Source organism: Kitasatospora sp. NPDC059577 (assembly GCF_042735475.1).
Taxonomy (GTDB): domain Bacteria; phylum Actinomycetota; class Actinomycetes; order Streptomycetales; family Streptomycetaceae; genus Kitasatospora.
The window spans coordinates 4,826-59,652 of the sequence record NZ_JBHWBZ010000001.1 but is presented as its reverse complement, the minus strand read 5'-3'; the positions used below and the strand labels follow the sequence as shown (position 1 = coordinate 59,652).

The window sequence follows — 54,827 nt, the reverse complement described above, 5'->3', positions numbered from 1 at the left end:
GGCCGTGATCGTCGGGTTGAGCAGGATGATCGGCTCGGCGCCGACGGTCGGGGGAGGACGAGGGCGGCGGCGCGGGGGATGCCGATCTGCGGGGCGGCGAGGCCCATGCTCTTGGCGGAGGAGTGGACGCGGCCGATGCGATCGACGGCGACGAACAGCTCGTCGATCGCGGTCTGGGCTGCGGCGTGTTCGGCCGGGAGCTCGAAGGGTTCGGCGGGCCGGTTGAGGATGGGGATGCCCTTTGGACGATGCCGAGGGACTGCATCTGTTGGCTGGGCCGCACCTCGATCACTTGATCTCCTTCGTCTGCTGCGGGTAGTTGGCGGTGGCGGTCCAGGCGCCGACCAACGTCGGCTCGGGCCGGAGTTTGATCCCGGTCGCGATCTCGACCTGGGCCGAGAGCTCGGTGAGGGCCCGGGCGAAGCCCGCTGCGGTCGCTCCGTCGTGGGCGGTGAGCGTGAGGGTGCGGTGTTCCGAGCAGCGAATGCCGTCCGCGACCTTGTAGGCGGGGCGGTAGCCGATGTGTTCCAGCAGCCAGCCGGCGCTGGCCCGCAGGTGCCCGTCGCTGTCGGTGTGGACCGGGCAGCCGGCAGTCGACCAGCGGGCGGCCTGGGCGGCGGTGACGGGTGGGTTGAGGAAGACCGATCCGGCCTGGCGGGCGTCGGGGCCGTGGGGGTCGAGGAGGAGTCCACGGCGGTGACGGTTGGCGAGGACGGCGGCGGCCACCTCGGCCACGGGCGGTCGGGCGCCGACGTGGACGCCGAGTTCGTCGGCGAGCGGCTGGTAGCTGATCGGGGCAGCCGGTGAGCGGGTGAGGTGGAACGTCGCGGTGAGGATGGTCCAGCGGCCGGGGTCGTTCTTGAAGCGGCTGTCGCGGTGGCGGAGGCGGCATGCCTGGGCGGGCAAGGTCCGCAGTCGGCCCATGTCCCAGTCCCATGCGGTGAGGTGGTCGAGGGCGTCGGAGACCTGCTGGCCGTAGGCGCCGGCGTTCTGGACGGGGGCGGCGCCGACAGTGCCGGGTATGCCGGCCAGGCACTCGATCCCAGCGAGGTGTTCGGCTGCGGCCCACTGGACGAGGTCGGCGAGCGGGTGGCCGGCCTGGACGGTCGCGGCCACCGTGTCGTCGTCCACCCGCTTCACGGTGATGCCCCGGGTGTTCATCACGGCGACGGTGCCCTCGTGGCCGGTGTCGGAGGCGATGACGTTGCTGCCGTGGCCGAGAGTGAGGGGCGCGTCCTCCTGCCGGTCGCCGATCGTACGGACCCGTTCGAACCAGTCATCGGGATCGGCGACCCGCAGGACGTTGCTGGCCGGGCCGCCGAGCCGCAGGGTGGTGAGGGACGCGAGCGTGGTGCTGGGCACGGGTGGCCCTCCTAGGGTTCGTCGGTGATCGCCTTCAGGGAGAGGGTCCGCAGCGGGGCGAGGCGGGTGCGGTTGTCCTGGTGGTGGTAGACGGCATTGGTGCAGATGGCCAGGTAGCGGCCGGTGGTGGGGGCGAGGTAGAGGCTGGTCCCGGTGAAGCCGTGGTGGTATGCGACCTTGCCCTCATCGGCGAGGATCCAGGCCAGGCCACGGTCGAGGCCCGGCTCGATTTCGGCCTGCGGCTGCGTGCTGGCGGTGAGCCAGCGGCCCAGGGGCCCGCCGGTGGCGTGCGAGGCCAGCAGGTGGGTGGCGAAGGTGGCGAGGTCGGCCGGGGTGGTGAACACCCCGGCGTGGCCGGCGACGCCGCCGAGCAGGGCGGCATTGTCGTCGTGCGGCATGCCCCACAGCCGGGGCCCGCCGGTCAACCGCTGCTCGGTCGGGGCGACGTGGGCAGAGCGGGCGACGGGCCCGTAGGTGGTGGCGGTCAGGCCGATGTGCTGCCAGAGCTCGGCCGCCAGCTCGTCCAGGCGCTGGCAGCGGTAGTGGGCCAGGGCCAGGCCGAGGAGGATGAAACCGCGGTTGATGTAGCGGTGTCCGGCTCCGGGTTCGGCGATCAGGTCCTCGCCGCAGATCAGTTCGGCCAGCGGTTCGGTGCGGTTGCGGTACTGGTCGAGGCGGGTGTCGGCCCGCAGGCCGGAGGTGTGGGCCAGCACCTGGCGAACCGTCACCTTGCCTCCGGGCGCCTCGGCCGGGATACCGGGGAGCAGTTCGCGGATCGGGGTGTCCAGGGTGAAACCGTCCATGAGGGAGGTGCCGACCAGCGGCCAGGTGGCCAGGACCTTGGTCAGCGAGGCCACGTCGTACACCGTGTCCGGCCCCGGCCGGGCGTCGCCGCACTCGGGGGCGACGACGCCGGAGGCCAGGTAGCCGGGCTCGGTGTCGAAGGTGCCGTGGGCGATGACTCCGCCGGGCACGGTGCCGTCAGCGGTCATCAGGTCCAGGCACTCGCGCAGGTCGGCGAGCGCGTTCGGCTTCCACGGCACGGTGTTGGTCACGGTTACTCCTGGTCGATCGTCAGGTCGGCACCGAGCGCGGCCAACTTCGGCAGCAGGCTGCCGTATCCGCGCCGCAGGTGATACATCCCTCGGATCGTAGAGGTGCCTTCGGCGGCGAGGGCGGCGATCACGAGAGCGGTCACTGCTCGGATGTCCTCCCCGGCCACGCCAGCGCCGGTGAGGGCGGAGCGGCCCCGCACGGTGATGACCGAGCCGGTCGCGTTGACGGCCGCGCCGAACGCTGCCAAGGCCGGCAGGTGGGTGTCGCGCTGGGTGTAGATCCGCTCGTCGATGCGGGAGGTGCCCTCGGCCTGGGTGAGGAAGGCGGTCAGCTGTGGCTGCACGTCGGTCGGGAAGCCGGGGTGCGGGCCGGTGGCCATCTGTACCGGCCGAGGCCCGGCCGGGGTGCTGATGGCCGTGCCGCCGTCCAGCGGGTCGAGCTGGATTCCGGCGTCGGCGAACACCGACACCAGCCCGTCCGGGAACGCGGCCGGTGGGAAGCCGTCCAGGTGGACGGTGCCGCCGGTGATGGCGGCGGCCAGCGCGAGGGTGGCGGCCTCCAGGCGGTCCGGCGGCACGTTGAACACCCCGCCCCGGATGCGGTCGGTGCCGGTGACGTTCAGGGCCGTCCTGCCCCGCCACTCGATGCCGACGCCGGCCTGCGAGAGCAGGGCGGCGGTGTGGGTGACCTCGGGCTCCACACTGGGGCTGAGGATCGCGGAGGTGCCCGGGGTGCGGGCGGCCAGCAGCATCGCGGTGACCGTCGCACCCAGGCTCGGCCCCCAGGAGCGGGTCTCGGCGTCGGCGATGAAGGGCAGCCGCTTGCCGGTGAAGCGGGCCCGCACCCGGCCCCGGCTCACCTCGACCTCGGCCCCGGCGGCTTCCATCGCGGCCAGGTGCCGGTCGATGTAGCGGGCGCAGAAGGCGTCCCCGCCAGGGGTGGGGAAGGTGACCTTGCCGGCGCGGGCCAGCAGAGCTCCGCCCATCACCGCGGTGGTGCGGATGCGCCGTCCGAGGTCGTCCGGGATGACGGGGAAGTAGGAGTCGGCCGGTCGGGTGGCGAACTCGTCTCCGGTCACGGTGGCGCGGGTGCCGGTGCGGTGCAGGATGTCGGCGACGACCAGGGTGTCCAGGATCTCGGGCGCACCGGCCAGGGTGAGCGGGTCGTCGGCGAGGATCGTGGCGGCGTACAGGTGCAGGGCGATGTTCTTGCTGCCCTGGACGGTGGCGGTGCCGGCCAGGCGGCGGCCTCCGGTGATCCGTACGGCCCGCTGGTCTGTCGTCGTGGCGGTGTCGGTGGTGGGCATGGTCACCTTCCCTGGCTTCCGGCCGGGAAGAAGCCCCCGACCTGGGTCTTCGGGTAGAGCAGGGTGTGCGCGCCGATCAGGGTGGCGGGCTGGAGCACGGTGCCGGCGGGAACGATCACGCCGTCGCCGACCACCGCGCCGAACTTCGTCTGGCCGGTGGCGATGCGTCGGCCGTCGAGGTGAGCGCAGACCTCTTCGGTGGCCGGTTCGGTGACCGGCCCGGAGGTGACCCGCAGGCCGGTGGTGGACACGAACGCGCCGATGTTGACGCCGAGGCCGAGCACGGAGTCCCCGACGAAACTGGTGTGCTTCATGAAGACGCCACCGGTCAGCAAGGAGCGGGTGACCTCGGCGCCGAAGCCGATCCGGCAGCCGGGGCCGACGACGGTGTTGTCGCGCACCCGGGCGCCGGCCTCGATCACCGCGCCGGGGCAGACCAGCACCGGGCCGGTGACGAACGCGCCTTCGGCGACGACGGCCCCGGGCGCCACGATCACGTGGCCCCGAACGGTGGCGCCGGGCTCGATGGCCCCGGTGGCCTCCGGCAACGGGATGTCCAGGTTGCCGGCCAGCAGGTCGGTGATGGCCTTCTTGATGCCGAAAACAGTCGGGCAGCGGCTCAGCAGGTGCAGCACCACCGGGTCGGTGATCTGCTCGGTGTCGAAGTAGTACGCGGGGGTGGTGCGGTAGTCGATGCGCTCCAGTTCGGTGTGCAGCGCGGGCGCGTCGGTCAGCCGGTGCATGACTGGTTCTCCTCTCGGGCGAGCGAGTGGAAAAGGGTTGGGGCGTTGTTGCGCCCCCGTGTTGGCGGGTGCGACTCGCGCGGATCAGCCGGCGCGATGCTGCGGGCAGGTGCAGGCGGGCCAGACCTCGATCCGGGCGACGTACTCGTCGGGGCCCGGGTAGGCGCTGGTCACGCCGGAGTCGTCGTAGCGGGTACCGTCCTGGGCGACGCTGAAAGTGCGGACGGTCAGACCCGGGCGACGCCCGGTGCGAGTGAGGCGGCCTTCTTCGGCAGTTGCGTTCGTCTCGGTATCCGCCAGGGACCGCGCTTCGGCGGTGTCTTCGGTCGTGGCGTTGTCCATCGGATCCCTCCCACCTCGATCTCACGCTTCGCTGTCGGTTGTGCGCGGATTGCGAAGGCTGTTCAGCATGGCGGCGGAGAGTTGGGCATGGATACGACATCGCCGCCGTCATGGCGGCGTCGTCGCCGGAGCTGGTTCGCGCGGCAGACGGCGTCGTGCGTCATGACCGCCGTCATGGCTGCCGTCATCTGGCCCGTACGGTCCTCGATCGTGTTTCCTGCCGCCTGACCATGGCTATCGTCAGAGCAGACGAACGGGGACGGAGAGGATCCGCAGTGGTCGAAACTCCAACGCTCTTAAGGGTCTTGACGCTGCAGCGGCACTGGCAGGTCTACGAGACCTTCCGCCTCCGGTTCGAGGCGACCGCGAACTCGGCCGCCGAGCAGGAGAACGACCCCCGGCTCCGGGGTTTGTCGGTCTCCAAGCGGCAGTTCGAGCGCTGGTACGCCGGCGCGGTGAAGACCCGTCCCTACCCGGACCAGTGCCGAGTGCTGGAGGCCATGTTCGGTGTCAGCGTCGCGCAGCTTCTCGCGCCCGCACCGGCCGCTTCGCTGCCTGCGCCCGCAACCGCTGCCTCGTTCGTCGTCCCGCCGCCACGGCCGGTCCCTGTCCTTCTCCCCTCCGAGCAGGCAGCGGTACTGCCTGCTCGTGGCCCGTCCAACAGCGAGACCCGCTTCGACGCGGGCACCACGGAATTGGAAAGGCAGGTCGCAATGGCGGCTCGTCGTGCACTTCGGTTCACCGCGATGGCGGAGGGCAGCAGCATCGGCCCGGAGACTCTGGGACAGATCCACGACGAGGTACGGCGGCTGACCGTCGCCTACCCGAAGCTGGCGCTGCCGACCCTGCTCGGCGACCTGGTCGAGGTCCAGGACCTCACCTTCCGGCTGTTGGAGCACGGCCGGGTCAAGCCCCTGCAGGCCCGCGAGCTGTACCTGCTCGCCGGGATCACCTCCGGCATGCTCGCCAAGGCCAGCCACGACCTGGGCAACCCGAGCGCCGCGATGATGCAGGCCCGCACCGCCTTCGTCTGCGCCGACAACGCGGACCACCACGCCATGCGCGCCTGGGTCCGCTCGCTCCAGTCGCTCATCTCCTACTGGGCCGGCCGCCCGGCTGAGGCCGCCGACTATGCCGACCTCGGGCAGGCTGCCGCCGGCAGCGTCCGGGGCACCACCAGCGTGTGGCTGGCCTGTCTCTCCGCCCGCGCCCACGCGCTCCTCGGCGACGGGGAGGCCACCCGCGCCGCCATCCAGCGCGCCGAGGACGCCCGCGCCGCCATCCAGCCCGACGACCTGGACGGCTTCGGCGGCATCATGACCTTCCCGGAGCCCCGCCAGCTCTACTACGTGGCCGAGGCCACCGTGCACCTCGGCGAAGACGCAGCCCTCGGCGAGAGCCAGTCCGAGGCCGCCGTCGCCGCCTACCGCACCGCCCCCGAGGAGGAGTGGGCCTTCGGCGACGAGGCCGGCGCCCAGACCGACCTCGCGCTCGCTCGCCTCGCCCGCGGCGAGATCGAGGGCGTCGCCGAGGCCGTCCGCCCCGTGCTCGACCTCCCCGTCGAACAGCGGAACTTCGGCATCACCAGCAGTGCCCAGCGCGTCCACGCCGCGCTGCCCTCCGGCGGTCGACGGGCCACCGGCGTGGCGGCCGACCTGCGCGAGGAGATCGAGGCGTTCACCGCCAGCCCGACGTCCGTCCTCATCCGGTGAACGCGCAGGTAGGCTCCGCGGCCATGACCCCAGTTCACCTGGCCGGCCCCCGCCTGGCGATGCGCGAAGTCGAACCCGAGGACACCGACGACCTCCTCGCCGTCTACGGCGACCCCGAGGCCACCCGGCACCTCAGCTTCGAACCCCGCACCCGCGAGCAGGTCCAGGCGATCACGGACCGCTCCATCGCCGCCGCGAACGCCAGCCCCAGGACCGAGTACTGCCTGGCCATCACCCGCCTCGGCGAGCACCGGCTGATCGGGTATGCCCGCCTGGCCACCGAGCCGCAGGAGGCCGCCACCATCGGCTTCGCCCTCCACGCCGCCGAGTGGGGTAAGGGACTCGGAACCGAGACCGTCCACCTGCTGTGCGCGCTCGGGTTCAACGTCCTCGGTCTGCACCGCATCTGGGCCGCCCGCTCCCCGCTCAACGAAGCGTCCGCGCGGACGCTCCTGCGCGCCGGTATGACCGAGGACGGTCGCATCCGCGACCACGTCTTCGTTCGCGGTGCTTGGCGCGACTCGATCATCTACTCGATTCTGAAACATGAGTGGGCGCCCATCCACGGGCTGGAGTCCAGCGGAGGCGTCGAGCTCGGCGGTGGACGCGGGCCGGGAAGGTGACCCGTGCTGCCCGAACTGGCCGTGTCGCACATGGTGATACCCGGCATCGCTGAGTTCGCTCGCGGTGGCGTGCCTGACCCGCCCACGACCGATGACGGTAACCCCTGGGTCGACGGCTTCTGCTGGCTGTACTGCGGCCAGCAGTGGACCCGGGTGCTGTGGATCGGCCCCGCAACCGTCGCCGGAGCGCAGGCACCCATGTACGCCTGTGATCCCTGCATCCGTGAACTCCAGGAACGGGTCTGGCGCTCGATCCTGCTCAACGACGGGCCACCGTGCCAGGCTGCGAGCCCACTCCCGCGCGGGCATGACCGTGAAGCGACTGGACGACGGGTCGGCCGCCACCGCCGCGCCAGCTGGCTGCTATCTCGCCGGTAGATCCATCACCCGCGCGGGACTGGCAGATTCGAACCTTCGGTGCACTGCCTGCACCGGGCCGCACCCACTCCTTCGGGGCCAGCACCGTCGTCCGGTGTTGGCCCCGAAGGTGTTCCAGAATCAGTCCCACGTGGTGCCGGCGAGCAGGCCGTCGAAGGCGAGTGCACGCATGGCGGTGTCGTAGTCGTCCCATTCGTGTTCGGGGGCGGCGAAGTGCAGGTCGAAGTAGGCGCGGGTGAGGTCGGGCTCGTGCCACTCGGTCGCGCAGCGGCAGCGGACGAAGACCTGGTGGCGGACGTTGAGGAGGAGCCAGTCCCGGCGGGCGCGGCAGTCGGGGCAGGTGATGGGGATGCCGCGGGCGTCGAGTTCGCCGGGGTGAGGGACGGCGCGGATGACGGCTCTGTGGTGGCCGTCGTGGTCGGTGCTGGGGTTGGTCAAGTGGTGCCCTTCGGTGTCGGGTGACGGTTGGCAAGCACACAAGACGCACGGCGGCCGGGATGGTTCCCGGCCGCCGGAGAAGACATCGAAGCGACATCTGTGCGCACGGGCGTTCCTGTGGCTGGGTGGGCGGGGCTCGAGGCATCGGGTGTTTCCGGTCGGGGTCAGCGTCGGCGGGTGGGGTCGTTGGCGGCCCTGGTGCCGGTCGGCACGGCGGGTGTGGTGGGTGCGGCTGTCGGGGTGGTGCGGCTGCCTGTACGGGCGCGTGCGGCCTGGGTGCGCTGGTCGATGCGGTCGCTGGTGGCGTTGCGCAGGCGCCAGAGGAGGACTTCAGCGGGTCGGTCGGCGGTGGTGAGTTCCCGTTGCTGGGCGGCCTCGGTGAGAGCGCGATGGGGTGGCTGGCCGGCGGATTCCGCCTGGCGAGGGCGGTGGCCAGGGCGGGCCAGGAGCGGTCGGCGAGGATGCGCTGGGCGTGGTCGGGGACGGCGGCCTGGACCTGGGCGGCGAGGCGGGCGGTGGTCTTGGGGGTGGGGGTGCGGCGGGTGAGGTCGGCGATGACCGGCTCGGCCGTCTGCCGGTAGGCGGTTCGCAGGTGGACAAGGGACTGCTGGGCGGCGTGAGCCTGCTGCTGGTGGCCTCGGGTCTGGTGCCAGTGGGCGATGGCGATCACGACGAAGACGGCGGTGGACAGCAGGGCGGCGGCGGTGGCGCCGTCGTCGCCGGAGCCGGCGGTGTGCAGGAGTTGCTTGGCGGCGGTGCGGAAGGCTGCGGCCTTCTGGTGTTCGACACGGACCTTGGATCGGGTGGCGCGGTTGAACGCGGTTGCGGCGGCTCGTAGTTCGGCGCGCCGGCGTCTCGGTCGGCCGCTTCCTCCACCTCCTCGAACCGGAGCGCCAGGCGGCTTTCACCGCCCTGCTGACGGGCCTGCCGACGATGGACGAGCACGCCGTCACCGCCCAGCTGTCGTTCCCGCCGTTGGATCCGGCCAGCGGGCACGTCGCCCGGAGCCTGGCGACGGGCCAGCTGGTGATCAGCCTCGCCGAGCACCGCCCCACCACCGACGGCGTCCTCGGACCGCAGTACCTGGCCGTGGGCTGCGACGGGCGGCGCATGTACCTGGCGGCGCCGACGCTCGGCGTTCGGATCGAGGCCGCCGCCACCCACGCCCTGAACCTGCGCACGCACACCCCGTCGTTGGCCCGGTTGATCACCGAGCTGTCCCGTGCCCAGGCCGCACAGGTCACCCGCTTCGACTGGGGTTCGCTCCACGCCCTGCCCTTCCGGCCCCGGCTGCGGCACGGTCGGGTCATCCTCTCCCCCGCCATCTGGCGCCTCATCGCCGCTGACCTACCCTCCGGCAGCACCTCGCAGCAACGGTGGGATGAGGCGCTCATGGCATGGATGGCCCGGCTCCGGGCCCCCCGGCACGTCTTGCTGACCGCGAGCAGCCAGGGCCTCCCCCTCGACCTCGACAATCCGGGCCACCGCGCCCTGCTACGCGACCACCTCTGTTTCGCCTCGCACGCCGTCCTCGTCGAGGAACCCGATCCTGCCGACCTCGGCTGGGCCGACGGCCGGGCCCACGAGATCGTTGTTCCCGTCACCGCCGCCCGGACGCCGACTGGCCGCGCCTGCCCAAGCCCACCCCGGCCCGCGTCCTGCGGCGTGGCCACGGTGACGCCCCCGGCGCCTCCCGCGTGCTCCTCGCCTCTCTCTACGGCGACCCGGAACGTCAGGACACCGTCCTCTACCGAGGCGACGCTCGACAGCATCACAGTCCCCGCCCGCCTCACCGAGACCACCGAACAGCGCGCCGAAGTCGTCGCATGGCTGTGGCGCGTCGTCATCGCCGACGGCACCCGCGCCCTCACCTCCGCCGGCCGCTGGACGGACGCCGTGCGCCACATCGAGGCGCACCGAGGCTTCGGCCGACGCATCCTCGACGGCCGCCAAACCGCCATCCTCGCCGCCGCCACCACCGGCGACCTGCCCGGTGCCCTCGCCCTGCTGGCTGCCACCGAGCCGGGCGAGGCCTGGGAGAACGCCGTCACCGCCGTGCTCACCGCGCTGTGCCGCCCAGGCGACCGACACGCAGCCGAGACCGCCATCGGCCACTGCCTCGCCTTCGAACCGGACGATGGCCTGGCCGTGTTCAGCACCCACCTCGCCCTCACCGCGATCAACGCCGCCGGCACGGACACACCCTCCGCCCGAAACCTGATCGAACAGACGGCCAGCAGAACGACTGAAGGTGGCGACGGCTACGCGTTGCGCGACCTTCTGGCCCATCCTGGCGTCCTCGACCACCTCCCCCCTGGCCGGACGGCCGAACTCGAACAGGCTCTCGTCGCCTGCGCTTTGGGCTCCGCCACCCTGCCCGAGCCCGTCCGCCGACGGCTGGAGACCTCACTCGCCGCCGCCCGGGCAGTGCTCCAGACCTCCTCATCCGACCCAGGCTTGTCCGGAGACGACCCGGTCGGCGCCACACTCCCGGACCGTCACACACCTACTGGGGTCTTCGTTCGGCTGTCGGGTGGTGACAAGCTGTGCTTCCACCCAGCAGAGCGGGATCCTGTACGACACAACGGGCGTTCCGAACCAGGCCGGGTCGCCCACGCCGAACGACAAGTGCGCCGAGGTGACACCGCTCTTCGAGAACGGTCAGTGGATGATCTATGAGACCTATGTCAACAGGCCGGTGACCGGGAAGGAGCACAGCACTCGCCGACACGTGCCGAGGGCACAGAACAGCCTCGCCGGCACCGAGTTGTCGAACTTCATCCAGGGGGAGCGCGTTCTCGGCGGCGACTTCTACGTCTTGCAGGTCGCGGCCTGATCGGAATTCCCGCAGCGGTTCCCGGGGCCCGCGAAGCCGGCGGGCCCCGGGAACCAGGCTCACAAGGCCGGGCGGATCGAGGAACTGCTGGAGGCTCACCCTCTTTCCAAGGTCCTGACATCGATGCCGGGCATCGGTGTCAGGACCGGCGCCCGGATCCTGATCGAGGTCGGCGACGGCAACACCTTCCCGACCAGGACGCCGCAGGTGCGGCGACACCTCGGGTGCGTGGGTGAAGGTCGCAGGCGGGACGGCGGCGGGCGCCGGGGCACCGGGGGCGGCGGCGAGGGGGCCTCGGGGTCGGGGCGACGACCGGCGGGGTGCCGGTGAGTGCCACCTCGCCGGGGCGGTCGCTGTCGTTGCCGTCCCCGCCGGTGTCACTTCACGGATCCGGCCATCGCTCCCTGGATGAAGAACCGCTGGAAGCAGAGGAACACGCCCACGGGGACCAGCAGGGACAGGAACGCACCGGGTGCGAGGACGTCCATGTTGCTGCCGAACTGCCGCATCTGGGACTGCAGGTAGACGGTCAGCGGCTGCGAGTCGTTGCCGGCGAAGATCAGCGCGACCAGCATGTCGTTCCAGACCCAGAGGAACTGGAAGATGCACAGCGAGGCGACGGCCGGTGCGGCGAGCGGCAGGGCGAGGGTGCGGAAGATCCGCCACTCCCCGCAGCCGTCCATCCGCGCGGCTTCCAGGAGTTCGGCGGGGATCTCCAGGAAGTGGTTGCGCATCAGGAACACGGCGAACGGGAGCCCGTAGCCGACGTGGAACAGCACGACGCCGGGGATGGTGCCGAACAGCCCTACGGCGCCTTCGAGTTTGGCGACCGGGATGAGCCCGACCTGGACGGGGACGACCAGCAGGCCGACGACGCCGAGGAAGACCGCGTCCCGGCCGGGGAAGCGCATCCAGGCGAAGGCGTAGCCGGCGCCCGCGGCGAGGGCGACGGTCAGCAGGGTCGCCGGGACGCTGATGAGCACGGTGTTCCACAGCGCCTTGGGGACGTCTCCGCCGCCGAGCAGCGCGGTGTAGTTCTGCAGGGTGAGCTGGGCGGGGTCGGTCAGCGCCGTCCACCAGCCTCCGGTGGCGGCGACCTGCTTGGGGCGCAGCGAGGAGACCAGCAGGCCGACGGTGGGCACCAGCCAGGCGACGGCGGCCACGGTCAGCACGGCCTGGACGAGGCCGCTTCGGGTGAGGGCGGCGAGCCGGGTGGTGAGCGGCAGGGCGGGCCGGCCGCCGGGCGCCGGTGCGGGCGCGGTGGTGCCGGGGGCGGACGGAGCCGCCTGGGTGGTGGTCATGTGCGGCTCCCTCGGAAGCGTCGGACGTTGAGAAGCATCACCGGCACGACGAGGAGCAGCAGCAGGATGCTGAGCGCGCTGCCGAGGCCCTGGTCGTTGCCGCCGCCGAAGGAGACCAGGTAGAGCCGGAGCGCCAGGACGCTCGCGTCCTGCTGCACCGGTCCGGGCGCGATGATGTACACCAGGTCGAAGATCTTCATCACGTTGATGACCATGGTGATGAACACGACGCCGAGGACCGGGGCGAGTTGGGGCACGGTGATGCGGCGGAAGATCTGCCATTCGCCGGCGCCGTCGATCCTGGCCGCCTCGATGGTCTCGCGGGGCAGGTTGGCGAGGCCCCCGGCGATGATGACCATGGCGAAGCCGGCCCAGATCCAGATGTAGGCGCCGATGATGGCCGGGGTGATGAACGCGGGGCCGAGCCAGTCGATGCCGCGGTAGGGGGCGGCGAAGTTCGCGGCCGGCATCACGACCGAGGTGGTGGCGGACGGGGCCGCGCCGAACCGGAAGGTTCCGTCGGCGGCGGTGGTGGTGGTGCCGACCGTCCTCCCTCCGTCCCGGAGTTGGACGGTGATGCCGGGCAGGCCCTTCTTCCCGGCTTCCAGTCGGCCGGGGTGGCCGCCGCCGCCCGGGACGAAGTCGAGGAACACCGTGCCGCTGACCCCGTCGCCGCCGGCCGGCTCCTGGGCCGTCAGGGCGGTGGCCGGGAGCGCTCCGGGTTGCACGCCGACGAGCGGCAGCAGCACGACGCGCGTGCTGGTGGGTGCCGTGACGTCGCCGCCCTGGGCCTGGTCGAGGCCGGTGCCGGGGCGCGGGTGGGCGCCGGGGTAGGTCGGCCGGTCGTCGAAGGTGTCGTGGACGGCGACCGCGGCGGCGTTGAGCACGCCGCGGTGCGGGTCCGCGTCGTACACCGTGCGGAAGATGATCCCGGCGGCGAGGAAGGAGATCGCCATCGGCATGAAGACGAGCAGCTTGAACGCGGTGGCCCAGCGGATCTTCTCGGTGAGCACCGCGAACACCAGACCGACGGCGGTCACCAGGGCCGGGGCGACGGCGACCCAGATCGCGTTGTTGCGCACGGCGGTGAGGGTGGCGTGGTCGGTGAAGGCGGTGCCGTAGTTGTCGAGTCCGACGAAGCGGTGGCCGGAGGCGTCGAAGAGGCTGCGGGCCACCGAGTAGCCGATGGGGTAGACGACGAGGGCGCCGAGCAGCAACAGGGCGGGCAGGACGAAGAGCAGGGCGAGGCCCCGGTGGCGCCGGAGGGCGACACCGGATGCCCGGCCGCTGCGGGGTGAGCGCAGGGACATGGTGGATCAGCCCTTGTAGGCCTTGGCCGCGTCGGCTTCGAGCCTGGCGGCGGCGCCCTGGACGTCGGAGGGGTCGGCGAGGAAGTCCTGGAGGTCCTTCCACTCGCCCTGGCCCGCGGTTCCTCCGAACGCGGCGGGGGCCTGGTCCGACATGTCGAAGCGGAAGGTGTCGCCGGCGTCGATCACCGACTTGGCGAACTGCCGGGTGGTGTCGTCGGGGTAGACGGAGGGGTCGACGGCCTTGTTGGGCGAGATGAAGCCGCCGGCCTTGGCCCAGACGGTCGCGGCCTCGGGGCCGGCCAGGAACTCGACGAACTTCTGCGCGGCTTCGGGGTGCTTGGCGCCCTTGAGGACGACGGCCGCGTCGCCCGCGCCCATGACGGGGGCCTTGCCGCCGTCCACGGCGGGGAAGGGGAACACCTTGGCGTCGGTGCCGACCTGCTTCTTCAGTTCGGAGGTGATGACACCGCCCACGAAGTCGCCTTCGTGGGTCATGGCGGCCTTGGGCTGTGCTCCGAAGACCTGCTGGACGGACGTGGGGAAGTCGGTCTGCAGGGCGCCCTGCCCGCCACCGGCGACGAGTTGCCTGTCACCGAAGACCTTGCCGAGCGTGGTCAGGGCCTTGATGACCGACGGGTCGGTCCACGGGATCTCGTGCCGGGTGAGCTTGTCGTAGAGCTCGGGTCCGGCCTGGGAGAGGTAGACGTTCTCGAACCAGTCGGTCAGGGTCCAGCCGGCCTGGCCGCCGATGGCGAACGCCGGAGTGCCGGAGTCGGAGAGCGTCCGGCCGACGTTCAGCAGGTCGTCGAAGGTGGTCGGGGGCTGGACGCCGGCGTTCTGGAAGGCGGCGGGGCTGTACCAGACGGTCGACTTGTCGGCGGCCTTGAAGTAGAGGCCGTACTGCGTGCCGTTGACGGTGCCGAGGCCGGACCAGATGCCGGCGTAGTTCTTCTTCGCGGCGTCGGTGACGGCGGGTGCGAGCGGCGCCAGCCAGCCCTTGTCGGCGAACTGCTTGATCACGCCGGGCTGGGCGACCATGACCACGTCCATCGGGTCACCACCCTCGATCTTGCTGCCGACCACGGTGGAGAGGTTGTCACCGGTGGAGGTGTAGCTGACGGTGGCGCCGGTCCTGGCCGTGAAGGCGTCCAGCACCTTCTTGAAGTTCTCCTGCTCGGTGCCGCTCCACACGGCGGCGACGGTCAGGGTCTGGCCCTTGAGTTCCTGGGTGGTGGAGTCGGCGGCGGTGCCGCCTCCCCCGCTGCCGCAGGCGGTGGCGGTGGCGGCCAGCACGACGGACGCGGCCAGGGTGGGGAGAGCGCTACGGAGTCTCATCGTCGAGTCCTCTTCCGTGAGGCGGGTGCGGGTTCGGGGCTTCGTGGTGCGGTGGACGGTCAGTTGGGGCCGGCGGCGCAGTGGTCGATCCACCAGGCGGCGGTGGCGGGCGGCAGGACGCCGTCGGCGCACGGGCCGCTGGCCAGCAGGGGCGGGCCGAGGACCGGAGCCGGCGCGGGGGTGTCGCCGAAGTTGACGGCGCACACCAGGCCCTCGCCGCGGACGAACGCGAGGACCCCGGGCGGGGTCTCCAGCCATCGCAGCGTGCCCTCCCCGAGTTGCGGGAGTTCACGGCGCAGTTGGAGGGCGGTGCGGTACAGGTGGTAGACGGATCCGCCGTCGGCCCGTTGCCGTTCGGCCGTGTGGGCGGCGAAGGAGTCCGGCTGCGGGAGCCAGGGGCCGACCGGGGTGTCCGGCGGGCTGAACCCGAACGGGGGTTCGCTGCCCGACCAGGGCAGCGGTATCCGGCAGCCGTCGCGGATCCCGGTGCGGCTGCCGGTCCGGCGGAAGATCGGGTCGGTGATCGACTCGTCGGGCAGGTCGAGGACTTCGGGCAGGCCGAGTTCCTCGCCCTGGTAGATGTAGGCGGCTCCCGGCAGGGCCAGCATCAGCAGGGCGGCGGCCGTGGCCCGGGCGGGGCCGGAGGCCGGGTCGTCCCCCGCGAACCGGCTCACCGTGCGGACCTGGTCGTGGTTGTTGAGCACCCAGGTGACGGTCGACCCGGTGGCGGTGATGTCCCGCACGGCGTCGTCGATGACCCGGTGGAAGTGCGCGGGGTCCCACGGCGCGTGCAGCAGGTGGAAGAAGAAGGCCTGGTGCAGTTCGTCGGGCCGCACGTACAGTGCCTGCTCGGCTGGCGTGGGCACGGAGGCCTCGCCGACCAGCAGTCGCTCGCGGCCGTCGCGGACGGTGTACTCCTCGCAGACCGCGCGCCACCGCCGCCAGACCCCGTGCACCTCCGGCTGGTTCCAGGCCAACGGGTTGACCGAGTCGCGGGTGCGCTCGTCCACGTCCGGGTCGGGCGAGTCCGGCAGTTCCGGGTGCTTGTACAGACCGGCCGCCACGTCGATCCGGAAGCCGTCGACGCCGCGGTCGAGCCAGAACCGCAGCACCTCCTCGAAGTGGGCGGCGACGTCGGGGTTGCGCCAGTTGAAGTCGGGTTGCTCCGGGGTGAACAGGTGGAGGTACCACTGGCCGGGCCGGCCGTCGGCCTCGGTGACCCGGCTCCAGGCCGGGCCGCCGAACATGGCCCGCCAGTTGTTGGGCGGGAGTTCCCCGTCCCGGCCGCACCCGTCGGCGAAGTGGAACCGCGCCCGCTCGGGACTGCCGGGACCGTTGGCCAGGGCCTTCCGGAACCACGGGTGGTCACGTGAGCAGTGGTTGGGGACGACGTCCAGGACCAGCTTGAGACCGAGCAGTCCGCAGTCCGCCACCAGGCGGTCGAACTCGGCGAGGTCGCCGTAGACCGGGTCGACGGCGCAGTGGTCGGCGATGTCGTAGCCGTGGTCGTGCTGGGGCGAGACGTAGAACGGGTTGAGCCAGACGCCGTCGGCGCCCAGCTGCCGCACGTGGTGCAGCTGTTCACGGACGCCGGCGAGGTCGCCGACGCCGTCGCCGTCGGTGTCACGGAAGCTGCGCACGTAGATCTGGTAGATCACCGCGTCGCGCCACCAGGTACGGGCGGCGGTGGTGGTGGGGGTGGTGGGGGTGTGCGGACGAGCGCGCGGCAGGGTGACCGCGTCGCCGTCGGGGAGGGTGGGGTTGTGCATCTCGCTACTCCAACGGTTATGCATTCGCGTTAGGTATAGCAGGCAGATGCGGACGCTGTTAAGCCCTTGTTTGAGGGAGTTTTCCAGAAGTTACGGGACGACGCACCGGGCCATGCCTAGATACGTGTTAGGTACTCGCGGGTAGGGGTCCTCGCGCGGCAGGGGCTGCACGCCCCCGGGCCGTCGTCGGCGTCGGCTCAGCCGACGACGACGCGCAGGTCGGCGGCCAGCCTCGGCAGCGCCGCCTCGGCGCTCCGACGGCCCGACACGACCTCGAACGCCGTCTCGCTGAACGCGAGGCTCAGCTGCTGGTACTGCGGGACGGCGGGGCGCGCCCCCGCCGCCAGGATCGCCGTGCGCAACACGGGCAGGTAGGGGAAGCGGGCCGTCAGATCCGGCTCCGCGTAGAGGTCGGCCCAGACCGGTGGCAGCCCGCCGTCGGTCAGCACGCGGTACTGTGCCCGGCGACTCGTCAGGTAGGCGATCAGTGCCCGCGCGGTGCGCTGGCGCCGGGAGAACCGGCTCACCGCAAGCCCCGAGCCCCCCAGCACGCCGCTGCCCGGGCCGTGCGGTCCCGGCAGCGGCACCACACCGAACCGTCCCTCCACCGGGGAACCGGCCGCGCCGACCTCGTGGTAGACGTACGGCCAGTTCCGCAGGAAGAGCAGGCCACCCCGGCCGAACGCCGCGCGGGACTCCTCCTCCTGGTAGCCGAGCACCTCGGGCGGGATCCAGCCCTCGCGCACGCCCCCGGCCAGGAACTCCAAACCGGCCCTGGCCTGCGGGCTGTCGACGACGACCGTCCCGTCGCCGGCGAGCAACTCCCCGCCGGCCGAGCGGATCGCCTCCAGGGCGTTGACGGAGAGGCCCTCGTACGGGCTCAGTTGCCCCGCGTACCCGGACAGCCCGTGCGCGGGCGCCAGGGTCCGTGCCTGCCGTGCCAAGTCGGCCCAGGTGCTCGGCGGTCGCTCACCGGCGGCGTCCAGCACGTCGCTGCGGTAGTACAGCAGAGCGGCGTTGGCGACGAACGGCACCGCGTACAGCCGCCCGTCGTAGCGGCCCGTGCGCACGACCGGTGGCAGGAAGCTGTCCAGTGCGAAGTCCGACTCGTCCAGCGGCACGGTCCAGCGCCTGGCCGCGAACTCGGCCGTCCACACCACGTCGAGGTTGAGCACGTCGAAGCGGCTGCCGCCGGCCGACAGCTCCCCGGCGAGTTGGGCGTGCACCTCGTCGGCCGCCTCGGGCAGCTCCACCAGTTCGGCGGGCTGGTCCGGGTGCTCGGCGTTCCAGTCGGCCAGCAGCCCGCGCAGGTAGCGGGTGGTGTCCCGGCCGGTCGCCAGCGTGACCGGCCCGACACCGTCCGGATCGCCCGACGGCTGCGCTCCGCCCGCCAGGCCGTACCAGGCGGACCCGCCCCCGGCCGCGAGCACCGCCGTCCCGCCCACCAGCGCGCGCACCACGCGCCGACGACCCGCGTCGGGGCCGGTGGGCGGCCGGTCGTCCATGGAGCTCCTTCGATCCGCCGGCACGGGTGGGCGCCGGGGTACGTCCCTTTATACGGCCTCCCTGCTGGTGGGGGCCCACCTGCCCGTACTGTGTGACCGAGGTGTAACCAGCGAACAGGGACGACAAGGAAGAGGTGACGCCCGGTGCGCCATCAGCTGCTGGCGCTGCTGGCCCGGCAGCCCGCCTACGGGTACGAACTCAAGCAGGGGCTTGAGCAGACCTTCGGCGCGGCGTACCCTCAGCCGAACATCGGCCAGATCTACGTGACCCTGAGCCGACTGGAGAAGTCCGGACTGATCCGCGGCACCGAGGTGACGCAGGAGGGCAGGCCGGACAAGAAGGTCTACGAGATCACGGAGAAGGGCACCGAGGAACTCTCCGGCTGGTTCGAGGCGCCCACCGAGGGCCCCCGGGTCAGGGACGAGTTCTTCATGAAGCTGATCCTGGCCGAAGGCATCGACCTCGCCGACCAGTTGACGCTGATCAACAACCAGCGTCGGCACTGCATCAACATGATGCGCGGACTCAACAAGCTGGCCGCCACCGAGCGCGGCAACCGGACCTCGCTGCTGCTGATCGAGGGCGCGGTCCTGCACCTGCAGGCCGACCTCGACTGGCTGGAGCGTTGCCAGGAGGAGCTCACGTGACCGGCTCGGAGCCGACACCGCCATCGACACCGCCGCTGCTGACCGCCGACTCCGTGGTGCGTTCGCACCTGAGCGGCTCGACCGTGATACCCGCCGTCCGGGGCATCAGCCTGCGGATCGACCGGGGCGAGTTCGTCGCCGTCACCGGCCCCTCGGGCGCCGGCAAGTCCACCCTGCTGCACCTCCTCGCCGGACTGCTGCGGCCCGACGAGGGCGAACTGTGGCTCGAAGGCCGCCGCGTGGACCGCCTGCGGGAGTCCGCCTGGGCACGCCTGCGCCGCCGGCACTACGGAATGGTCTTCCAGAGCGGCAACCTGCTCCCCGACTTCTCCGTCGCCGACAACATCGAACTGACCGCGCTGCTCGCGGGCATGTCCGGCCGCACCGCCCGCGAACGCCGCGAGGAACTCCTCGAAGACCTCGGCCTCGCCCACAAGGCCACCGCCGGGCCCGGCGAGCTCTCGGGCGGTGAGCGCCAGCGGGTCGCCCTGGCCCGCGCGCTGGTCAACCGGCCGCAGCTGCTCCTCGCCGACGAACCCACCGGGAACCTCGACAGCCGGAGCACCCGCGACGTCCTCGCCCTGCTCAGCCGCTACCACGAACAGGGCACCACCATCGTGCTGGTCACCCACGACGCGCGGGCGGCCAGCACCGCCGACCGCGTCGTCAGCCTCTTCGACGGCCGGATCGCCGACGACGCCCGGGTCGAGGAACCCCCGGCCGCGCGGCGCGCCGTCGGGGTCCGTGACGTCATCGATTTCGGCAGGTGAGCCGGTGCGCGCCCTCCTCCGCTGGATCCGCGCCGACCTGCGCTCGCACCGCATCCACGCGCTTCTGATCGTCCTCGCCACCGGCGGCACCGCCGCCGCCCTCCTGCTCGCCGGCACGCTGCTCGGCGCCGCCGCCGACCCGTGGCAGCGGCAGTTCCGGGCCGCCGGCTCACCCGACGTCCGGATCGACCTGCGCCCGCCGACGACCGCCCGGGGCAACGCCGACGAACCCTCGGCCGCCGTGCTCGCCCGCGAACCCGGCGTACTCTCCGTCTCACCGCCCCAGCACACCGCCGAGACCACACTGGTCGGCCGACGAGCCGACGGCGCGGCCACCACCGGCCCGCCCGGCCGCACCACCCTCGTGCTGCGCGGGGACACCCCGGGAGCGGCCCGCCCACTCCTTCGCTCCGGCACCTGGCTCGTCCCCGCCGACACCCGCGGCATCGTGCTCGAACAGTCCGCGGCCGACGCCGCCTGGGCCCACCCCGGCGACCACCTCACCGTCCTCGACAGCCGCGGCGCGGCCGTCGAACTCCGGGTCCTCGGCATCGCCGACAGCCCCGACCAGCTGCCCAGCCAAGCCGCGGGCTACGACCTCGGCTGGGCGTCGCCCGCCACCCTCGACCTGATCCAGCCGGACCAAGCGGCCCAGGGCCTCACCCTCGGCCTTCGCCTGGCCCGCCCCTCCGACGCCGCGTACACGGCCCAGCGGGTGGTCAGCGTCCTCGGCGCCGGGCGCGTCTCCCGCATCACCACCTGGCTGGACGCGCGGGACGCGCGGCAACAGGACGACCGGCTGGCCGGCCTGCTCCTCGGACTCAGCGGACTCGCCGCGCTGCTCGCCGCCGCCCTCGCGGTGGCCGGCGCCGCAGGCGGGCGGATCAGGGCGAGGACGGGCGACATCGCCCTCCTCAAGGCGGTCGGCTTCACCGCCGGCCAGGTCGCCTGGATGTTCATCGCCGGGCAACTCCTGCTGGCCGGCGCCGGAGTCCTGCTCGGCGCCGGCGGTGCCGCGATCGCCGTCCACACCGTCCCGGCCCTCGGCGGCGGAACCGACGCGCTCCACGGACTCGTCCCCGGCGGCACGGCGACCACCGTCGCCGTCGCCGCGGCCGCGCTCCTCGCCGTCGGGGCCGCCGCGGCACTGCCCGCACTGCGGGCCTCCCGGGTCGCCCCCGTCCCGCCGACCGACGGCACCCGGCCACCCGCCATGACGGCACGGCCGGTCCGGCTCGGCCCGCTCCGGCGGCTGCCCCCGGCCCTCGCGTTCGGCCTCGGCAGCATCCTGCGCCGACGCTCGGACCTGGTCGGCAGCGCACTGCGCCTGACCGTCCCGGTCGTCGCCGCCACCCTGGCCCTGAGCACCTGGGCGACCCTCGACGCCGTCACCCGGCCCGATCACGGCGCCACCGTCCCGTCCGTCACCGCCCGCCGGACCACCCCCGACCAGACGCCCGGCGACGGGCAGCTCGCCGCCGCCCTGGCGGCCGACGCCGCCGTGAGCGGCGCCTACCCGGGCGCGGAGATGCAGGCCCTCGCGCCCGGCCAGTCCGCGACACTCACCCTGCGCGCCGTCGGCACCACCGACGCGCCGTACCCGTACACCGTCGTCGAGGGCCGGACCATCCGCGCCACGGACGAGGCGGTCGCCGGACAGGGCGCCCTCGACCTGCTCGGCGCCCGGGTCGGCCAGTGGGTGCGGCTCACCACCGGGAACACCCCCCGCATCCTGCACATCGTCGGACGGAATCTCGAACCCGAACACGGCGGCCGCGTCCTGTCCACCGGCTTCGACACCCTGGACCGGCCCGGCGACCCCACCCACCCCGACTTCTGGCAACTGACCCTGCGCCCCGGCCAGGACCCGGCCGCCGTTCAGCGCGACCTCCCCGCCCGCGTCGGCCTCGCCGGGCGGACGGAGATCCGCCTCCCCACCGGCCCGGTCACCAGGCCCGGCGCCCTGCGGGCCAGCGTCGTCGGTCTCCTCCTCGTCCTCGCCCTCATCGGCCTGGTCGACCTGCTCACCACAGCCACCGCCGGCTTCCACGAACGCCGCCGGGACCTCGGTCTGCTCAGGGCGATCGGCCTCACCCCGGGCCAGTCCGCCGTCGTACTCGCCGTCCGCGGGACAACCATCGCCCTGATCACCGTCGCCGTCGGCTCGGCCGTCGCCATCCCGCTCGTCCGCCGGCTCATCGACCGGCAGGGTGAGCTGAGCGGCATCGGTGCGGGCATCGCCCGTGCCCCGTCGACCTGGACGGTCCTCGCCATGGCCGCCGTGTGCGCCACCACGGCAGCCGCGCTCTGCGCACTCCCGGTACTGCGTGTCCCCCCGCCCGCCCGGCCCCCGGACGGCGCCGGCCGGTAGGCCGTCCGGCCCCTCGGCGAGAACCCCACCCCACCGGCTCGCCCGTGCTCACCGGCACCCGGTCCGGCCGTGGCGACGACGCCGGGAACCACGGCGCAGCAGACACGCCAACGCAACGTCGCGCGGCGACGACGCGGGCGCCGAACCGTCAGGCGGGGTGGACGGTGATCGTGCAGAGGCGCTTGGTGGCCCGGGTCAGGGCCACGTACAAGTCCCTCTCCCCACCGGGGCGGGCGGCGATGATCTCCTCGGGGTTCATGACGACGACGCCGTCGAACTCCAGACCGCGCGCTTCGGACGCCGGCACGATGCGTGCGTGGTGGGCGACACCCTGGGCCGTCAGCTCGCTCACCCTGGTGTCCGCACAGATCACTCCCAGAAGCTCACCCGGGTGCGCGGTGCTCTGGGCGCGGAGTTCCTGAACGACGGCGGTGACCGACCCGTCCGGAGGTGTGGTCACGGTGCGCGGGCTCTCACCGCTTCGCAGTGACCGTGTGGGCTTCTGGTCCGGAGCGATCCGCGCGAGCAGATCCCGGACGGCCTCCAGGATCTCCTGCGTGGTGCGGTAGCTGACGGTCAGATCGTGCAGTTTGAACCGCGGTCCGACATGGGGGCTCAGCGCCTCCTTCCAGTCGCGCGCCGTCGCGACCGGGCCCGCCTGGGCGAAGTCACCCACCAACGTCATCGCCCGGGACGGGCAGCGGCGGACGATCATCCGCCACTGCATGGCGGTCAGTTCCTGCGCCTCGTCGACGACGACGTGCCCGTACGTCCGCTCGGGGGGGCCGTCGACCAGGCTCGCCGCCTCGTCCAGCAACGGCACATCGGCATCGGTCCACGGGTCGTCCGGACCGCGCAGCAGAAGGGACCGCTCCTGCGCGGTCAGGCCGGGCAGGAGTTCGGCGAGAGCGCCTGCGTTCGTCAGGAGCGCCTGCACGAGGTCACCCGGTACCAGCCGCGGCCACAACACCTCGACCGCCCGGTCGACACCGGCGTCGTCGAGGAGATCGGCTCGGACGGCGTCCAGGTCCAGCTCGTGGACCGGACCCGAGTCGACCGCCCCTTCGGCACGGCGCTGGGCGACTCCCGTGAACCGGTCGAAGTTGATGCCCGTCATCCTTTCGGCATCGGCGTCGATCTGCTCCAGGAGGTCACCCATGTCTCGTCGCATCGCGTCGGTGACGGCGTCGACCAAGAGCTCCTTGAACACCCGGCGCGCGGGGTTGTGCCCCGGTACGGCCGCCACGGCGGCATCGCGTGCCGTGGCGACCTCCTCGCCGGACAGGCGAACCAGTTCCCGTCCGACCCGCACGGTGAAGTCACCGACGGGGGCCTGGTGGACGCGCAGCAGGCCCGCCAAGGCGTCGGCGAGATCGGAGCTGCCCTTGAGACGCGCCGCACCGAACGGGCCCACCGCGCCTGTGGACACCCCGGCCAGTTCCCTGCAAGTCGCCAGGACCACGTCGTTCTCGCCGAGCGAGGGAAGGACCTGGGAGATGTAGTCGAGGAACCGGGCGTTCGGGCCCACCACCAGGACACCCTCCTCGGCGGCGCGCGGGAACGCGTACAGGACATAGGCCGCCCGGTGCAGGGCGACCACCGTCTTGCCGGTGCCGGGCCCGCCCTGCACCACGGTCACCCCGCGGTGGGCGGAGCGGACGATCTCGTCCTGCTCGGCCTGCAGCGTCGCGACGGCCGCGTGCATCCTGCCCGTACGCCGTGCCGACAGAGCCTCGGTCAACGGGCCGTCCCCCACGACGTCCTCGTCGGTCGGGGCGCTCCCGTCCAGCAGTTCGTCGCTCACCGAGACGACCGTGCGCTCCTCGATGCGCAGGTGCCGGCGCCGCCGCAGGCCCATCGGGTGGACCGGTGTCGCCTCGTAGAAGGGCCGCGCCGCGTTCGCGCGCCAGTCCACGAGCAGGGGCAGGTCGTCCTCCTCCGTCTGCAGTCCGATCCGCCCGATGCGCAGGGCCGTACCGTCCGCCCAGTCGACGCGACCGAAGACCAGCCCCCTTTCGGCGCCCTCCAGCCGGCCGATTTCCTTGGCCAGGCGCTCCGCGGCGATTTCTCGTTCGTATGCCTCACCGGCGCTTTCCGCCGGGGCCTTGAGCACACTCGCCCGATGTGCGCGCGCCTCGGAAAGCCGTTCGGCGAGCAACTCGTACAGGGAGGACACATAATCCCGCTCCGAGTCAACCACGCGCACAGCGGAATCATTCGTCTTCGACAACAGGGGCTCCTTCGATTCGAGCCACACCATACGGTCAAAGCTCCGCCGAAGGTAAGTCTTGACTTACTTGGCGAAGCCATGCCCCTGCAACGGAATCCATGGCGGACGGGACCCCGTGGCATTTCACGTATTTCCACCGTTCCGCATATCGCCGATTGCGATCTCCCGGCACCCGCCTGCCGCACGGGCGAACCCGCCCTCGAATGCCGACGATGTTTTGCCACACCCGGGAAAAGGGGGGAATATCCGGCGGAACGACCGGCGCCATCGAGCACCGAACGGGTCAGTACTCCGGCTCCCAGCACCACGTGTCGTATTCGGCGTCCGGGCTCGACCCGGGCGAACCGGCCTGCGATGCGGTCCATCAGACCCTCGAACGCTTCCTGCCGGCGGGCAGCGTCTACGCTGCGACCTACGGCCACCGCGTGATCGTTCGTCTTCACGCACCGATGACCAACGGTGGCCGCACCTGCCGGTGCCGGCAGGGCGGAACGGCTCATCGAGGGAGACGCAGTGCTGGGATTGCTGGGCTTCTACGACGAACTCGACAACCGCTCCGGCCAACCCAACGGATCGATCCGCGATGCCGTCCGGCCCGTCGGAGAGCCGGATGAGATGGACCTGGTCGCCTACCTGGACGCAGGCCACGTCCTGATCGACGTCATGGAAGCCGGACACGACGTCATCACCGGCAGCACCCACCGGCACTCTCCGGGATGCTCGTCCCTGGTGACCGACGGGGAATGGCTCTGGCGCCAGGACTTCCCCCACTACGTGGAAACCCACCACGTATCGCTGCCCGACGCATTCCTCGAACACGTCCGCGGCCTGAACCACCGGATTCCCGTCGTCACCGTCGCGCAGTTCGCTCCGCACTACGACGAGACCATGCCTCTGGTCGGCTGGGCCTCGGCTGTCCCGTGGCGATCGACGGCGACCACGCTCGTACCCGAACCGCGAACTCTGACCAGCAAAGCCCAGTTCGACGCGGCGATGTCGGCCCAGGACCGGAACCGGCCGGACGGCAGCCGGGGCAAGCGGCGCAAGCCGCGGAAGGCATAGGCACCACCACCGGGAACCACCACCGGACACCACCACCGGGAACCACCGCCGGGAACCACCCACGCGGGGCCCGGCCGGACGGTCCGGCCGGGGCCCTCGCCGTGCGCTCGCGCCCCACGAGCTGTCGCCCCGTCAGGTAGGGTCGCTCGACGCCGAATCCGACACCAGTTCGATGGACCCGCGAGGAGTCGAGAACCATGGAGACGCAACAGACGGTGGACCGGCCCCGCCGGGTCCTGCTCACCGGTGCCGCCGGCCGCATCGGCACGAGCCTGCGCGAGCTGCTGCCCGCCTACGGGTACCGGCTGCGCTGCTTCGACCGCCTCCCCGTGCCCGGCGAACCCGACGCGGTCACCGCCGACCTGCAGGACCCCGAGGCACTGGCGGCGGCGATGGACGGCGTCGAGGCCGTCGTCCACCTGGCCGGGATCCCGGGGGAGGCACCGTTCGCCGACATCCTGGCCGCCAACATCGAGGGCAGCTACCGGCTCTACGACGCCGCCCGGGCCGCGGGCGTGCCCCGGATCGTCTACGCCAGCAGCAACCACGCGATGGGCTTCACCGAACGGCCCGCCGACGGCAGCGCCGTGCCGGTGGACAGCGCACAGCGGCCCGACACCTACTACGGGCTCTCCAAGTGCTTCGGCGAGAACCTCGCCTCCCTGTACGCCGACCGGCACGGGATCGAGACGGTCTCGCTGCGGATCGGCTCCTTCGCCGCCGAGCCGCGCAGCGTCCGGATGCTCGCGACCTGGCTCAGCCCGGGCGACTGCGCCCGGCTGGTGCACGCGGCACTCACCGGGCCGGTCGCCGGGCACACCGTGGCCTACGGCATCTCGGGCAACACCCGCGCCTGGTGGGACCTCGCCTCGGCCCGGGCGCTCGGCTACCGGCCGCTGGACGACGCCGAGCGCTTCGCCGCCGACCTGATCGCCGAACACGGCGAACTGTCCGCCGACGACCCGGAGTTCCGCTACCTCGGCGGCCGCTTCACCCAGGCCCGGCCCTGACCACGGGCGGGTCGGCGGGTCGCGGCGGAGCGGCGCACCGCCCGGTCACGGCCGTCGGCCGGAGCCGCCGGGCGGGGCCGCCGGGCGAGACCGGGCCCGGGGCTCCGGCCGACGGGGAATCCGGCCCGACGGGGAATCCGGCCCGGCCGACGGCTCCCGGGCGCAGCCGAGCGGATCAGTAGCGCTGGGCCTGGGCGACCCTGGAAACCAGCGCCTGGTCCCGGTCGATCGGGCTGAACGCGGTCGGGGTGGCCTTCGCCCCCGGGGCGAGGTCCTTGACCCCCAGGTAGGAGGTGTCCACCACCTTGCCGGTCTCGTCGAGGAACTCGACCTTGATCGCGTACGACGCCGTCGAACTCGTGCTGTTGACGACCGTCACCAGGGCGGCGTTGAAGCCCGCGGCCTGAGCCTTGGGCAGGCCGGTGAGGGTGACGTCCGACAGGGCGTTGCCCGCGCCCTGGGTCTTCGCCAGCACCGCCTGCGCCTCGGCCCGGCCCGCGGCCACCTGGGCCGAGACGGACGCCTCGAACGCCGACGCCGCCGCCGACAGCGAGGCCATGGCCTCGGAGGCGGCGGACGACGCCGCGGACGCGGCCGCCGAGGCCGAGCCCAGCAGCGAACTCTTGGCCGAGGCGACCGAGGAGGGCAGCTCACCCGAGAACGAACTCGCGTTCGGCGAGAACGAGCGCGACGGCGAACTGGACGACGACGTGCCCGACGAACTGCACCCGGCGGCCACCAGCACCGTGCAGCCCAGCGCCACCGCAGCCAGGCCGGCCCTCCGGCTCGAACGGCCCGGATCGCCCGAGCCCGAGGCGTTCGACGCGTGCTCCGGCTTGTCGAGGCAACGTGACATGCGTTTCTGCCTTCACCTCACGGCCGAACACCCAGCGGCCCGGTCCTGATCGGATCCAGCCTCCGCCCCGGCGTACCGGTCCCACCAGTCGGCCTACTGCGATCAGGTAGCCGACCGGTCCGCCCGGCCCGCGGCGCCACCGCCGCGGACCGGGCGCCCCTGGCCGGCACGAGCGGCCGGCACGAGGGGCCGGGCGCCACTGGCCGGGCACGAGGGGCCGGCACGAGGGGCCGGGCACGAGGGGCCGGGCGTCGCGGGTTCAGTCCCCCGGGGAGGCCGGCAGGTCGCGCAGCAGGTCGTCGAGCTGGGCGGCGCGCTCGGGGCCGAGGGTGTCGACGGCGCGGCGCCGGACGGCCAGCCCCGGCGGCGACCGCTCCGTCGATGGTGGACCGGCCCTCGGGGGTGAGGTCGATCCTCGACGCCGCCGGCTTCCCGGCCGCCGCCGGGCTCGTCGGCACCGGCCTCCTGCTCCACCTGGAACGCCGACTGCCCGCGCAGACCGTCCGCCCCGAAGCCCGACGGGCCGGCCTCACCACCGCGGCCTGACCGCAGCGACCTCACCACCACGGCCTGACCACCGCCGGCCGACGGCCACGGGCCCCGAGCGACGAGGCGGACTCCGGAGCGGCCGTCCGCCCACACCGCGGGCCACCGGCGGACGGCGACCCCGACCGTGTGCCGGCCGGGTGAACCCGTTCCGGGTGCGCCCCCGTCAGCACTGGTGAGGGGCCGACCCGTTCGCCCGGCCCCGGCTGGTCCCCACGTCTCTCCTCGGGAGCAATCATGAAGCACCTCAAGGCCGTTGCCGCCACCGTGGCCACGCTCGCCGCACTCTCCGTCGCCGCGACGCCCGCCAGTGCGGCGGACCTGGGCGGCGGCGGTTCCGGCAGCAACGGCTCGACCACGTGCAGCAGCCCGGTGTGGGGTGGCAAGTACCTCTGCGGCGGCCCGTACCGTGAGGGCACGGCGACCTACTACTTCCGCGACGGTCGCCAGGAGGTGTTCGTCATCGGCACCGACCACGCCGTGTGGACGCGCTGGACCGACAAGTCCGGCAACAAGAGCGGCTGGCTCTCCTTCGGTGGCACCTTCACGGGCCCGGTCAGCGTCCTCGCCACGGACATGGGGCAGGGCAACTTCGAGGTCGGCGCGGTCGGCACCGACGGCCGCATCTGGAGCCGCGTCCGTGACGTCAACGGCAACTGGACCGGGTGGGCCGCGATCTAGGCACCTGCCTGCGCAGATCGGCCGTGCCGCCCCGGAGCTTCGCAGCCAAGGGCTCGGTCCCGCGACTTCGGTCCCGCGGCTGACGTCGGGACGCTCCGGCCCGGCGGTCCGGCCGGCGGTCGGTCAGCAGACGGCCCGCCGGGCGAGCACCCGTTCGGTGCCCGCCCGGCGGTGGGTCGCCCCGGGCAGGCAGAGGGTCGCCGGCGGGCGGCGCGCTCCGGGACGGAGCGCCACTGCCGCAGGGCCGCACGCAGCTCCGTATCCGTCTCCCGTCAGCCGGCCGTGCCAGGCGACCGCTTCCGGGGCAGGCGTCACCCCGCCCGTGATCGCGGCCTCGTGCACGCCGAGCCGGTACGGGCCGATCGCCTCCCCCCGGCCCGCCCCCCCCGGCACAGGAACGCGCACACGAAGCGGACCGGCGCGCGGACGCCCAGCTCCTCGGCCGACTCCCGGGCCGCCGCCTGCGCGTGGGACTCGCCCACGTCCACGGCCCCGCCGGACATCACCTCGTGGTGGCCGGCGGCCCGGGAGACGTTCCCGGGCCGCCGGTGGACCGGGACCCGCCCCTGCCGGTGGCGGCAGACCGTACCGGTCACCAGGGCACGGGTGTTCCGTCCCAGGAGAAGAAACCACCGGTGGGGCCGTCGTCCGGCAGCAGGGCCAGGTGGACAGCACCCCGGGCGGCCTCGGCCGGGTCACCTCCGGCAGCGGCGGCCCTGGGGTTGAGATCGGTGGCGCGCAGGCCGGGGGCGAGCGCGTTGACCTTGAAGCCCTCCCCGGCCAGCGTCTGGGCGTAGAGGACGGTGAGGGCGTTGAGGGCGGCCTTGGAGGAGCGGTAGGCGGCGGCGCCCCCGCTTCCCGGGGTGAACTGGGGGTTGGGGTTGGTGCTCCAGGTGAGCGACGCGGTGCCGCTGGAGACGTTGACGATGCGCGGGTGCGAGGACCGGCGCAGGGCGGGCAGGAAGGCGTTGGTCACCGTCACCACCCCGTACACGTTGGTCTCGTAGGTGCGCCGGAACTCCTCGACACCGGTCTCGGCCGGTGGGGCGAGCGACGGTGAGACGCCGGCGTTGTTGACCAGCACGTCCAGGCGGTCCACCTGGGCGGCGGCCCGTGCGACGGCGTCGGGGTCCGTCACGTCGAGGACCAGCAGCCGCGCACCGGCACCGATCTCCTCGACGGCCCGCCGCCCGCGCCCGGGATCGCGGGCACCCACGTACACGGTGAAGCCTTCGGCCGCGAGCAGCCGGGCGATGTGCTTGCCGATCCCCTTGTTGGCACCGGTGACCAGAGCTGTGCGATCGTTCATGGACACCACGGTCCCCTGGCGGCGGGTCGCCTGCCAGGGACAGTCCGTACCAGCCGAGCGGCCGGAGGCGGCATGGCACGTCAGGAACTGGCCCGCTTCCTGCGGGACCGGCGGGCGGGCCTGCGCCCGCACGAGATCGGGCTGACGACGACGGACACCGCCCGCCGCACGCCGGGCCTGCGCCGCGAGGAGGTGGCCGAGCTCGCCCACATGTCGGTCGACTACTACACGCGCCTGGAACAGGCCCGGGGTCCGCGGCCGTCGGCCCGGATCCTGGACGCGCTGGCCCGGACGCTGCGGCTCACACCGGCCGAGCGCAGTCACCTGTTCCGGCTGGCGGGATCGAACGCGCCGCCCGCCGGCGACGCGGTGCGGAGGGTCCGCCCGCACGTGGCCCGGATGCTGGAGCGGCTGCCGGAGACCGCTGCCGTCGTCACCGACGCGGCCTACGGCGTCGTCGCCTGGAACCCCCTGGCCCGGGCGCTGCTCGGCGGCGACCTCGCGCTCGGGACGACGAACCTGGCCCGGCGCCGCTTCCTGGACCGGGGGCCGGCGGACGCGAGCTCCGGCACCGAGGAGTTCGGGCACATCGTCGTGGCGCGGCTGCGCCGGGCCGCCGACCGCTACCCGCACGACCCGCAGCTGATCGCCCTGCTGGCCGAACTGCACGCCGGCAGCGAGGAGTTCCGCCAGATCTGGCAGACCCGTCCGGTCCACGCACCGGGCCACCGCACCAAGACCGTCGACCACCCGCGGGTCGGCCTGCTGCGGTTGAACTGCGACGTCCTGCTCGTACCCGAGGACGACCAGGAAGTCGTCCTGATCACCGCCGACCCGGGGTCGCCCACGCAGCGGGCGCTGCACACGCTGGCCTTGCAGGCGACCTGACGCCATGGGCGCGGCCTCCCCGTCGACGAGGACGACGAGGACGCCGAGGACGCCGAGGAGGGCGAGGACGCCGCGGGCGCCGCGGGCGTTCAGCTCCAGCGGACGCGGAACTCGGTGGGCAGCAACCGCAGCGCGTCCAGGTCGGCCGCCAGCTCGGGCACGGACTCGTCGAGTCGCCGCCCCCGTACGAGCGGTGCGGAGCAGTAGATCTTGCGCAACGCGTAGCCCCACCCGGTGCCGTCCCCGTCGGCGTGCCCGACCGTGACCCGCAAGCGGTGCGGCTCGTAGCGGAGCATGCCGCTCTCCGCCCGGGTGGCCTCGCAGGAGTCGAACGCGGACCACAGCTCGGCATCGGTCATCCGGGCGAGCCGGGCCGGGGTGAGCGCGCCGCTGTCGAGCAGCCGGGCCGCCAGGCGCCGGACCACCGAGACCGGGCCCACGTTGTCCCAGGAGGTGTGCAGCTGCGCCTCCGCCCGGACGAGGGCGACCAGTACCGCGGCAGCCTCACGGTCGGCCGACACCACCGAGTCGTTCAGCGTGAGACGGGCCAGCAGGGCGGCCGGATCGTCGTCCAGCCGCCCGGCGGCGCGCCCGCTGCGCACATAGGAGTCGAGATGGTCGAGGTTCATCAGGCCGGGGCGGCCGAGGAGCGGCGAGAGCGGCTGCCCGCCGAGGACCTCCGCGACGGACCCGGCGTCGATCCCGTGCCCGGCCAGGACGGACCGGATCGGCTCGGCCCGGAGCAGCTGAGAGCCGATCGCGTGGTGGTCGAGGCCACCGACGCCTTCGACGGTGTGGCTCAGCGGCAGGTGGCCGATGTCGTGCAACAGCGCGGCGGCCCGCAGCAGTTCGTCCTCCGGACGGAAGTGCGCGACCAGCGCGAGGACGCCGAGGGAGTGCTCCAGCCGGGTGTACGACTGCAGGGTGCTGATCGTCGACGCCCCGCCGTGCGCGACGAAGTGCAGGCGCCGCAGCGGTGCGGTGCGCAGCAGCTCGACTTCCACCGGGTTCAGCCGGACGGGTATCCGCCACAGCGGGTCGGTGAACACCGGGGCCATGCCCACGGCGTTGGTCGGGACGGGGGGTGCGGTCTCGTCCCTCGGATCGTGCGGCGGGGTCTGGTCCGTGTGGGTAGCCATCGGGTCACCATAGGTCCGCCCGCCCGCCGCGGGCCTCCCCTTTTATCGGCAGCCCTCCGCGGCGGCTACTTGACGGCTTTGCCTCCCAGGAGCCCGAAGATGGCTCCCACACCCAGCTTGGCGATCGTGAGGAGGTTCTCGACCAGGGACTTGGCCTGGTCGTTCGGGTCGTGCACGGCGAGGACGAGCCACACCGTCGTGACGAGACTGGCAACGGTGAGACCCAGGACCGAGAAGAACACGAGCCTGAACACCGGGGTGATCGTGACGGTGTTGCTCCTCCTGGGCGCCACCGCCGTCGGCCTGCCGTCCCTCGTCGTGGGATGCGACGACGCTGCGGACTTCGCGAGTTCCTCACTCATGGGAATCACGCTCCGTGGCCTCGGGCTTCCGCGCGTCCCCGTGCGTCTCCTCGGGCGGCTCCTGGTCGAGGCGGCGCAGGAGAGAGGTGACCTCCTCCGGCGACACGGAGGCCGCCGAGAGCTCGACACCGTCCGGGCCACGGACGACCACAGTGGTCTCGTGAGGATTGCGGAACAGGGCTCGCACCACGCCGCGCAGCCAGGCCGAGCCGGCAGCCGTCACGGCTGCGAGCGCTCCGGCCGGCGCCAGAAATCGTAGAATCTCTGCAAGAATTGACCCCATGTCAGTCCTCAGGTGTCGCGGAGAATCGGCGCAATAGTGGCACACCCGAGCACCGCTCGTGACCGGTTCGGGCGATTTCCTCTCCACCGACCACGGTCTCCTCGACGGCACACCGCCCGCCCACGACAGGAATGCGGATCAGGGCCCGGCACCTGAGGTGCACGCCCGCTCCGCCCGCGCGCCCGAGGACCGTTGCTGCTCGGCCGGGCGGGGAGAGGGCCTCGGCAGGTGCGCCCGTCGGTGCGGCCCCGGCAGGCGCGCCCGTCGGCGCCCGCGTCAGGCGAGGGCGGGGTGCACGAGCCGGCCGTGGTGGACGAGGGAGGCGGCCTGCTTGAGGCGGCGCACCCGGACGCTGATCTCGTAGCCGTTGACGCCCTCGACGCGGGCGAGGCGTTCGGTGAGGTAGCGGTAGAAGTCCGGGGTGTCCTTGCAGATGAGGACGGCCATGAGGTTGTGCTTGCCGCTGACGGCGGCGGCGAAGGCGCATTCGTGGTGCCGGCTGAGTTCCTCGCCGATGCGGTGGAGCCGGGGCAGGTCGACCTGGAGCCAGAGGGTGGCGGTGAGTTCGTAGCCGATGCGTTCGGGCAGGGTGTCGACGTCGTAGACGAGGGAGCCGGCGGCTTCGAGGGCTTCCAGGCGGCGGGCGACGCGGGCCTTGGACCAACCCGTGGCCTCGGCGAGGCCGGTGTGGGAGGCGCGTCCGTCCTCCGCCAGGGCCGCGAGGAGGGGGAGGTCGTCGTCGGTCGGGGGCAGCGGGCGGCCGGTGGGGGTGGGGCGTTCCGCGGCCAGTTGCCGTACCTGCTCGTCGGTGAGGGAACCTTCGCCGCCGGTCCAGCCGGCCGTGCCCGGGGTCTCGTAGGCATGGATGAGCAGGTCGAGGCTGACGTCGAGGACCGAGGCGGCCTTGGGGAGCCGGCGCAGGAGGACGTCGTCGCGGGCGGTGCCGGCGGGCGAGCGGATGATGCAGAGGATCTCGGACCCGCCGGAGGCGATGCCGACGTAGGCGACCTCGGACCGGCGGGCGAGGGAGTCCGCGAGGGGCCCGACGGCGTCGGGGCGGCAGTGCAGCCGGGCGATCCATTCGGCCCGGCCGTCGGCGGCGGGGTTGCTCAGTCCGACGACCCGGAGCACTCCGTCGCGGCGCAGCGCGTTGTAGCGGCGGGCCACGGTCTGTTCGGAGGATCCGACGACCTCGCTCAGGCGGCGGAAGGACACCCGCGGGGCGAAGTGGAGTGCGTGGAGGATTTTCCGGTCCAGGTCATCAGGCATGGGGGAATCCTCACACAGTGGAAGTCCAAGACGGGGGTTTGATGACACTGGCCGGGATCACTTGGGGGTTCCTCGCCCCCGGGCGCGAAGCTGGTCGGCGGCTCCGCGGGCGCGCGCCGGACGGCGGTGCTCACACACAGCAGCCGGTGCCCGAGTGGCACCCTGCGCAGCCGAAGGAACGTCCTCGTGAACTCCGCAACGATGCAGGACCCCAGGGCCGGACGGGCCGTCACGCTCGTCATGGCGTGCCTGGGCGTCTTCGTCGCCTACCTTCCCGTGACCACCGTGTCGGTGAGCCTGCCGGCGATCCAGCGGGCGCTGGGCACCTCGACGTCCCAGCTGTCCTGGGTGTCGGACGCGTTCGTGCTGCCGATGGCCGCGCTGATCCTGACCACCGGCGTGTGGGGGGACGTGCACGGCCGCAAGCGGGTCTTCCAGGCGGGCATGCTCTTCTGCGCGCTGGGCGCGGCCGTGTCGTTGACGTCGGACTCGGTGCAGTGGCTGTGGGTCGGGCAGGCGGCCTCGGGCCTGGGCGCGGCCTCGCTGCTGCCGACGACGCTGGCCCTGATCAGCCACACGGTCCCCGACCACCGGGAGCGGGGGAGGTTCATCGGCCTGTGGGCGATGTCCTTGCTGGCCTCGCTCGCCGTGGGGCCGCTGATCGCCGGTGTGCTGCTGGAGCACGTCGCGTGGCGCTGGATCTTCCTGCTGCCCGTGCCGGTGTCGCTGACCGTGCTGGTCGTCGCCGCCTTCCTGCTGCCGGACTCGCGTGCGCCGCACGGCCGTCGGCTCGACTGGCCGGGTCAGATCAGCGCGGCCGTGGCGGTCACCTCGGTGGTCTACGGCGTCATCGAGGGCGGCGCGAACGGCTTCGGCGAGCCGGCCGTGGTGGCGGCCCTGGTGCTGGGCGCCGTCGGTGCGGCCGTGTTCGTCGCGGTGGAGCGCCGCAGCGCCGGCCCGATGATCGACCTGGCGCTGTTCCGCAGCCCCGCGTTCACCGCGACCGCCCTGGTCGCCATGATCAGCTTCCTGGGACTGATCGGCTTCTTCTTCGTGCTGAGCCTGTACTTCGGCATGGTGCAGCACCTGACCACGATCCAGGCGGCGTCGCGGATGGTCATGGTGACCGGGGCTTCCCTGCTCGCCGGCCTGCCCGTCGGACGGCTCATGCACCGGGTGTCGGCGCGGGTCCTGATCACCACGGGCCTGGTGGTGACGGCGGGTGCGCTGCTGTCGCTGACCAACCTCGACGTCCACACCTCCTTCGGCTCGATCGCTTGGCGGCTCGTCCTGCTCGGCCTCGGCCTGGGCGCCGTGCTCACCCCGATGACGGCCTCCGCCGTCTCCTCCGTCCCCCACCACCTGACCGGCATGGCCGCCGCCGGTAACAACGCCTTCCGCCAGGTCGGCGCCGCCCTGGGCCCCGCCGTCCTCGGCGCCCTGCTGACCACGCGCGCCCTCGACGCCCTGCCCGGCCGGCTCACCGACGCGGGCGTGCCGACGCAGACCGGCGACCTCGTCCTCACCACCGCCCGTGACCAGGGACTGGGCGCCGTGGCCGGACTCCACCTCGACGCCGCCACCGGACCGGTCCTGACCGCCCTGAGCGGCTCCTTCCTCGACGGCCTGCGGCTCTGCCTCGTCGTGTCCGCCTCGCTCGCCGCGCTGGCCGCGCTCTCCTGCGCCCTGCTGCTGCGCCCGACCGCGACTCCGGCGTCGGCGTCGGCGTCGGTCCCGGTTCTGCGCGTGGCGTCCGGTCCGGGTTCCGAGGGGAACGGGCCCGAGGGGAACGGGACTGCCGGGAACGGGTCCGCCGGGAACGGGTCCGGCCGGGCGCCGGTGACGACCGTGCGGTGACCGCTCCCGGACCGCCGCCGTGACGCGCGGATCGATCGACGCCGCCCCGGTGGGACCGACCTCCCACCGGGGCGGACCGCCGACCGGGGTGCAGCGGTTTCCGCGGCGCGTCGGTGGCGTCGGCGGTGCCGGCGGCGGGGTGCGCGCGGTGTGTCAGCCGAGCCAGACGATGTCGATGACGTGCAGGCGCCCGGCGAGGCGGTTGACCAGGTAGACGAGGCTGAGTTGGCCGACGGAGGCGCAGCGGACGTCCTCACCCTCGGGGTCGGTGGTGTCCCACTGCGGCCATCCCCAGGGGGTACGGGAGGCAATGTCGAGCAGGTCGGTGGCCATCTGCCGGGCGTGGGCGGGGAGTTCGGCGAAGGTCTTGGCCGCCTGCGGGGACAGCCGGACGGGCCAGGCGGGGTCACTCACCGGCTGTCCCCGGCGAGTTCGGACAGGTCGATGCCGTCGTCGTCGTTCATGCCCGCGGCGACGAAGGCGTCGACGGCCGGTGCGCTGTCCAGGCGGGCCCGCCAGGTGCGGACGACGTCGTGCAGCGGGGTGAGGTCGTAGGTCTGCCGGGAGTCCTCCACCGCCTTGTCCCAGTCCCGACGGAAGGCCGGCAGCCACCGCTCGGCCCGCTCGGGACGCTCGGCGCGGATCCGGCTGAGCAGGTGGACAGCGGCGCGGGGAGACGGGGCGGGCGGCGGGGCGGGAAGGTCGGGCTGGGCGCTCATCGGGTCCTCCACTTCGTCGTCGGTCACGGTACGGCAATCGGCGCGCGCGGTGGCGGGCTCGGGCCGAATCCCGTTTCTCGGCTGGCGGCGGTCGGTGAACGGTGGCCGGCAGACGGCGTGGACGCCTCTACGCCGGCCCGTCAACGGAGGACGGAGCGTGGCGCGTTCCTGGCACCACGGCGGCCCGGCGCCACGGCGAGCCGACGTCCCGGCGCCCCGGCGTCCCGGCGCCCCGGCGTCCCGGCGTCCCGGCGTCCCGGCGGGCTCACTCCACCAGGGCGGTGGCGATGCGGCGGACGATGTCGCGGCGCTGCGCCCGGTCGGTGTGGTCCAGGACCGCTTGCATCTCGGGGTTGGCCGCCGCCCACAGCATGGCGACGTGGGCGAGCAGGGGGAACAGGATCTGGGGCTCGAACCGGGTCGAGACCAGGCCCTTGGCCTGCGCCTCGGCGATGGCGGCGCTGCGGTTGCGCACTTCGGCGACCCCGAGGTCGTTGAGGGCGTCTCCGCGCTCCAGCCGCTGCCAGGTGATGATCCGGGGCATGTCGGGGTACTCGGCGTAGAGGTCGCTCAGGTTGGCCGCGAACCCCGGCAGGTCGTCCACGTCGAGTGACACGCCCGTGACGATCTGTTCGACCAGTTCGTTCCAGACCGCGTCGAACAGCCCGGCCTTGTTCCCGAAGTAGTGGTAGATCTGCGCCTTGTTGCTCCGCGCGGCGACGGCGATGCGGTCGACGCGGGCGCCGTTCAGCCCGTGCGCGGCGAACTCGGCCCGGCCGGCCGTGATGAGTCGCCGCTTGGTGGCTTCGGCGTCGCGCTCCATCGGCCCAGCTCCTAACTAACTGTTTACTTGACAGGGTCACCACGGCACAGTCTAATCAACTAACCGTCCAGTTGAATACGGCTTGCGGTCGCGTGCCTCGGGGGCAGGGGAGGGAACCGGGCGTGGAACCGGGCATGGTGATGGTCGGTCGGAACGGCGAACGGGCGCGGCTTTCCGCCTTCGTGAGCGCCCCCGACGGACAGGCCCTGGTACTCAGGGGAGAGGCGGGCGTCGGCAAGAGCGCCCTGCTCGACCTGGCGGCGGACCTCGCCGCCGAGGGCGGCCACCTGGTGATCCGCGCCACCGGGGTCGAGGCGGAGAGCGACCTGCCCTACGCCGGGCTGCACCAGCTTCTCTACCCGCTGCTCCCGGACGGCGGACAGCCCGGCGGCGCACAGCCCGGTGACAGCCTGCCCGGCGGCGCACAGCCGGGCAGCAGGCGGCCGAGCGCCGCCGCCCGGGTGGCGTTCGACGCCGTGTTCGGCGAGACGGACGGCCCGCCGCCGTCGGTCATGGCCCTCGGTATCGCCGTGCTCAACCTCCTGTCCACGACGGCTACGACGCGGCCGCTGCTGCTCGTCCTCGACGACGGCCAGTGGCTGGACGACGCCAGCGCCGACGTCTGCGGGTTCGTCGGCCGCCGGCTGGCCGGCAGCCCCGGGGTCAAGCTCCTGGTGGCCCTCCGCGGCGACATCGCCTCACGCTTCGACACCGCGGCACTGCCGGAGGCCCCGGTCGGCGCACTCGCGGACACCGACGCCACCTGTCTGCTGGACCGGCACCACCCCGGCCTGGGCACGCGGCTCCGCGGACTCGTCCTGGACCAGGCCCGCGGCAACCCGCTGGCCCTGCTGGAACTGCCCGCCCACCTCACCTCCTGCCCCGGCGGCCGGGCCCCCGAGGACCTGCTCGGCCCGCACGGCGTACCGCTGCCCCGGCGGATCCAGGAGATCTACGCCGCCCGCCTCGCCCGGCTCGGCGACGGCGTCCGGGCGGAGCTGCTCACGGGCGCCCTCGACGGAGCGACGGCCCGGCCCGGCGACGGCGCCGCCCCGACCGCGCGCTACCACATGCGCGGTGTCGACCAGGCCGTCGCGTGCGGCCTGCTGGTCGTCGAACCGGCCACCGGCGACCTCGCCTTCCGGCACCCGCTGGTCCGGTCCAGCGTCGTCCAGCTCGCCACCACCGACCAGCGCCGCGCCGCGCACCGGGTGCTGGCGAACGTCCACCGCGACGACCCGGAACGGCGCGCCATCCACCTGGCGGACGCCACCGTCGATCCCGACGAGACCGTGGCCACCGTCCTGGAGGCCGCGGCCCGGTCGGCGACCCGGCGCGGCGGAGCGCTCGTGGCCGTGTCCTGGCTGACCCGCGCCGCCGAACTGAGCGAGAACCGGGCCGACCGCTCCCGGCGGCTCGGTGACGCGGCGTTCGTCGCCGGGCAGGCGAACCGGCTCGGCCAGGCCCGCAGCCTGGCACTGGCCGCGTCCCCGCCCGGCTCGGACGACAACCCCGCCGCCGTCCTCGCCAACGGCTACCTGGCGCTCTACCAGAACGGCGACGTCCGGACCACGCACCGCCAGGTCGCCGCGGCGGTGGAACGGCTGCGCGACGACGCCGCGAACCGGGTCGCCCGGGACAGGAACGCCCAGGACGGGAACGGCCGCAACGGGAACGCCCGGAACGGGAACGGCCAGGACCCGGGCGGCGAGGTGCTCGACCGGCTCGTCAGCCTCCTGCTCGCCGTCAGCCAGTACGCCGGGAGCCGCACCGCGTGGGAGCGCACCCACGCGGTCCTCTCCTCCCTCGGCGGCCTCGCCACCGAACGGGCCTGGATGTACGGCAGCACCTGGAGCGACGTGGTCCGGCACGGCGCCGGCTGGTCCGGGGCGGTGGAACGGGCCGCGGCCGGCCTGGAGCAGCAGGACCCGTGGGACGTCACGCGGCTCGCCGTGTCGGCCTACCACCTCGACGTCCTCAGTCCGCTGCGCCCGTACCTGGAACGCGTCGTCGACCGCGAGCTGGACACCGGCGCCGTGTCCAGCGGCATCGTCATGCTGCACCTGATCATGCTCGACCAGATGGCGCTCGGGCAGTGGGAGGCCGCCGAACGCACCGGGCACCGCACCCTCGCCTTGGCGGCCGAGCCCGGCCACGCGCTGTTCGCGCACCAGACGCGGGCCTACCTGGCCCAGCTCGCGGCCGTGCGCGGGCGGGCGGACGAGGCCCGCGACCTGCAGGCCGCCGTCGACGCGTGGGCCCGCCCGCGCGGCGTCGGGTTCCTGACCCAGCTCGCGGACGCCGCCGGTGCGACCACCGCGCTGAGCAGCGGCGACTACGAGAGCGCGTTCCTCCACGCGATCGGCATCACGACACCGGGCACGTTCCGGCCCTACGCCTACCAGGCGTCGCGGACCCTGCTCGACCTCGTCGAGGCCGCCCTGCACACCGGGCGCGCCGACCAGGCCCGGGCCCACGCGCTGGCCGCCCGGGACGCTGGCCTGGCCGACCTCTCCCCACGCCTGGCCCTGCTCACGTACGGGGCCCTGGCGATGACGGCCCAGGACGACGGAGAAGCGGCCGACATGTACGCGCGCGCCCAGTCCCACCCGGGCGCCGAGCGCTTCCCGTTCGAACTGGCCCGGATCCGGCTGGCGCACGGGATCCGGGTGCGCCGCGCCCAGGGCGCCGCGGCCGCCCGTGCGTTCCTCGCCCCGGCGGCCGAGACGCTCGACCGGCTCGGCGCCACCGCCTGGGCCGAGCGGGCCCACGCCGAGCTGAGGGCGGCCGGGGTGGCACCCCCCGCCCCGACGCCCACCGCGGTGCCGCTGACCTGGCAGGAGCGCCGGGTCGCCGAGCTGGCCGCCGGCGGCCTGACGAACAAGGAGATCGGCGAGCAGATCCGCCTGTCCCCCCGCACGGTCAGCGCCCACCTCTACCGTGTCTTCCCCAAGCTGGGCGTCACCACGCGGGCCGCCCTCCGCGACGCCCTGACCAGGATGGACCGCCACCTGACCGCGTCCTGAGCGCACTCAGGGCGAGGTCACCGTGGCGGAGCCGGACGGGCCGGGAGAGCCGGACGAGCCGGCGGTTGCGGGGGAGGACGAGGACGCGGGGGACGCGGGGGAAGACGGGGAGGCGGGAGAGGCCGGCGACGTGGGGCTCGTGGGGCTGCCCGGGGCGGACGGCGAAGCGGTGGCGGGCTTCGGTGTGACCTGGAGGCCGGTGACGTGCCCGTCCGCGGTGAGGAAGTACTGGAGTCCCGCGTAGCCGGGCGTCACCAGGATCCCCTGGGTCATCTTGGGCAGTTGGCTGGAGCGGGCGAGTTCGGTGCCGTCCTGGGCCCGGCGCCACACCACCTGCTCGGTGGTGTACTTCTTGAGGCCCTGGAAGAACTTCACCGGAATGTCGGTCCCGATCAGGACGCGCTGGTCCGCGGGGCCGATCAGGGTCGTGAAGCTGAGCGTCGTCTGGTCCTGCGTCCACGCCACCGACAGCGCGCCGTTCGCGAGGTCGATCCCGGCCAGCTTGCCCGCCCCCGCGTCCATCGCGTAGACGCGGTCGTTCTCGGGGTCGACGGAGACCATCGACGGGATGAAGCTGTTCTTGCTGCCGCTGTCGGCGAACGGCTGGATGTTCGCCACCTTGGTCGAGTCGCTCTGGGAGACGGCGACGACGCTCATGGGCGTCGGGGTCGGCTTCCCGCCGTTGGTCATCGTGACGACGTAGTCGCCGATGACGGCCATGGCGGACGCGGCGGTCTGCCCGTCCTTGAGGTACGGCACCGGCCCCCACGAGGGGTCGGGGACGAAGGCGTCGTTCCGGTAGGCGTAGCGGAAGAGCTTGGTCGCCCCCGGCAGGTAGATCTCCGGCGTGCCGTTGAGCGTCGACGTGGTGATGCGGCCGCCCATCATCTCCGGCAGCGCGACCTGGGAGAGCACCTGGAGGCTCTTCGGGTCGATCGCCACCATGATCGACGGCGGTACGGCCGACGGGTCGGGGCAGTTGAGGAAGGCGCTGAACCCCTGTTCCGTGCAGCCGGGTTGACGGTTGACGGTCTTGGCGACGATGGTCCCGTCGGGGAGCGCGTCGTAGCCGTTGTACGCGGTGTCGCGCGGGGCGGACCCACCGGTCGGAAGGGTGGTCCGGGCGAGCACCTTGCCCGTCTGCGGGTCGATCCGGGCGATGTGGTAGCCGTAGATGACCACCAGGCTGCCGTCCGCGAGCACGTTCAGGACACCGGGGTAGTCCCACTCATCCGTCGCGTTGGTGTTGATGAGCACCTGCCGCCAGACTTCGTTGAAGGTCCCGGGTTCCACCCGCGAGACGAACGAACCGGACGCGGCCGGGTCGTCGCCGTAGCCGCCGCCGTAGACGTACAGCTCGTCGGGGCCGCGGTCCACGATGTTGTACGGCGTGGCGTAGACCTGCTGCGAACTGTAGGCGTAGACCTGGTTGTTCGACGGGGCACCCTCGAAGTGCGCGCACCCGTAACGGTGCGTCCGGTTGGAGTCGTGGACCTCGAAGGCCGCGATGGTCGGGTACCACGGGGCGTTGCCCTCCGCGGCCGCGCAGGACTGCTCGCCGGGGACGAGCGCCGGGTCGCCGACCAGCGGACCGCCCGCCGCCACCTCGTCCGCGGGCGGCGAGCTGCTGTGCGGACCGGCCGGGCGCGCACCGGAGCTGGAGCAGGCCGAGACCCCGAGGAGCAGGGCCACGACGACGGCCGTCAGCCGGGGAAGGGGCAACCGCTGCGGCAAGGGGTCTCCTCGGATCGGATCGGCGTACCGGTGCGCGGCTCGTCCGGCACGGGGCGCGGAACAGGCTGGCAGAGCCCCCACGGCCGCACCCGCTGACACGCCGGGCCCGCCGGGCCCGCCACCGGGCCGATCACCCAGGCGGACCCGCCGCCGGGCCGAGGCCGGGGTCGCGCGGCGGCGGGCCGGGGCCGGGGTGGCGAGGCGGGCCCGGGCCGGGGTGGCGCGGCGGCGGGTGGGCGCGGAGCTCATCCACGATGCCGTCCGGTCGGGGTGCGAGTACGGCCGGCCGGGGCGGCGCCCGGGTGGACCCGCGCCCGCCCGGTGGGTGTCGTCGGGCGCGGGTCGGTGGGTGGGGCGGGTCGCTCAGGAACGGCGGCGGCGCAGGCGGCCGCCGAGGAGGAGCGCGCCGGTGGCGAGGACGGCCAGGACGGCGGCGGTGACGGCGGGGATGGCGTTGGAGTCGGAGTCGGTGGTGGCAGAGACAGAGACAGCGTCAGAGGCGGGGGCGGCGGCGGGGGCTCCGGGCGTGGGCACGACGGGGGTGGCGGGTGCCGGCTTGACGTCGGCGACCGGCTTGACGTCGGTGGCGACCTCCACGCCGGTGACGGCGGTGTGGGTGACCGGCGTGGTGCTCGCGGTCGTGGCCGTGGTCTTGGTGGTGCTGGTGGCGGTGGTGCTGGTGGGGGTGGAGATGTTGATGGTGGCGCCCTGGCCGCAGTTGGTGGTGCCGAGGAAGGGGGTGGCGCCTTCGTTGACGAAGAGGCAGGGGTTGATGGTGGTGGCGCCGAGGGGGGTGGTGGTGTCGTAGGAGACGCGGACGTGGGTGGTGGTGGTCCCTCCGGCGGCGATGGTGGAGTCGCGGCCCTGGAGGTAGACGCCGGGCCGGTCGGCGGGGTCGGTGCCGGTGACCTTGGGGAGGGTGGTCCAGGTGCCGTCCGCCGTGCGGATCCAGACCGTGGCGTGGGGGTCGGTGAAGAGCACGTTGCCGAGGTTGACGTAGGCGGAGGGGGTGGGGTTGGCGAGGACGGCGTCGAACTCGATGGGGTCGCCGCCGGCCACGGCGGTGGCGGGGACGTGGGTGAGGGTGGTGGTGATGGGGTCGACGGCGATGGTGCGGAACTGCTCGGCGAGGTTGTCCCAGGTGTCGGGGGTGGTGAGGCGGGAGCCGAGGGTGATGGACGGGAAGCCGCCGTTGCTGGCTCCGTCGTGGGGCAGGCCCATCGGGGCGCCGATCCGCAGGTCCACCGTCACCGTCTGGCCGGGTGCGACGGTGATGCCGTTGAGCATGCCGTTGTAGGTGGCCTCGTCGGCCCCGGAGTAGAAGTCCAGCGGCACGGGCGTCCAGGTCCCGTTCGAGGGGTCCTTGTAGTCGATGGTGATGGCGTGCGGCGGGGTGCCGGGTCCGGTCTCGGTCTGCAGGACGAGGGTGTAGGCGGTGGCCCGGGTGCCGGTGTTGGTGACGGTCTCGGTGAACGCGACCGGCTGCCCGGCGAAGCCCACCGCCGCGGGTGCCTGCACGTTCAGCGTTCCGGTGGTGGAGCCGTCGGCGGACGCGGCCTGGGCCGGCAGGGCGAGGGTTCCGAGGGCGAGGACGCCGAGCGTGGCGGCGACGACAACGGAACGGCGGGAAGAGCGGGTGCGGATGGTGCTGGACATGGTGGTTTCCCCCCGGAAACAACGTGTTGTGGACATGCCGAACCAGTGGTTCGGCCACGCCGGTGACAAGTGAATGTGCGAATGAACGTGCGAACGAATGTACGGATGCACGGATGTGCGGATGTGCGGATGTGCGGATGTGCGGATGTGCGCGTGTGTGAGTGGTCGAAACGCCCCGCGGACGGACGTGTGTCGGGTCGCGGTGGTCGGCGCTCGGACGGAAGATCCCCCCGCCTCCGGAAGGTGGCCCCCTTCCGTGCCTCTCACTGATACAGACGTGCGGCACCCGCCGGGGTTGCAGGCGACTTCCAAAAAGTTTTCCGCGCCCCTCCCGCACCGCCCGCCGGCCGCCACCACACCACTGACAGCACGCCCACCGCACCGCAGTCGATGCCCGACGACGCCGATCCACCCAGGCGGGGGAACGCCCGGCCCGGCAGCCTCGATCAGGGACGCCGGCGCGGCGTTCACGACCAGCCGCGCACCGACACCGCTCCGTGCAGGACCCGGCCGGCCACCCGCTCCTCCTCCAGCCAGCGGGTGAACACGGCGATGCGCGTGTCGAGGTCCTGCTCGGCCGTTCCGACCGGCCAGATCCGCGGCGGCACGACGACCACCACGGCCTCACCGCGCGCCTCGGCCGCCTCAAGCCAGCGGGGGGACACCTCGACCCGTGAACCCGGCTCCCACCCCTGCCGGCCGCCGACCAGCACCAGCCGTTCCACCCGGCCGCCGGCGACCTCGATGGCACCGGTGGTCGCCGGGGGCTCGCCGGCGGCGACCACGAAGCCGCTGTCGACGGCGGCCTCCACCAGCTCGGCGTGCAGGTCCGCACCGACCCCCACCACCAGTTCCGCGACCGGCGGACCCTGCGCCGCCTCACGCACGGCCAGCGCCCACACCACCGGCCCCTTGGCCCCGCCGTCGTTCGTCTCGCTCGCCATGACCGTTCAACGATCCGCCAGCCGGACCGCATCCCCCGATCGCCCGCGCTTCACACGTCCGGCCCACATCCGGCCCGCCTCCGGCCCACATCCGGCCCGCGGCGGGCGGACGGTGGCCGGCGGGCGGGCGAGTGGGGTCCACTCGGCAACCGGCCCCCGAATGCCATGCCCATGACGTAGCCTCGCCCCATCCCCACAACTCCATCACAGGAGGGGCAAGCGCAGTGAACTTACGTCTACCCAAGGCCCGTTGGGCTTCCGCCCTGCTCTCCGCCGCCATCGTCCTGGGCACCGGCGGCGTCGCCGGTGCGGTGACGAACACGGCGAACACGGCGAACACGGCGACCGTCGTCAGTGCGGCGAACACGGTTCCGGCCGGCAGCGCCAAGCCGCCCGTCGGCGGCGTCGAACGGCTGATCCCCTTCCCCGACGCCACCTGGACGCAGCGGGCGCTGATCAGCCCCGACGGGCGGCGCGCGTACGTCGGGGAGGAGACCCGCTCGGGCAGCCGCCTGGACGTCGTCGACACCCGCACCGGCGCGTTCCTCGCCCAGGTACCGACCGGCACCGACTTCTGGAGCGGCCCGAAGGCGCTCGCCCCGGACGGCAAACTCCTCTACCTGATCACCCAGGGCACCCTGAACGTCTTCGACACCGGCACCAACACGCTCCGGGCGAGCGTGCCGGTGCCGGACCAGCCACGCCCGGCCGGCTGGACTGCGGGTTCCCCGTACGGCCTGGCCGTCAGCCCGGACGGGGCGACGGTGTACCTCGGCCAGAGCGGGCCGTACCTCGACAGCGTTCCGAACCCGTCCTTCCTGCCCGGACGCCTGCTCACCTTCTCCGCCCCGGGCACCGCGTTCACCGGCGACGTGCCCCTGCCGACGACGTCCCCGCGCGAGATCGTCGTCCGGCCCGACGGCACCACCGCCTACCTCAGCAGCCCCGACGGCCTCATCCGCGTCGACCTCACCGGCCCCCGCCCGGCCGTCGTGCGCACCATCACCGCCCCCGGCTTCATCGACGAACTGGCACTCGCCCCGAACGGCACCCGCCTGTACGCGCTGACCAGGCCCGACGGCCGGGTCCAGGTCATCGACCTCACCACCGACAGCCTCGCCGCCACGATCGACCTCGGCACCGGGATGCGCCAGATCCCCGGCTTCGCGCTGAGCCCGCGCGGCGACCGGCTGTACGTGCTGGAGGACACCGACCTGCCGAGCCCGACCGTCGCCGCGTACGACACCGCGACCAACCGGCCCGTCCCGCGCGAGAACTTCGCCGAGTTCGACCTCGAACACGGCTCGAACCTGACGGTCGGCCCGGACGGCCACACCTTCTACGTCACCGGCAACAACTACACCGACAACCCCGGCACCTTCCTGCAGATCGTCAGCTTCTAGCGGATCCACCCCCAGCAGGCCCCGCCCGGAGGCGGTCCCGGAAGGGACCCGCCTCCGGGCACACGGCCGGTGGGACGGCAGTTCCGTTGCCTCAGCCGGCATTCACGGCGAAGGCCGACGCCGGCGAGGACCGCCGACGATCCGGCGGACCGCCCTCGACGTGCCTGCTGCCGTTTGTTCAGCCGTTCGGGCCGCAGACGGCGCCGCCGGGTTGCCGGCGGGAGTACCGGACCACGGCGGTCTCCGAGGTCGTCGGTCTGCCGCCGCCGGCGGGGGCGAGGCTGTAGAAGACCGTGATGGAACCTTCGGGAACGGCGTCCAGGACGCCGCCCCACGGGATGGTGTAGTCGACCGTGGTGGTGTCCGCGGTGATACTCACGACACCCTGGACCGTCGCAGCCGGGATCTGCCCGAGGACGTCGCCGCAGATCGTGACGTCGAAGGTGAGCTCGTCTCCGGCCTTGAAGGGGATCCGGTCCACCCGGACGAGGACGCCGTCCCAGGGCTTCTGCCGGCAGCCGATCTGGCCGGGCGGCTCCTCGTCGGGGAATTCCGGGATGTCGAACTCGACTGGCATGCCGACTCCTGGGTCGTCGAAGGGCCGAGGCGACAGCTCGAACTCCCGCCTGCGTGATCATGAAGCACATGTCGGCTCGGCGGCAGCCGATTTCTTGCGCCCGGGTCTCCTGGCTCCGGGCAGCACCGACCGTGGTCGAGACGGCCGCGCTGCGGTGCCTGATCACGGACCTCGTCCTGGAGCTGTGCCGGACCCGCTCCTGACTCTGCCCCCTACCCCGCCGCGGACAGCTCCGACGCAGACGAAGGTGGTCAGCGCCGTCGCGCCCACCTCGATGTCAGCTCTTCACCGGTAGATCGCAGTTCTTGCGGTCGGCCGCGTACTGCTCGTCGCTCGGGGTGCCATATGCCCCTTCCAGATAGCCCTGAGCGAGAGCGACGCAGGCCGCCTCGGTACCGGTCCTGATCGTGCCGGGGTCCTGCGCGCCGGTGCTCCGGCCGAACGCCAGGGAGGCGCAGCCGACTCCGGCGATGCTCGCATTGCCGGCGTGGGCGTGGATCCGGTCCAGATAGGAGATCGCGTCGGCGCAGTCCAGTGGCATGTCGGCCGGGCCGAGGGTCATCGAGGCGATCATCCGGTCCACGTCCTGGTCCTGCGCCGCGGAAAGGTCCCCGTAGGTGGTGATCCGGATGTGCGAGGCCGGCAACCACCACACCCGGTGGGTATGGGTGCGGGTGCCGTTGTAGTCGGGCAGCAGGTCGGTGCGGACTGTCCAGCTCTGGGCCTTGCGGTTGCCGACGGACACCAGCGGACCGGCGTGAGCGGACGTGATCGTCTCCGAATCACCACCGTCCTGTCCGGCCCACAGGATGCTGGAAGCTCTGAGGTCGGTGGGGAACATCCGGTCGGCCGTCTCGCTGGGGTCGAAGGCGATCAGCATGCCCGCGAAGCCGCCTCCGGCGGGCTGGTAGCGGCCGAGGGACACGCCTGCGCCGTTGGCCGGCGCCGCCGGGCCGTCGTTCCGCGGATCCTTGGTGACGAGCCACTCACCCGGGACGGTGATGCCCATGCCACCGAAGAGGCTCTGGATCATCGCGGTCGGGGTGGGGAGCGGAGCCGGCAGGGCGGTCCGGGTGAGGGTCGGGGCGGGGGACGAGCTCAGGGGCTCGCTGGGCGTGGCGCTCGGGCTGCCCGGGGCGGTACCGGTACCGGCAGGGCTCGGGGCGGTCACGGCGGCAGTGGGGGTGCCAGCCCGGTCGCCGCCGCTGTTGGTCACGGCCAGGACCAGGCCGGTGGTGAAGGCGGCGAGCGCCACGCCACCGGCGAGGGCGCGGACCCCGGTGCTGCTGCCGAGGACCGCGTCCAAGGGGCGGCGCGGGGGCGGCGCATCGACCGGCGGAACCGTCGGCCGTACCTCGGTCCGTGCGTCCGCAACGGCACGCGCGAGGACCTCGGTGAGATCGGTGTCGGCTGCGGGCACGTCCCAGTGCGAGGGCGGCAGCGCCGCGGCAGGCGGCAGTTCCCGGGCGGGAGTGTCCACGACCCGGGTGAACGCCACGGTGGGAAACATCTGGGTGCCGCCCGGGCCGTAGACGGCCGCAACGGCCTCGGCCAGGGCGTCGGCGGCGGGCCGATTCACCGGGTCCCGGTCGAGGGCAGCCATGACCTGCTCGGCGAGGCGTTCGGGGACGCCTCCGAGGTCGGGGGCGGTGTTGGCGATCCGGAAGTCGATGCCGGTGGGGCTCCCGAAGGGATGGCGACCGGTCGCAGCGAAGCACACGAGCACGCCCCACACGAACACGTCGGTGGCCGTGGTGGTTTCACCCCGGGTGAGTTGCTCGGGGGCCATCCAGCCGGGAGTTCCGGTGGTCATGCGCGTCGCGGTGACGACGGTGGCATCGAGGTGATGGGCGATGCCGAAATCCAGGACGCGCGGGCCGTCTGCGGCGAGGATGACGTTGGTGGGCTTCAGGTCCCGGTGTGCGACACCGGCCCAGTGGATGCAGGCGAGAGCATGGGCGGTCGCGGCGGCGAACGTCGTCAGCCTCTCATCCGTCAGCGGCCCGTGACACCGGACGTGCTGGTGGAGGGTGTTGCCTGGCACGTAGGGCGTGGCTAGCCACGGCTGCGCAGCATCCGGGTCGGCGTCGACCAGTGGCACCAGGTACGGGCCTTCGACCTTCCGCAGGACAGCGACCTCCCGGGCGAATCGCCGACGATGCACCACGTCCTGTGCGTGGTCGGCATGAAGAACCTTCACCGCGAGCGGCCGCCGGGTCTCGGGATGAAGGCAGTAGAAGACGGTTCCCATGCCGCCGGCACCGATGCGTTCCAGCGGGCGGTAGGGGCCTATGAGATCAGGAAGTGCCACAGCCCGAATTCTTCCTCAGGCCAAGGGAGTTCTGCTCGGTGAATCGGGGACAAAGGTGGCCGGTGGCAGGACAGTGACCTTCGCTGCGCCACTGCCCGGCAGCACGGGCGCACCGTCTCCGTCCGCTCGGACGAAAGGGCCTTCTTCCCTCCTGGAGTGGAGGGCTGGTGAAGCGGGCCCTGTTCGCACACCCGTTCACCGGTGAGCCGGGCCTGAAAGGAAGCAGCGCTGCTCGAACCGTCACTGCGGCCGTCGAATACCGTGAACTTCCCTGCGGCACTGACAACTTGCACCTGGCGGATCCGAGCGTCCACCAGGATGATGACATCGTGACTCAGATCGACATCCTCCAGCTGGGCCGCCGGTATCGGGTGGAGTACAGGCCGGGCCCTGAAGATCACCGGCAGTGACTGCCGGGCGGCGCCTCCCGCCGGGGCTCGGATCACCCACGACGGGCCGCTCGACGCGCCTCGCCGTCCTCCGGATGCCCCCGGGAGAGGGCCCAGCCGATGCGTCACTCCTTCAGCCCGACCACCCCCCTGCTCGACCCTGGTCGGCCGACTCCGAAGGAACAACCCCATGACTGCGTACGGCCGAAGCGACGACGATTGGGACCTGCTGACCGAAACCGGCCTCGGGTTCCTCATCGAACGCGCTCGACTGCAGAAGGTGACGTCGTACACCGAGCTCGACACCACCCTGGCCCGCAGGACGGGCATCGCCGGCTTCGACTTCGAACAAGCCAGCGAGAGAGCGGCGTTGGGGCACCTACTGGGGCTGATGGTCGACCGGAACTACCCGAAGTCGGGCCTCATGATCTCGGCCCTGGTGCTCTACCTGGACGCCAACGACGCCGGCCCCGGCTTCTATGTCCTGGCCAGGCAACTCGGTTTGCTCCCGCCCGGCGTTTCGAAGCACGCTCGGTGGGAGTTCTGGTTGGGTCAAGTCACGTCGCTCCACCGGCAGTACGCCGTCGCGCCCCACTGAGGACGGGGCCGGCCGGGTCAGCGCCCGGCCGGGGCGGCGGCGACGCAGAACTCGTTGCCCTCCGGGTCCGCCATCACCACGTGGTGCCCGTCGAACTCCTCCAGGACCGTCCCGCCCGCTTCGACCAGCCGCGCGGACTCCGCCCTGATCCGGGCCCACCGCTCCGCCGGGCTGCCGTGTCCCGGCACCCGGACGTCGATGTGGAGCCGGTTCTTCGCGGTCTTCGGCTCGGGCACCTTGAGGATGCACAAGCGGGGCCCGGCTCCCTCGGGATCGCAGAGCCAGGCGCCGTCGTCCTCGGAGTCGTCCTCCGGCAGGTCGAACTGCGCCAGCCACTCCTCGCGCGTCCGGAACGGCGCGGGCGGCGGCTCGTCCACGTACCCCAGGGCCGTCTTCCAGAACGCGGCGAGGAGCCCCGCGTCCGCACAGTCGAAGGTCAGATCGATTCTGGCTGCCATGACAGGACCGTACTGCGCACCTGCGACAGCCGCGGCCCCGCCACTCAGACCGTCACGGCGAGGACCTCGGTGTCCGGGTCCCCGAGGTCGAAGAGGACCTCCGCGGACCTGCCGTCCAGCGGGAGCGAGCAGACAGCCCGGCCCCCGCGCGTCCCCTCCCCCGACGGGCCTACGACGAGCAGCAGCCGGTCCCCCGCCACCGCCATGCCGGTGACGGCGACCTCGACGTCGACACCGGTGTCGGAACGGGCATCGGCTGCGGCACCGGCACCGGACCGCAAGTCCGGGACGGCGCAGCACGGGCCACAGGTTCGTGGTGCTCCACCGGCGCCGGCCCCGCCCGTAGCGCAGCAGCCTGCCCCCGGACGAGACGGCGATGACGCCGTCCGCCGTGACCCACGGGCTCGGCACCACCTCGTCGTGGGACCGGCGGACGCACGACCACGACCGGTCGGCCGGGTCCGCCACGTAGAGCACGAAGCGCTCCCACCACACGCCGAACTCCGTCACCGCGCACCAGAGGCCCCCGCCCCCGGAGCTCCAGACAGTCGATCAACACGCCTGCCGAAGGCTCCGGCACCCCAGAACCTCAGTTCCGATGTTCCTCATGCCCCGTGAGCCCCGTGGGTTCAGGGAAACTGAAGGCTCTTCAGCGGGAACCCGCGGGTCGGATGTTGTGCTCTGCAGGGATCGACCCTCGCATTCCGTGCCGACTCACGGCGAGGCGTCCTGGCTCGTGGGTGGCGTCGCCTCGTGGAGATGCTCCTCAACCGGCCCCAGGTGCTGGTCATGGGCCAGGACGATCTCGTCCGCGAGGTTGAGGATGCGGATGGTGCCACCGGGGAACTGGACGGTGATGCCGATGGCGAAGTCGTAGTTGTCGTGTTGGTAGCGGATCTCCCGGATGGAGACGATCCGCTGGCCGACGAGCCGGGTCATGGGGAAGTCGGGCAGGTCGTCCTCGACCGTGGTGTGGCCGTACTCCCCCATGTCGTAGGGGCCGTGAGGCCGGTCGATCTCCAGGGACAGCCCGTCGCCCGGCGTGTGGAACCGAACGGGGCCGAGGCCGTCCATGTGCAACCACAGGTGCAGGAGGGAGGGCTCGGTCTCCTGGTAGTGGTGCCAGGACGTCGTCACCTTCAGTAGGTGCCTGCCGACCAGGTCCTCAGCGTTGATCATCCGCCGACGCTGTCACGACGGTCCACGATTCGGCACTGGTTTCCAGGAGGCGCCGGGCCGAGTCCGCGTCACGCATGGCGGTCTTCTCGTCGAGCCCGAAGACCTGGGCGAGGTGGAGCGGGTCGGGGCCATGGACCATGGCCTGTTCGAGCTGTCGGTCGACGCGGAGCCGCTCCAGCGTTGCTGCCTGGCCGCGCATCGCGGCGCTGATCCGGTGGTTGCCGGCCCGGGTGGTCCGGTTCGCGGTCTGGTTGTTGATCACTCGGGCCCGGCCTGCTCGGTTCCCTCGCCGAACGCGGACGCATGACCGGAAGCCCGCCGCGCCCCCGCGCGACGGGCTTCCGGAAACTCGGGGCCGACTCCGCCAGGCCGTACGGTCGTCAAGCCGTACCGTCGTCAGGCCTTCAGGACGTCAGAGCATCAGGCTTTCAGAGTCTCAGGCCGTCCGGTCGGCCGCCGGGCGGGCCAGGCGGCTGCGCACCGCCCACGCCGCCGCGCCGAGGGCGAACCCGTAGACGGAGACCAGTCCGTGGCCGTTGTCCTGGGCGAGCCACATCGCGAGGCCGAGGGCCGGGACGCCGGCCGCCAGGGCGATCTCCTTGGGCAGGCGGGTGCGGGTGAGGAAGGCGAGGGCGAGGGTGGCGCCGAGGAAGTAGGTGGCGCCGGAGCTGCCGGCGAAGTTGCGGGGGTCGGTGCTGGGGCCGTCGCCGAGGCCGAGCAGGGTGTCGACGCGGCCGGGCAGCACGATGCCCGCGAGGAAGAAGAGCAGGGTGAGCGAGCCGCCCCAGTACCAGTGGGCGAGCGCGGCGACGGCGGCGAGGGTGACGAGGTTCCACAGGCCGCCGAAGAGGCCGCCGTTCTGCATGAACACCGAGGTGAACTCGCGCCACCAGCCGGACCTGGCGGGGTCGGCGTCCAGCGCGTCCATGGCGCCGGTCCAGACCAGCTGGAGCAGGACGCCGCCGACGGCGAGCGCGCTCAGGACGATCGCCGCCCACGGCAGCGGACGACCGCGCAGCGTGTCACGGCCGACCACGCCGAGCCCGCAGTTGACCATCATGACCATCAGCGCGGCCGTGGTCACGTTGAAGACGATCGCCTCCATGTGTCCGCCCCTCCCCCGGGTGACGGTGCTTCCCAACACCGTTCGAAAATCTGATGGCGCAAACGTAGCACAGTTTTCGAACGGTGTTGGAAAACGTTGTACGGTGGACGGCATGAAGCTCACCAAGGAGCGCATCGTCGACGCGGGGATGGCAGTCTTCGCCGAGGTCGGCTACCAGAACCTGTCGATGCGCCAGGTCGCCGACCGCCTGGACGCCCACGCGGGCAGCCTCTACTACCACGTCCGCGGCAAGGACGAACTGCTCGCCCTGATGGCCGACCGGGTCTGCCTGCAGGCCCACGACGCCGGCACCGAGGCCCTCGCAGCCCTCCCGCCCGCCGCCACCTGGCAGGACCGCATCGAGGCACAGGCCACCACCCTGCGCCGGAGCATCAAGCAGCACCCCGGCGGAGCCCTGCTCCTCGCCGAGAGCCCCGGCGTGCTCAGCACCGGCGCCCTCTCCCTGATGGAACGCCTGCTGCGCACCCTCCTCGACGCCGGCCTGCCCGCCGACCACTGCGGCATCGCGGCCGACACCCTGCTCAGCCACGTCACCGGCTTCGTCCTGCAGGAACAGAACCGGCCCACGGCACCACCACCGGTCACCGCGGAGCTCTACGCCGACCTGTGCGCGCGCTTCCCCCTGCTCATGGGCCCGTCGATCCCCCGCCCGAGCCAGGACGAGAAGTTCCTGCGGAGCGTCCACCTGCTCTGCGCCGGCTTCGCGGCACTCACCGGGGCGGAGCCGCAGGACATCCCGCGCACCTCCTGAGGACGCCCCGGCGCAGGTGCCCCGCCGCCGGGCCCGACCACCCGCCCCGGGCCGCCGGACCTCAGCCGTCGGCGAGGCGCTGGATGGTCGCGCCCAGCCAGGCCTGGAGGTCGGCGGGGTCGCCGAGGTCGGAGCGCAGGACCCGGCGGCGGGTCGAGACGCCGAGGACGAAAGCGTCGATCGCCTCGGCCCGGCGGCGGGCCTCCGCGTCGTCGAGGCCGCTGTCGCGCAGGTAGTGGTGCAGCGGCTCCAGCGAGTTGGCGTCGAGGAAGGCCGCCAGCGCCTCCGCCGCCTGCGGGCGCTCGCCGGACGCGCGGTGCAGCACGAGCAGCGGGTCCTCACCGGCCGTGCCGAACCAGCGCCGGACGATGCTCGCCGCGAGGCGCGGACCCAGCTCGGAACGGTCGCCGTCGAAGGAGCCGGAGACCGGGATCTCCACCTGGGTCGCCGCCAGGAACAGGCCTTCCTTGCCGCCGAAGTAGCGCGTGACGAGGTTGGGCGACACGCCCGCCGCGTCCGCCACGCCCTTGACCGTGACGGCGGCGTACCCGTGTCGGGCGAACTGGGGTCGCGCGTGGTCCAGGATCCGCTGCCGGGTCGCGGCCGCATTGCGCAAAGTCATGTGTATGAGCATACACATCGTGTGTACGCTCATACACATGACCGACGACATCAGGGAACGGCTCCACCGCACGCGGCGCGTCACGACCCCGTGGAGCGAGGACGAGCGGCGCGGCATCAGCGGGACCCACCTCGACGAACTGCTCGACCACTGGGAGCACGCCTACGACTGGACCGTGCACCGGCGCCGCATCGATGCGCTCCCCTGGGTGACGGTGCCGGCCGGCGGCACCGACCTGCGGATGATCCACCAGCGGTCCGCGGACCCCGACGCCCCGGTGGTCGTCCTGCTGCACGGCTGGCCGGACTCGGTGCTGCGGTTCGAACGCGTCCTGCCGCTGCTCACGGACGTGCACGTGATCGTGCCCGCCCTGCCGGGCTTCCCGTTCGCGCCCCCGCTCACCACGCCCGGCATGTCGGCCGACCGGATCGCCGGAATCCTCGCCGACGCCCTGGACCGGCTCGGACACCCCCGCTACACGGTGTCCGGCGGCGACGTGGGCGGCACCGTCGCGGAACTCCTCGCCGCCCGGCACCCCGACCGGGTGGCCGCCCTGCACCTCACCAACACCGCCCCGCAGCGTGCCCTCACCGCGAACCCGGCGAAGCTCACCCCCGAGGCGGCGGACCACCTCCGCCGCTGCGCGCAGTGGTTCCGGAGCGAGGGCGGGTACATCGCCGAACAGTCGACCCGACCCAACACGCTCGCGGTCGCCCTCGGCGACTCCCCCGCCGGGCTCGCGGCGTGGATCGTCGAGAAGCTGGAATCCTGGTCCGACGGGCCGGCCTTCACCCCGGACGAACTCCTCACCTGGGTCACCGCCTACTGGGCCACCGGCACGATCGGCACCTCCTTCAGCACCTACACCGAACCGGTCGACCTTCCCGACCGGATCGACACCCCGACCGTGCTCTCCGTCTTCGCACACGACACCAAACCGGAGCCGCGCAGCTACGCCGAGGCGTTCCTGGACGTCCGCGCGTACGTGGAACACCGGGCGGGCGGCCACTTCGCGGCCTGGGAACAGCCGGAGGCCTACGTCCGCGACCTCCGGCGCGCGGTCGAGCTGGGCCGTCGCGGCTGAGCGGGACGACGGTGCGCACGCGCCGTGGGCCGTAGCCGTGCCGGGCGCTACCCCCGGCACCACCCACCGTGGCGCGGCTCGGCGACAGCAAGTCCCCCAGCGGTCGCGTTTAAACATCTGACGCAGCCCA

58 protein-coding genes and 1 pseudogene (1 of these 59 cut by a window edge) are annotated in these 54,827 nt (G+C 72.7%); 25 read left to right on the top strand and 34 right to left on the bottom strand.

Going from position 1 to position 54,827, the window contains the following annotated elements; genetic code table 11:
* Positions 1-9, bottom strand: the 5' end (the start) of a protein-coding gene (locus ACFV0O_RS00320; protein WP_380335354.1) for a peptide deformylase. Its footprint begins 270 nt before the window's first position; the window shows 9 of its 279 coding nt (coding positions 1-9); its start codon is at positions 7-9; its stop codon lies off the left edge, out of view.
* A 113-nt stretch (positions 10-122) separates the two neighbouring features.
* On the opposite strand from ACFV0O_RS00320, the gene ACFV0O_RS00315 reads away from it, so the two are divergent.
* Entirely contained in the window at positions 123-296 is a 174-nt protein-coding gene (locus ACFV0O_RS00315) for a hypothetical protein (protein WP_380334136.1), read from the top strand.
* On the opposite strand, the gene ACFV0O_RS00310 is transcribed toward ACFV0O_RS00315, so the two are convergent.
* The 5 genes from ACFV0O_RS00310 to ACFV0O_RS00290 form a co-directional block, all read right to left on the bottom strand.
* Positions 289-1,362, bottom strand: coding sequence for a UDP-N-acetylmuramate dehydrogenase (locus ACFV0O_RS00310; protein WP_380334133.1), 1,074 nt, complete (start codon positions 1,360-1,362; stop codon positions 289-291). The genes ACFV0O_RS00315 and ACFV0O_RS00310 overlap by 8 nt on opposite strands.
* Before the next feature lie 11 nt (positions 1,363-1,373).
* Positions 1,374-2,417, bottom strand: a complete 1,044-nt coding sequence (locus ACFV0O_RS00305; protein ID WP_380334131.1) for a serine hydrolase domain-containing protein — start codon at positions 2,415-2,417, stop codon at positions 1,374-1,376.
* Between the two features lie 2 nt (positions 2,418-2,419).
* A complete protein-coding gene (locus ACFV0O_RS00300; protein ID WP_380334128.1) occupies positions 2,420-3,724 on the bottom strand; it encodes a UDP-N-acetylglucosamine 1-carboxyvinyltransferase in 1,305 nt (434 codons plus the stop codon).
* Between the two features lie 2 nt (positions 3,725-3,726).
* A complete protein-coding gene (locus tag ACFV0O_RS00295; protein ID WP_380334125.1) occupies positions 3,727-4,467 on the bottom strand; it encodes a hypothetical protein in 741 nt (246 codons plus the stop codon).
* An 84-nt stretch (positions 4,468-4,551) separates the two neighbouring features.
* Positions 4,552-4,809: a hypothetical protein gene (locus tag ACFV0O_RS00290; protein WP_380334122.1), complete on the bottom strand. Its 258-nt coding sequence runs from the start codon at positions 4,807-4,809 to the stop codon at positions 4,552-4,554.
* Between the two features lie 305 nt (positions 4,810-5,114).
* On the opposite strand from ACFV0O_RS00290, the gene ACFV0O_RS00285 reads away from it, so the two are divergent.
* From ACFV0O_RS00285 to ACFV0O_RS00275, 3 genes are read left to right on the top strand one after another with little or no spacing between them, the layout of a single operon-like run.
* Positions 5,115-6,521: a hypothetical protein gene (locus tag ACFV0O_RS00285; protein ID WP_380334121.1), complete on the top strand. Its 1,407-nt coding sequence runs from the start codon at positions 5,115-5,117 to the stop codon at positions 6,519-6,521.
* 23 nt (positions 6,522-6,544) lie between these two features.
* The gene (locus ACFV0O_RS00280; RefSeq protein WP_380334118.1) at positions 6,545-7,144 is read left to right on the top strand and encodes a GNAT family N-acetyltransferase; all 600 of its coding nucleotides are present in this window, start codon (positions 6,545-6,547) and stop codon (positions 7,142-7,144) included.
* 3 nt (positions 7,145-7,147) lie between these two features.
* Positions 7,148-7,522: a hypothetical protein gene (locus tag ACFV0O_RS00275; RefSeq protein WP_380334116.1), complete on the top strand. Its 375-nt coding sequence runs from the start codon at positions 7,148-7,150 to the stop codon at positions 7,520-7,522.
* Between the two features lie 120 nt (positions 7,523-7,642).
* Here ACFV0O_RS00275 and ACFV0O_RS00270 read toward each other — a convergent pair whose 3' ends face one another.
* A complete protein-coding gene (locus ACFV0O_RS00270; RefSeq protein WP_380334113.1) occupies positions 7,643-7,960 on the bottom strand; it encodes a hypothetical protein in 318 nt (105 codons plus the stop codon).
* 472 nt (positions 7,961-8,432) lie between these two features.
* On the opposite strand from ACFV0O_RS00270, the gene ACFV0O_RS00265 reads away from it, so the two are divergent.
* The 4 genes and pseudogenes from ACFV0O_RS00265 to ACFV0O_RS00250 all read left to right on the top strand — a co-directional run.
* Positions 8,433-8,798, top strand: coding sequence for a hypothetical protein (locus tag ACFV0O_RS00265; protein WP_380334111.1), 366 nt, complete (start codon positions 8,433-8,435; stop codon positions 8,796-8,798).
* A complete protein-coding gene (locus ACFV0O_RS00260; protein ID WP_380334108.1) occupies positions 8,783-10,639 on the top strand; it encodes a lantibiotic dehydratase in 1,857 nt (618 codons plus the stop codon). The genes ACFV0O_RS00265 and ACFV0O_RS00260 overlap by 16 nt, the downstream gene beginning before the upstream one ends.
* Complete coding sequence (locus ACFV0O_RS00255; RefSeq protein ID WP_380334106.1) at positions 10,629-10,796, top strand: hypothetical protein; 168 nt, start codon at positions 10,629-10,631, stop codon at positions 10,794-10,796. Before ACFV0O_RS00260 ends, ACFV0O_RS00255 begins: the two co-directional genes overlap by 11 nt.
* Positions 10,797-10,883: 87 nt before the next feature.
* A pseudogene (locus ACFV0O_RS00250) lies at positions 10,884-10,985 on the top strand (transposase); the annotation flags it as partial.
* Positions 10,986-11,173: 188 nt separating this feature from the next.
* Here the strand turns inward: ACFV0O_RS00250 and ACFV0O_RS00245 are convergent.
* From ACFV0O_RS00245 to ACFV0O_RS00225, 5 genes are all read right to left on the bottom strand, one after another.
* Positions 11,174-12,097 (bottom strand): carbohydrate ABC transporter permease, encoded by a 924-nt coding sequence (locus ACFV0O_RS00245; RefSeq protein WP_380334103.1) that lies wholly within the window; start codon positions 12,095-12,097, stop codon positions 11,174-11,176.
* Positions 12,094-13,407, bottom strand: coding sequence for a carbohydrate ABC transporter permease (locus ACFV0O_RS00240; RefSeq protein WP_380334101.1), 1,314 nt, complete (start codon positions 13,405-13,407; stop codon positions 12,094-12,096). Before ACFV0O_RS00240 ends, ACFV0O_RS00245 begins: the two co-directional genes overlap by 4 nt.
* A 6-nt stretch (positions 13,408-13,413) precedes the next feature.
* Positions 13,414-14,742, bottom strand: coding sequence for an ABC transporter substrate-binding protein (locus ACFV0O_RS00235; protein WP_380334099.1), 1,329 nt, complete (start codon positions 14,740-14,742; stop codon positions 13,414-13,416).
* A gap of 59 nt (positions 14,743-14,801) precedes the next feature.
* Complete coding sequence (locus ACFV0O_RS00230; protein ID WP_380334096.1) at positions 14,802-16,511, bottom strand: glycoside hydrolase family 13 protein; 1,710 nt, start codon at positions 16,509-16,511, stop codon at positions 14,802-14,804.
* 197 nt (positions 16,512-16,708) lie between these two features.
* Positions 16,709-18,016 carry an ABC transporter substrate-binding protein gene (locus ACFV0O_RS00225; protein WP_380334093.1) on the bottom strand — a complete coding sequence of 436 codons (1,308 nt, stop codon included), beginning with the start codon at positions 18,014-18,016 and terminating at the stop codon, positions 16,709-16,711.
* A 144-nt stretch (positions 18,017-18,160) separates the two neighbouring features.
* On the opposite strand from ACFV0O_RS00225, the gene ACFV0O_RS00220 reads away from it, so the two are divergent.
* From ACFV0O_RS00220 to ACFV0O_RS00210, 3 genes are read left to right on the top strand one after another with little or no spacing between them, the layout of a single operon-like run.
* Positions 18,161-18,664, top strand: coding sequence for a PadR family transcriptional regulator (locus tag ACFV0O_RS00220; RefSeq protein WP_360266625.1), 504 nt, complete (start codon positions 18,161-18,163; stop codon positions 18,662-18,664).
* Positions 18,661-19,434, top strand: coding sequence for an ABC transporter ATP-binding protein (locus tag ACFV0O_RS00215; protein WP_380334090.1), 774 nt, complete (start codon positions 18,661-18,663; stop codon positions 19,432-19,434). The genes ACFV0O_RS00220 and ACFV0O_RS00215 overlap by 4 nt, the downstream gene beginning before the upstream one ends.
* 4 nt (positions 19,435-19,438) lie before the next feature.
* Positions 19,439-21,805: an FtsX-like permease family protein gene (locus ACFV0O_RS00210; RefSeq protein WP_380334087.1), complete on the top strand. Its 2,367-nt coding sequence runs from the start codon at positions 19,439-19,441 to the stop codon at positions 21,803-21,805.
* A gap of 148 nt (positions 21,806-21,953) precedes the next feature.
* On the opposite strand, the gene ACFV0O_RS00205 is transcribed toward ACFV0O_RS00210, so the two are convergent.
* Complete coding sequence (locus ACFV0O_RS00205) at positions 21,954-23,981, bottom strand: HelD family protein (RefSeq protein WP_380335351.1); 2,028 nt, start codon at positions 23,979-23,981, stop codon at positions 21,954-21,956.
* 567 nt (positions 23,982-24,548) lie between these two features.
* On the opposite strand from ACFV0O_RS00205, the gene ACFV0O_RS00200 reads away from it, so the two are divergent.
* Both ACFV0O_RS00200 and ACFV0O_RS00195 read left to right on the top strand, forming a co-directional pair.
* Positions 24,549-25,097 (top strand): hypothetical protein, encoded by a 549-nt coding sequence (locus tag ACFV0O_RS00200; RefSeq protein ID WP_380334085.1) that lies wholly within the window; start codon positions 24,549-24,551, stop codon positions 25,095-25,097.
* A 215-nt stretch (positions 25,098-25,312) separates the two neighbouring features.
* A complete protein-coding gene (locus ACFV0O_RS00195; protein ID WP_380335348.1) occupies positions 25,313-26,107 on the top strand; it encodes an NAD-dependent epimerase/dehydratase family protein in 795 nt (264 codons plus the stop codon).
* Positions 26,108-26,282: 175 nt separating this feature from the next.
* On the opposite strand, the gene ACFV0O_RS00190 is transcribed toward ACFV0O_RS00195, so the two are convergent.
* Positions 26,283-26,666, bottom strand: a complete 384-nt coding sequence (locus ACFV0O_RS00190) for a hypothetical protein (RefSeq protein ID WP_380334082.1) — start codon at positions 26,664-26,666, stop codon at positions 26,283-26,285.
* Here ACFV0O_RS00190 and ACFV0O_RS00185 point away from each other — a divergent pair.
* From ACFV0O_RS00185 to ACFV0O_RS00175, 3 genes are all read left to right on the top strand, one after another.
* Positions 26,665-27,012 (top strand): hypothetical protein, encoded by a 348-nt coding sequence (locus ACFV0O_RS00185; protein WP_380334080.1) that lies wholly within the window; start codon positions 26,665-26,667, stop codon positions 27,010-27,012. The genes ACFV0O_RS00190 and ACFV0O_RS00185 overlap by 2 nt on opposite strands.
* Positions 27,013-27,365: 353 nt before the next feature.
* Positions 27,366-27,509, top strand: coding sequence for a hypothetical protein (locus ACFV0O_RS00180; RefSeq protein WP_380334077.1), 144 nt, complete (start codon positions 27,366-27,368; stop codon positions 27,507-27,509).
* 237 nt (positions 27,510-27,746) lie between these two features.
* Entirely contained in the window at positions 27,747-28,190 is a 444-nt protein-coding gene (locus tag ACFV0O_RS00175) for a hypothetical protein (protein WP_380334075.1), read from the top strand.
* Between the two features lie 311 nt (positions 28,191-28,501).
* Here ACFV0O_RS00175 and ACFV0O_RS00170 read toward each other — a convergent pair whose 3' ends face one another.
* Both ACFV0O_RS00170 and ACFV0O_RS00165 read right to left on the bottom strand, forming a co-directional pair.
* Entirely contained in the window at positions 28,502-28,786 is a 285-nt protein-coding gene (locus tag ACFV0O_RS00170) for an NUDIX domain-containing protein (protein WP_380334073.1), read from the bottom strand.
* Positions 28,783-29,499 (bottom strand): SDR family oxidoreductase, encoded by a 717-nt coding sequence (locus tag ACFV0O_RS00165; RefSeq protein WP_380334070.1) that lies wholly within the window; start codon positions 29,497-29,499, stop codon positions 28,783-28,785. The genes ACFV0O_RS00170 and ACFV0O_RS00165 overlap by 4 nt, the downstream gene beginning before the upstream one ends.
* 72 nt (positions 29,500-29,571) lie before the next feature.
* Between ACFV0O_RS00165 and ACFV0O_RS00160 the strand changes: the two genes are divergently transcribed.
* Positions 29,572-30,387, top strand: coding sequence for a helix-turn-helix transcriptional regulator (locus ACFV0O_RS00160; protein WP_380334067.1), 816 nt, complete (start codon positions 29,572-29,574; stop codon positions 30,385-30,387).
* A gap of 89 nt (positions 30,388-30,476) precedes the next feature.
* Here ACFV0O_RS00160 and ACFV0O_RS00155 read toward each other — a convergent pair whose 3' ends face one another.
* The 4 genes from ACFV0O_RS00155 to ACFV0O_RS00140 all read right to left on the bottom strand — a co-directional run bounded on the left by ACFV0O_RS00155 (position 30,477) and on the right by ACFV0O_RS00140 (position 33,440).
* Positions 30,477-31,526, bottom strand: a complete 1,050-nt coding sequence (locus ACFV0O_RS00155; RefSeq protein ID WP_380334065.1) for an HD domain-containing protein — start codon at positions 31,524-31,526, stop codon at positions 30,477-30,479.
* A 65-nt stretch (positions 31,527-31,591) separates the two neighbouring features.
* Complete coding sequence (locus ACFV0O_RS00150) at positions 31,592-31,888, bottom strand: hypothetical protein (RefSeq protein ID WP_380334062.1); 297 nt, start codon at positions 31,886-31,888, stop codon at positions 31,592-31,594.
* Positions 31,881-32,111, bottom strand: a complete 231-nt coding sequence (locus ACFV0O_RS00145; RefSeq protein ID WP_380334059.1) for a hypothetical protein — start codon at positions 32,109-32,111, stop codon at positions 31,881-31,883. The genes ACFV0O_RS00150 and ACFV0O_RS00145 overlap by 8 nt, the downstream gene beginning before the upstream one ends.
* A 336-nt stretch (positions 32,112-32,447) precedes the next feature.
* Positions 32,448-33,440, bottom strand: a complete 993-nt coding sequence (locus ACFV0O_RS00140) for an Lrp/AsnC family transcriptional regulator (protein ID WP_380334057.1) — start codon at positions 33,438-33,440, stop codon at positions 32,448-32,450.
* A gap of 201 nt (positions 33,441-33,641) precedes the next feature.
* On the opposite strand from ACFV0O_RS00140, the gene ACFV0O_RS00135 reads away from it, so the two are divergent.
* Positions 33,642-35,297 (top strand): MFS transporter, encoded by a 1,656-nt coding sequence (locus tag ACFV0O_RS00135; protein WP_380335345.1) that lies wholly within the window; start codon positions 33,642-33,644, stop codon positions 35,295-35,297.
* A gap of 153 nt (positions 35,298-35,450) precedes the next feature.
* On the opposite strand, the gene ACFV0O_RS00130 is transcribed toward ACFV0O_RS00135, so the two are convergent.
* From ACFV0O_RS00130 to ACFV0O_RS00120, 3 genes are all read right to left on the bottom strand, one after another.
* Complete coding sequence (locus ACFV0O_RS00130) at positions 35,451-35,711, bottom strand: hypothetical protein (protein ID WP_380334054.1); 261 nt, start codon at positions 35,709-35,711, stop codon at positions 35,451-35,453.
* Entirely contained in the window at positions 35,708-36,043 is a 336-nt protein-coding gene (locus ACFV0O_RS00125) for a DUF6247 family protein (RefSeq protein WP_380334051.1), read from the bottom strand. The genes ACFV0O_RS00130 and ACFV0O_RS00125 overlap by 4 nt, the downstream gene beginning before the upstream one ends.
* Positions 36,044-36,281: 238 nt before the next feature.
* Entirely contained in the window at positions 36,282-36,839 is a 558-nt protein-coding gene (locus ACFV0O_RS00120; protein WP_380334048.1) for a TetR family transcriptional regulator, read from the bottom strand.
* A 140-nt stretch (positions 36,840-36,979) separates the two neighbouring features.
* Here ACFV0O_RS00120 and ACFV0O_RS00115 point away from each other — a divergent pair, with 140 nt between their 5' ends.
* Positions 36,980-39,865: an AAA family ATPase gene (locus ACFV0O_RS00115; RefSeq protein ID WP_380335343.1), complete on the top strand. Its 2,886-nt coding sequence runs from the start codon at positions 36,980-36,982 to the stop codon at positions 39,863-39,865.
* Positions 39,866-39,871: 6 nt separating this feature from the next.
* Here ACFV0O_RS00115 and ACFV0O_RS00110 read toward each other — a convergent pair whose 3' ends face one another.
* From ACFV0O_RS00110 to ACFV0O_RS00100, 3 genes are all read right to left on the bottom strand, one after another.
* On the bottom strand, positions 39,872-41,599 hold the full coding sequence (locus ACFV0O_RS00110) for a hypothetical protein (RefSeq protein WP_380334045.1): 1,728 nt from the start codon (positions 41,597-41,599) through the stop codon (positions 39,872-39,874).
* A gap of 363 nt (positions 41,600-41,962) precedes the next feature.
* On the bottom strand, positions 41,963-43,255 hold the full coding sequence (locus ACFV0O_RS00105) for a hypothetical protein (RefSeq protein WP_380334042.1): 1,293 nt from the start codon (positions 43,253-43,255) through the stop codon (positions 41,963-41,965).
* A 467-nt stretch (positions 43,256-43,722) separates the two neighbouring features.
* On the bottom strand, positions 43,723-44,199 hold the full coding sequence (locus ACFV0O_RS00100) for a hypothetical protein (RefSeq protein WP_360266667.1): 477 nt from the start codon (positions 44,197-44,199) through the stop codon (positions 43,723-43,725).
* Positions 44,200-44,423: 224 nt separating this feature from the next.
* Between ACFV0O_RS00100 and ACFV0O_RS00095 the strand changes: the two genes are divergently transcribed.
* Positions 44,424-45,602, top strand: coding sequence for a YncE family protein (locus ACFV0O_RS00095; protein WP_380334039.1), 1,179 nt, complete (start codon positions 44,424-44,426; stop codon positions 45,600-45,602).
* Positions 45,603-45,780: 178 nt separating this feature from the next.
* Here ACFV0O_RS00095 and ACFV0O_RS00090 read toward each other — a convergent pair whose 3' ends face one another.
* Complete coding sequence (locus tag ACFV0O_RS00090) at positions 45,781-46,179, bottom strand: hypothetical protein (protein ID WP_380334036.1); 399 nt, start codon at positions 46,177-46,179, stop codon at positions 45,781-45,783.
* A gap of 68 nt (positions 46,180-46,247) precedes the next feature.
* Here ACFV0O_RS00090 and ACFV0O_RS00085 point away from each other — a divergent pair, with 68 nt between their 5' ends.
* Positions 46,248-46,382: a hypothetical protein gene (locus ACFV0O_RS00085; RefSeq protein WP_380334034.1), complete on the top strand. Its 135-nt coding sequence runs from the start codon at positions 46,248-46,250 to the stop codon at positions 46,380-46,382.
* Positions 46,383-46,456: 74 nt separating this feature from the next.
* Here ACFV0O_RS00085 and ACFV0O_RS00080 read toward each other — a convergent pair whose 3' ends face one another.
* The gene (locus ACFV0O_RS00080) at positions 46,457-48,490 is read right to left on the bottom strand and encodes a serine/threonine protein kinase (protein ID WP_380334032.1); all 2,034 of its coding nucleotides are present in this window, start codon (positions 48,488-48,490) and stop codon (positions 46,457-46,459) included.
* Positions 48,491-48,657: 167 nt separating this feature from the next.
* Between ACFV0O_RS00080 and ACFV0O_RS00075 the strand changes: the two genes are divergently transcribed.
* Both ACFV0O_RS00075 and ACFV0O_RS00070 read left to right on the top strand, forming a co-directional pair.
* Positions 48,658-48,900: a hypothetical protein gene (locus ACFV0O_RS00075; RefSeq protein ID WP_380334029.1), complete on the top strand. Its 243-nt coding sequence runs from the start codon at positions 48,658-48,660 to the stop codon at positions 48,898-48,900.
* Positions 48,901-49,069: 169 nt separating this feature from the next.
* Positions 49,070-49,477: a hypothetical protein gene (locus tag ACFV0O_RS00070; protein WP_380334027.1), complete on the top strand. Its 408-nt coding sequence runs from the start codon at positions 49,070-49,072 to the stop codon at positions 49,475-49,477.
* A gap of 17 nt (positions 49,478-49,494) precedes the next feature.
* Here the strand turns inward: ACFV0O_RS00070 and ACFV0O_RS00065 are convergent, their stop codons facing one another.
* From ACFV0O_RS00065 to ACFV0O_RS00045, 5 genes are all read right to left on the bottom strand, one after another.
* Entirely contained in the window at positions 49,495-49,935 is a 441-nt protein-coding gene (locus ACFV0O_RS00065; protein WP_380334025.1) for a VOC family protein, read from the bottom strand.
* A gap of 44 nt (positions 49,936-49,979) precedes the next feature.
* Complete coding sequence (locus ACFV0O_RS00060; RefSeq protein WP_380334023.1) at positions 49,980-50,216, bottom strand: hypothetical protein; 237 nt, start codon at positions 50,214-50,216, stop codon at positions 49,980-49,982.
* Between the two features lie 433 nt (positions 50,217-50,649).
* A complete protein-coding gene (locus ACFV0O_RS00055) occupies positions 50,650-51,114 on the bottom strand; it encodes a hypothetical protein (RefSeq protein WP_380334021.1) in 465 nt (154 codons plus the stop codon).
* Positions 51,101-51,376, bottom strand: coding sequence for a hypothetical protein (locus ACFV0O_RS00050; protein WP_380334019.1), 276 nt, complete (start codon positions 51,374-51,376; stop codon positions 51,101-51,103). Before ACFV0O_RS00050 ends, ACFV0O_RS00055 begins: the two co-directional genes overlap by 14 nt.
* A 174-nt stretch (positions 51,377-51,550) precedes the next feature.
* Complete coding sequence (locus ACFV0O_RS00045; RefSeq protein WP_380334017.1) at positions 51,551-52,219, bottom strand: hypothetical protein; 669 nt, start codon at positions 52,217-52,219, stop codon at positions 51,551-51,553.
* A gap of 112 nt (positions 52,220-52,331) precedes the next feature.
* Between ACFV0O_RS00045 and ACFV0O_RS00040 the strand changes: the two genes are divergently transcribed.
* Complete coding sequence (locus tag ACFV0O_RS00040) at positions 52,332-52,991, top strand: TetR/AcrR family transcriptional regulator (protein WP_380334014.1); 660 nt, start codon at positions 52,332-52,334, stop codon at positions 52,989-52,991.
* Between the two features lie 61 nt (positions 52,992-53,052).
* Here the strand turns inward: ACFV0O_RS00040 and ACFV0O_RS00035 are convergent, their stop codons facing one another.
* Positions 53,053-53,613, bottom strand: coding sequence for a TetR/AcrR family transcriptional regulator (locus tag ACFV0O_RS00035; RefSeq protein ID WP_380334011.1), 561 nt, complete (start codon positions 53,611-53,613; stop codon positions 53,053-53,055).
* Positions 53,614-53,650: 37 nt separating this feature from the next.
* Here ACFV0O_RS00035 and ACFV0O_RS00030 point away from each other — a divergent pair, with 37 nt between their 5' ends.
* Positions 53,651-54,697 carry an epoxide hydrolase family protein gene (locus ACFV0O_RS00030; RefSeq protein ID WP_380334008.1) on the top strand — a complete coding sequence of 349 codons (1,047 nt, stop codon included), beginning with the start codon at positions 53,651-53,653 and terminating at the stop codon, positions 54,695-54,697.
* The last annotated feature ends 130 nt before the right edge of the window (positions 54,698-54,827 follow it).

Bases quoted from the DNA above. Each gene is read 5' to 3' on its own strand.
- ACFV0O_RS00065 (WP_380334025.1), bottom strand. From the start codon at position 49,935: ATGGCAGCCAGAATCGATCTGACCTTCGACTGTGCGGACGCGGGGCTC.
- ACFV0O_RS00150 (WP_380334062.1), bottom strand. From the start codon at position 31,888: ATGAGTGAGGAACTCGCGAAGTCCGCAGCGTCGTCGCATCCCACGACG.
- ACFV0O_RS00140 (WP_380334057.1), bottom strand. From the start codon at position 33,440: ATGCCTGATGACCTGGACCGGAAAATCCTCCACGCACTCCACTTCGCC.
- ACFV0O_RS00085 (WP_380334034.1), top strand. From the start codon at position 46,248: ATGTCGGCTCGGCGGCAGCCGATTTCTTGCGCCCGGGTCTCCTGGCTC.
- ACFV0O_RS00165 (WP_380334070.1), bottom strand. From the start codon at position 29,499: ATGAACGATCGCACAGCTCTGGTCACCGGTGCCAACAAGGGGATCGGC.
- ACFV0O_RS00290 (WP_380334122.1), bottom strand. From the start codon at position 4,809: ATGGACAACGCCACGACCGAAGACACCGCCGAAGCGCGGTCCCTGGCG.
- ACFV0O_RS00030 (WP_380334008.1), top strand. From the start codon at position 53,651: ATGACCGACGACATCAGGGAACGGCTCCACCGCACGCGGCGCGTCACG.
- ACFV0O_RS00225 (WP_380334093.1), bottom strand. From the start codon at position 18,016: ATGGACGACCGGCCGCCCACCGGCCCCGACGCGGGTCGTCGGCGCGTG.
- ACFV0O_RS00160 (WP_380334067.1), top strand. From the start codon at position 29,572: ATGGCACGTCAGGAACTGGCCCGCTTCCTGCGGGACCGGCGGGCGGGC.
- ACFV0O_RS00300 (WP_380334128.1), bottom strand. From the start codon at position 3,724: ATGCCCACCACCGACACCGCCACGACGACAGACCAGCGGGCCGTACGG.
- ACFV0O_RS00045 (WP_380334017.1), bottom strand. From the start codon at position 52,219: ATGGAGGCGATCGTCTTCAACGTGACCACGGCCGCGCTGATGGTCATG.
- ACFV0O_RS00190 (WP_380334082.1), bottom strand. From the start codon at position 26,666: ATGGCCTCGCTGTCGGCGGCGGCGTCGGCGTTCGAGGCGTCCGTCTCG.
- ACFV0O_RS00035 (WP_380334011.1), bottom strand. From the start codon at position 53,613: ATGACTTTGCGCAATGCGGCCGCGACCCGGCAGCGGATCCTGGACCAC.
- ACFV0O_RS00090 (WP_380334036.1), bottom strand. From the start codon at position 46,179: ATGCCAGTCGAGTTCGACATCCCGGAATTCCCCGACGAGGAGCCGCCC.
- ACFV0O_RS00185 (WP_380334080.1), top strand. From the start codon at position 26,665: ATGGCCTCGGAGGCGGCGGACGACGCCGCGGACGCGGCCGCCGAGGCC.
- ACFV0O_RS00135 (WP_380335345.1), top strand. From the start codon at position 33,642: ATGCAGGACCCCAGGGCCGGACGGGCCGTCACGCTCGTCATGGCGTGC.
- ACFV0O_RS00105 (WP_380334042.1), bottom strand. From the start codon at position 43,255: ATGTCCAGCACCATCCGCACCCGCTCTTCCCGCCGTTCCGTTGTCGTC.
- ACFV0O_RS00295 (WP_380334125.1), bottom strand. From the start codon at position 4,467: ATGCACCGGCTGACCGACGCGCCCGCGCTGCACACCGAACTGGAGCGC.
- ACFV0O_RS00175 (WP_380334075.1), top strand. From the start codon at position 27,747: ATGAAGCACCTCAAGGCCGTTGCCGCCACCGTGGCCACGCTCGCCGCA.
- ACFV0O_RS00070 (WP_380334027.1), top strand. From the start codon at position 49,070: ATGACTGCGTACGGCCGAAGCGACGACGATTGGGACCTGCTGACCGAA.
- ACFV0O_RS00040 (WP_380334014.1), top strand. From the start codon at position 52,332: ATGAAGCTCACCAAGGAGCGCATCGTCGACGCGGGGATGGCAGTCTTC.
- ACFV0O_RS00100 (WP_360266667.1), bottom strand. From the start codon at position 44,199: ATGGCGAGCGAGACGAACGACGGCGGGGCCAAGGGGCCGGTGGTGTGG.
- ACFV0O_RS00235 (WP_380334099.1), bottom strand. From the start codon at position 14,742: ATGAGACTCCGTAGCGCTCTCCCCACCCTGGCCGCGTCCGTCGTGCTG.
- ACFV0O_RS00230 (WP_380334096.1), bottom strand. From the start codon at position 16,511: ATGCACAACCCCACCCTCCCCGACGGCGACGCGGTCACCCTGCCGCGC.
- ACFV0O_RS00155 (WP_380334065.1), bottom strand. From the start codon at position 31,526: ATGGCTACCCACACGGACCAGACCCCGCCGCACGATCCGAGGGACGAG.
- ACFV0O_RS00280 (WP_380334118.1), top strand. From the start codon at position 6,545: ATGACCCCAGTTCACCTGGCCGGCCCCCGCCTGGCGATGCGCGAAGTC.
- ACFV0O_RS00115 (WP_380335343.1), top strand. From the start codon at position 36,980: ATGGTCGGTCGGAACGGCGAACGGGCGCGGCTTTCCGCCTTCGTGAGC.
- ACFV0O_RS00255 (WP_380334106.1), top strand. From the start codon at position 10,629: ATGATCTATGAGACCTATGTCAACAGGCCGGTGACCGGGAAGGAGCAC.
- ACFV0O_RS00245 (WP_380334103.1), bottom strand. From the start codon at position 12,097: ATGACCACCACCCAGGCGGCTCCGTCCGCCCCCGGCACCACCGCGCCC.
- ACFV0O_RS00055 (WP_380334021.1), bottom strand. From the start codon at position 51,114: ATGATCAACGCTGAGGACCTGGTCGGCAGGCACCTACTGAAGGTGACG.
- ACFV0O_RS00120 (WP_380334048.1), bottom strand. From the start codon at position 36,839: ATGGAGCGCGACGCCGAAGCCACCAAGCGGCGACTCATCACGGCCGGC.
- ACFV0O_RS00240 (WP_380334101.1), bottom strand. From the start codon at position 13,407: ATGTCCCTGCGCTCACCCCGCAGCGGCCGGGCATCCGGTGTCGCCCTC.